The 56,982-nt window shown below is 71.6% G+C and carries 56 protein-coding genes (1 of these 56 only partly in view); 12 read left to right on the forward strand and 44 right to left on the reverse strand.

Features of this window, described 5'->3' with window-relative positions; translation table 11 throughout:
* The 10 genes from KUM40_RS35675 to hisI form a co-directional block, all read right to left on the reverse strand.
* On the reverse strand, positions 1–31 hold the start of the coding sequence (locus tag KUM40_RS35675) for a thioredoxin domain-containing protein (RefSeq protein ID WP_217170458.1). It extends 743 nt beyond the left edge of the window; 31 of the gene's 774 nt are visible here — the first part of the coding sequence; the start codon lies at positions 29–31; the stop codon falls past the left edge of the window.
* A gap of 105 nt (positions 32–136) precedes the next feature.
* The gene (gene trpA, locus KUM40_RS35680; protein ID WP_217170459.1) at positions 137–952 is read right to left on the reverse strand and encodes a tryptophan synthase subunit alpha; all 816 of its coding nucleotides are present in this window, start codon (positions 950–952) and stop codon (positions 137–139) included.
* A complete protein-coding gene (trpB, locus tag KUM40_RS35685) occupies positions 949–2,232 on the reverse strand; it encodes a tryptophan synthase subunit beta (RefSeq protein WP_217170460.1) in 1,284 nt (427 codons plus the stop codon). The genes trpA and trpB overlap by 4 nt, the downstream gene beginning before the upstream one ends.
* Before the next feature lie 133 nt (positions 2,233–2,365).
* Entirely contained in the window at positions 2,366–2,542 is a 177-nt protein-coding gene (gene trpM / locus KUM40_RS42760; RefSeq protein WP_374227451.1) for a tryptophan biosynthesis modulator TrpM, read from the reverse strand.
* 21 nt (positions 2,543–2,563) lie between these two features.
* Positions 2,564–3,373 carry an indole-3-glycerol phosphate synthase TrpC gene (trpC, locus tag KUM40_RS35690; protein WP_217170461.1) on the reverse strand — a complete coding sequence of 270 codons (810 nt, stop codon included), beginning with the start codon at positions 3,371–3,373 and terminating at the stop codon, positions 2,564–2,566.
* 120 nt (positions 3,374–3,493) lie between these two features.
* The gene (locus KUM40_RS35695) at positions 3,494–3,916 is read right to left on the reverse strand and encodes a DUF2752 domain-containing protein (RefSeq protein ID WP_217170513.1); all 423 of its coding nucleotides are present in this window, start codon (positions 3,914–3,916) and stop codon (positions 3,494–3,496) included.
* A gap of 142 nt (positions 3,917–4,058) precedes the next feature.
* Entirely contained in the window at positions 4,059–4,310 is a 252-nt protein-coding gene (locus tag KUM40_RS35700) for an HGxxPAAW family protein (RefSeq protein ID WP_217170462.1), read from the reverse strand.
* A gap of 154 nt (positions 4,311–4,464) precedes the next feature.
* Positions 4,465–5,106, reverse strand: a complete 642-nt coding sequence (locus KUM40_RS35705) for a TIGR02234 family membrane protein (protein ID WP_217170463.1) — start codon at positions 5,104–5,106, stop codon at positions 4,465–4,467.
* 84 nt (positions 5,107–5,190) lie between these two features.
* Positions 5,191–6,681 carry an anthranilate synthase component I gene (locus KUM40_RS35710; protein WP_217170514.1) on the reverse strand — a complete coding sequence of 497 codons (1,491 nt, stop codon included), beginning with the start codon at positions 6,679–6,681 and terminating at the stop codon, positions 5,191–5,193.
* Positions 6,682–6,701: 20 nt separating this feature from the next.
* Complete coding sequence (gene hisI, locus KUM40_RS35715; protein ID WP_217170464.1) at positions 6,702–7,142, reverse strand: phosphoribosyl-AMP cyclohydrolase; 441 nt, start codon at positions 7,140–7,142, stop codon at positions 6,702–6,704.
* An 82-nt stretch (positions 7,143–7,224) separates the two neighbouring features.
* On the opposite strand from hisI, the gene KUM40_RS35720 reads away from it, so the two are divergent.
* The gene (locus KUM40_RS35720; RefSeq protein WP_217170465.1) at positions 7,225–7,860 is read left to right on the forward strand and encodes a TIGR03085 family metal-binding protein; all 636 of its coding nucleotides are present in this window, start codon (positions 7,225–7,227) and stop codon (positions 7,858–7,860) included.
* 30 nt (positions 7,861–7,890) lie between these two features.
* On the opposite strand, the gene KUM40_RS35725 is transcribed toward KUM40_RS35720, so the two are convergent.
* The 11 genes from KUM40_RS35725 to hisD form a co-directional block, all read right to left on the reverse strand.
* Complete coding sequence (locus KUM40_RS35725; protein ID WP_308401307.1) at positions 7,891–9,153, reverse strand: MFS transporter; 1,263 nt, start codon at positions 9,151–9,153, stop codon at positions 7,891–7,893.
* 4 nt (positions 9,154–9,157) lie between these two features.
* The gene (locus KUM40_RS35730) at positions 9,158–9,436 is read right to left on the reverse strand and encodes a hypothetical protein (RefSeq protein WP_254396156.1); all 279 of its coding nucleotides are present in this window, start codon (positions 9,434–9,436) and stop codon (positions 9,158–9,160) included.
* Positions 9,437–9,528: 92 nt separating this feature from the next.
* The gene (locus tag KUM40_RS35735) at positions 9,529–9,747 is read right to left on the reverse strand and encodes a hypothetical protein (protein ID WP_030186025.1); all 219 of its coding nucleotides are present in this window, start codon (positions 9,745–9,747) and stop codon (positions 9,529–9,531) included.
* A gap of 67 nt (positions 9,748–9,814) precedes the next feature.
* A complete protein-coding gene (gene hisF, locus KUM40_RS35740; protein WP_217170467.1) occupies positions 9,815–10,570 on the reverse strand; it encodes an imidazole glycerol phosphate synthase subunit HisF in 756 nt (251 codons plus the stop codon).
* 37 nt (positions 10,571–10,607) lie between these two features.
* A complete protein-coding gene (locus tag KUM40_RS35745; RefSeq protein ID WP_217170468.1) occupies positions 10,608–11,003 on the reverse strand; it encodes a RidA family protein in 396 nt (131 codons plus the stop codon).
* Entirely contained in the window at positions 11,000–11,725 is a 726-nt protein-coding gene (priA, locus tag KUM40_RS35750) for a bifunctional 1-(5-phosphoribosyl)-5-((5-phosphoribosylamino)methylideneamino)imidazole-4-carboxamide isomerase/phosphoribosylanthranilate isomerase PriA (protein ID WP_217170516.1), read from the reverse strand. The genes KUM40_RS35745 and priA overlap by 4 nt, the downstream gene beginning before the upstream one ends.
* Positions 11,726–11,742: 17 nt before the next feature.
* Positions 11,743–12,390: an imidazole glycerol phosphate synthase subunit HisH gene (gene hisH, locus KUM40_RS35755; RefSeq protein WP_217170517.1), complete on the reverse strand. Its 648-nt coding sequence runs from the start codon at positions 12,388–12,390 to the stop codon at positions 11,743–11,745.
* Positions 12,381–12,545, reverse strand: a complete 165-nt coding sequence (locus KUM40_RS35760) for a hypothetical protein (RefSeq protein ID WP_003976764.1) — start codon at positions 12,543–12,545, stop codon at positions 12,381–12,383. Before KUM40_RS35760 ends, hisH begins: the two co-directional genes overlap by 10 nt.
* Positions 12,546–12,548: 3 nt before the next feature.
* A complete protein-coding gene (hisB, locus tag KUM40_RS35765) occupies positions 12,549–13,142 on the reverse strand; it encodes an imidazoleglycerol-phosphate dehydratase HisB (RefSeq protein WP_217170469.1) in 594 nt (197 codons plus the stop codon).
* Positions 13,139–14,248: a histidinol-phosphate transaminase gene (locus KUM40_RS35770; RefSeq protein ID WP_217170470.1), complete on the reverse strand. Its 1,110-nt coding sequence runs from the start codon at positions 14,246–14,248 to the stop codon at positions 13,139–13,141. The genes hisB and KUM40_RS35770 overlap by 4 nt, the downstream gene beginning before the upstream one ends.
* Positions 14,245–15,615, reverse strand: a complete 1,371-nt coding sequence (hisD, locus tag KUM40_RS35775) for a histidinol dehydrogenase (protein WP_217170471.1) — start codon at positions 15,613–15,615, stop codon at positions 14,245–14,247. The genes KUM40_RS35770 and hisD overlap by 4 nt, the downstream gene beginning before the upstream one ends.
* Positions 15,616–15,828: 213 nt before the next feature.
* Here hisD and KUM40_RS35780 point away from each other — a divergent pair, with 213 nt between their 5' ends.
* The 4 genes from KUM40_RS35780 (at position 15,829) to ybaK (ending at position 20,444) form a co-directional block, all read left to right on the forward strand.
* Positions 15,829–17,406 carry an oxidoreductase gene (locus KUM40_RS35780; protein WP_217170472.1) on the forward strand — a complete coding sequence of 526 codons (1,578 nt, stop codon included), beginning with the start codon at positions 15,829–15,831 and terminating at the stop codon, positions 17,404–17,406.
* A 776-nt stretch (positions 17,407–18,182) separates the two neighbouring features.
* The gene (locus tag KUM40_RS35785; protein WP_217170473.1) at positions 18,183–19,175 is read left to right on the forward strand and encodes a hypothetical protein; all 993 of its coding nucleotides are present in this window, start codon (positions 18,183–18,185) and stop codon (positions 19,173–19,175) included.
* Positions 19,176–19,186: 11 nt separating this feature from the next.
* A complete protein-coding gene (locus KUM40_RS35790; protein WP_217170474.1) occupies positions 19,187–19,927 on the forward strand; it encodes an LON peptidase substrate-binding domain-containing protein in 741 nt (246 codons plus the stop codon).
* 13 nt (positions 19,928–19,940) lie between these two features.
* On the forward strand, positions 19,941–20,444 hold the full coding sequence (gene ybaK / locus KUM40_RS35795; RefSeq protein WP_217170475.1) for a Cys-tRNA(Pro) deacylase: 504 nt from the start codon (positions 19,941–19,943) through the stop codon (positions 20,442–20,444).
* Between the two features lie 212 nt (positions 20,445–20,656).
* Here ybaK and KUM40_RS35800 read toward each other — a convergent pair whose 3' ends face one another.
* The 4 genes from KUM40_RS35800 to KUM40_RS35815 form a co-directional block, all read right to left on the reverse strand.
* Entirely contained in the window at positions 20,657–21,343 is a 687-nt protein-coding gene (locus KUM40_RS35800) for an AAA family ATPase (RefSeq protein WP_217170476.1), read from the reverse strand.
* A 34-nt stretch (positions 21,344–21,377) separates the two neighbouring features.
* Positions 21,378–22,202: an ABC transporter permease gene (locus KUM40_RS35805; protein ID WP_217170477.1), complete on the reverse strand. Its 825-nt coding sequence runs from the start codon at positions 22,200–22,202 to the stop codon at positions 21,378–21,380.
* An 89-nt stretch (positions 22,203–22,291) separates the two neighbouring features.
* Positions 22,292–23,266 (reverse strand): ABC transporter ATP-binding protein, encoded by a 975-nt coding sequence (locus tag KUM40_RS35810; RefSeq protein WP_217170518.1) that lies wholly within the window; start codon positions 23,264–23,266, stop codon positions 22,292–22,294.
* Positions 23,267–23,444: 178 nt separating this feature from the next.
* On the reverse strand, positions 23,445–24,659 hold the full coding sequence (locus KUM40_RS35815; RefSeq protein WP_217170478.1) for an NYN domain-containing protein: 1,215 nt from the start codon (positions 24,657–24,659) through the stop codon (positions 23,445–23,447).
* Between the two features lie 225 nt (positions 24,660–24,884).
* Between KUM40_RS35815 and KUM40_RS35820 the strand changes: the two genes are divergently transcribed.
* Entirely contained in the window at positions 24,885–25,055 is a 171-nt protein-coding gene (locus tag KUM40_RS35820; protein ID WP_217170479.1) for a hypothetical protein, read from the forward strand.
* Between the two features lie 97 nt (positions 25,056–25,152).
* Here KUM40_RS35820 and dnaE read toward each other — a convergent pair whose 3' ends face one another.
* A complete protein-coding gene (dnaE, locus tag KUM40_RS35825) occupies positions 25,153–28,692 on the reverse strand; it encodes a DNA polymerase III subunit alpha (protein ID WP_217170480.1) in 3,540 nt (1,179 codons plus the stop codon).
* A gap of 202 nt (positions 28,693–28,894) precedes the next feature.
* On the opposite strand from dnaE, the gene KUM40_RS35830 reads away from it, so the two are divergent.
* The 4 genes from KUM40_RS35830 to KUM40_RS35845 all read left to right on the forward strand — a co-directional run bounded on the left by KUM40_RS35830 (position 28,895) and on the right by KUM40_RS35845 (position 33,699).
* On the forward strand, positions 28,895–30,235 hold the full coding sequence (locus tag KUM40_RS35830; protein ID WP_217170481.1) for a DUF2252 domain-containing protein: 1,341 nt from the start codon (positions 28,895–28,897) through the stop codon (positions 30,233–30,235).
* An 86-nt stretch (positions 30,236–30,321) separates the two neighbouring features.
* Positions 30,322–31,032 (forward strand): hypothetical protein, encoded by a 711-nt coding sequence (locus tag KUM40_RS35835; RefSeq protein ID WP_217170482.1) that lies wholly within the window; start codon positions 30,322–30,324, stop codon positions 31,030–31,032.
* Between the two features lie 76 nt (positions 31,033–31,108).
* A complete protein-coding gene (locus KUM40_RS35840; RefSeq protein ID WP_217170483.1) occupies positions 31,109–31,909 on the forward strand; it encodes a DsbA family protein in 801 nt (266 codons plus the stop codon).
* An 83-nt stretch (positions 31,910–31,992) separates the two neighbouring features.
* Positions 31,993–33,699 (forward strand): alkaline phosphatase D family protein, encoded by a 1,707-nt coding sequence (locus tag KUM40_RS35845; RefSeq protein WP_217170484.1) that lies wholly within the window; start codon positions 31,993–31,995, stop codon positions 33,697–33,699.
* Here KUM40_RS35845 and KUM40_RS35850 read toward each other — a convergent pair.
* Positions 33,684–34,421 (reverse strand): dienelactone hydrolase family protein, encoded by a 738-nt coding sequence (locus KUM40_RS35850; protein ID WP_374227452.1) that lies wholly within the window; start codon positions 34,419–34,421, stop codon positions 33,684–33,686. The two genes, KUM40_RS35845 and KUM40_RS35850, sit on opposite strands and share 16 nt — an antisense overlap.
* Before the next feature lie 41 nt (positions 34,422–34,462).
* Between KUM40_RS35850 and KUM40_RS35855 the strand changes: the two genes are divergently transcribed.
* Complete coding sequence (locus KUM40_RS35855; RefSeq protein WP_217170485.1) at positions 34,463–35,587, forward strand: mechanosensitive ion channel family protein; 1,125 nt, start codon at positions 34,463–34,465, stop codon at positions 35,585–35,587.
* Between the two features lie 30 nt (positions 35,588–35,617).
* On the opposite strand, the gene KUM40_RS35860 is transcribed toward KUM40_RS35855, so the two are convergent.
* From KUM40_RS35860 to KUM40_RS35880, 5 genes are all read right to left on the reverse strand, one after another.
* Entirely contained in the window at positions 35,618–37,204 is a 1,587-nt protein-coding gene (locus tag KUM40_RS35860) for a Na+/H+ antiporter (RefSeq protein WP_217170486.1), read from the reverse strand.
* Positions 37,205–37,295: 91 nt separating this feature from the next.
* On the reverse strand, positions 37,296–37,793 hold the full coding sequence (locus tag KUM40_RS35865; RefSeq protein WP_217170487.1) for a GNAT family N-acetyltransferase: 498 nt from the start codon (positions 37,791–37,793) through the stop codon (positions 37,296–37,298).
* Positions 37,790–38,734, reverse strand: a complete 945-nt coding sequence (locus KUM40_RS35870) for an RluA family pseudouridine synthase (protein ID WP_217170488.1) — start codon at positions 38,732–38,734, stop codon at positions 37,790–37,792. Before KUM40_RS35870 ends, KUM40_RS35865 begins: the two co-directional genes overlap by 4 nt.
* Positions 38,735–38,810: 76 nt before the next feature.
* A complete protein-coding gene (lspA, locus tag KUM40_RS35875; protein WP_217170489.1) occupies positions 38,811–39,428 on the reverse strand; it encodes a signal peptidase II in 618 nt (205 codons plus the stop codon).
* A 71-nt stretch (positions 39,429–39,499) separates the two neighbouring features.
* Positions 39,500–40,297, reverse strand: a complete 798-nt coding sequence (locus KUM40_RS35880) for a TraR/DksA family transcriptional regulator (RefSeq protein ID WP_217170490.1) — start codon at positions 40,295–40,297, stop codon at positions 39,500–39,502.
* A gap of 619 nt (positions 40,298–40,916) precedes the next feature.
* Between KUM40_RS35880 and ileS the strand changes: the two genes are divergently transcribed.
* Positions 40,917–44,063 carry an isoleucine--tRNA ligase gene (gene ileS / locus KUM40_RS35885; RefSeq protein WP_217170491.1) on the forward strand — a complete coding sequence of 1,049 codons (3,147 nt, stop codon included), beginning with the start codon at positions 40,917–40,919 and terminating at the stop codon, positions 44,061–44,063.
* Between the two features lie 201 nt (positions 44,064–44,264).
* On the opposite strand, the gene divIVA is transcribed toward ileS, so the two are convergent.
* The 12 genes from divIVA to murF form a co-directional block, all read right to left on the reverse strand.
* Entirely contained in the window at positions 44,265–45,509 is a 1,245-nt protein-coding gene (gene divIVA / locus KUM40_RS35890) for an apical growth/hyphal branching protein DivIVA (RefSeq protein WP_217170492.1), read from the reverse strand.
* Between the two features lie 55 nt (positions 45,510–45,564).
* Positions 45,565–45,849 (reverse strand): YggT family protein, encoded by a 285-nt coding sequence (locus KUM40_RS35895; protein ID WP_217170493.1) that lies wholly within the window; start codon positions 45,847–45,849, stop codon positions 45,565–45,567.
* An 81-nt stretch (positions 45,850–45,930) separates the two neighbouring features.
* Positions 45,931–46,572, reverse strand: coding sequence for a cell division protein SepF (locus KUM40_RS35900; RefSeq protein WP_217170494.1), 642 nt, complete (start codon positions 46,570–46,572; stop codon positions 45,931–45,933).
* A gap of 129 nt (positions 46,573–46,701) precedes the next feature.
* A complete protein-coding gene (locus KUM40_RS35905) occupies positions 46,702–47,421 on the reverse strand; it encodes a YggS family pyridoxal phosphate-dependent enzyme (RefSeq protein WP_217170495.1) in 720 nt (239 codons plus the stop codon).
* Between the two features lie 6 nt (positions 47,422–47,427).
* Complete coding sequence (gene pgeF / locus KUM40_RS35910; RefSeq protein ID WP_217170496.1) at positions 47,428–48,156, reverse strand: peptidoglycan editing factor PgeF; 729 nt, start codon at positions 48,154–48,156, stop codon at positions 47,428–47,430.
* Positions 48,153–49,355: a cell division protein FtsZ gene (ftsZ, locus tag KUM40_RS35915; RefSeq protein ID WP_217170497.1), complete on the reverse strand. Its 1,203-nt coding sequence runs from the start codon at positions 49,353–49,355 to the stop codon at positions 48,153–48,155. The genes pgeF and ftsZ overlap by 4 nt, the downstream gene beginning before the upstream one ends.
* Positions 49,356–49,642: 287 nt before the next feature.
* Positions 49,643–50,437 carry a cell division protein FtsQ gene (ftsQ, locus tag KUM40_RS35920; protein ID WP_217170498.1) on the reverse strand — a complete coding sequence of 265 codons (795 nt, stop codon included), beginning with the start codon at positions 50,435–50,437 and terminating at the stop codon, positions 49,643–49,645.
* Between the two features lie 25 nt (positions 50,438–50,462).
* Positions 50,463–51,557: an undecaprenyldiphospho-muramoylpentapeptide beta-N-acetylglucosaminyltransferase gene (murG, locus tag KUM40_RS35925; RefSeq protein WP_217170499.1), complete on the reverse strand. Its 1,095-nt coding sequence runs from the start codon at positions 51,555–51,557 to the stop codon at positions 50,463–50,465.
* A 6-nt stretch (positions 51,558–51,563) separates the two neighbouring features.
* A complete protein-coding gene (ftsW, locus tag KUM40_RS35930; protein WP_217170500.1) occupies positions 51,564–52,934 on the reverse strand; it encodes a putative lipid II flippase FtsW in 1,371 nt (456 codons plus the stop codon).
* A gap of 95 nt (positions 52,935–53,029) precedes the next feature.
* Complete coding sequence (gene murD, locus KUM40_RS35935; protein WP_217170520.1) at positions 53,030–54,460, reverse strand: UDP-N-acetylmuramoyl-L-alanine--D-glutamate ligase; 1,431 nt, start codon at positions 54,458–54,460, stop codon at positions 53,030–53,032.
* 11 nt (positions 54,461–54,471) lie between these two features.
* The gene (mraY, locus tag KUM40_RS35940; protein ID WP_217170519.1) at positions 54,472–55,563 is read right to left on the reverse strand and encodes a phospho-N-acetylmuramoyl-pentapeptide-transferase; all 1,092 of its coding nucleotides are present in this window, start codon (positions 55,561–55,563) and stop codon (positions 54,472–54,474) included.
* Positions 55,563–56,978, reverse strand: coding sequence for a UDP-N-acetylmuramoyl-tripeptide--D-alanyl-D-alanine ligase (gene murF, locus KUM40_RS35945; protein WP_217170501.1), 1,416 nt, complete (start codon positions 56,976–56,978; stop codon positions 55,563–55,565). Before murF ends, mraY begins: the two co-directional genes overlap by 1 nt.
* Between the last annotated feature and the right edge of the window lie 4 nt (positions 56,979–56,982).

Genomic DNA, 56,982 nt, shown 5'->3' on the forward strand with positions numbered 1-56,982 from the left:
CGCGCTTTCCCTGTCGGTTCTTCTCGCTCACACCCCGCAGAACGAACCGGGGAGGCGCAGCGCGCCTCCCCGGTCCCAGGTCCACCCGTACGAGGGACCCGTATGACTTACCTGCCGTTACGCCCGGTCTCCCGGTCTACGCCTGCCCGCGCACGCCCTTCGCGAGGTCGGCGGCGAGTGCGCGGACGCCCTCCAGGCCGGCCGCGTCGTCGGGGGCGTCCAGCATGCGCTTGACGAACGCCGAGCCGACGATGACGCCGTCGGCGAAGCGGGCGACCTCGGCGGCCTGTGCGGCGTTGGAGACGCCGAGGCCGACACAGACCGGGGTGTCGGTGGTGGCGCGGGTGCGCCGCACCAGGTCCTCGGCCTGCGCGCCGACCGACTCGCGGGTGCCGGTGACGCCCATGAGGGAGGCGGCGTAGACGAAGCCGCTGCCGGCCGCGGTGATCTCGGCGAGCCGTGCGTCCCGGCTGCTGGGCGCGACCACGAAGACCGTGGCGAGCCCGTGCTTGTCGGCGTGCTCCCTCCACAGCGCCGACTCCTGCACGGGCAGGTCGGGCAGGATGCACCCGGCGCCGCCCGCCTCGGCCAGCTCGCTGGTGAAGCGCTCGACGCCGTAGCGGTCGATGGGGTTCCAGTAGGTCATGACGAGGATCGGCTTGCCGGTGGCCTCGTGCGCCTGACGGACGGTGCGCATCACGTCGGCGATCCGCACACCGCCGCGCAGGGCGATGTCGTCGGCGGTCTGGATGACCGGGCCGTCCAGGACGGGGTCGCTGTGCGGCAGTCCCACCTCGACGACGTCGGCGCCGCCGTCGAGGGCGGCCTTGATCGCCTCGATGCCGCCGGTGACGGTCGGGAACCCGGCAGGGAGGTAGGCGATCAGGGCGGCGCGCCCCTCGGCCTTCGTCGCGGCGAGGGTGTCGTTCAGCAGTCGCACGTTCCCGCTCACTTGGCGTCCCCCTCGATCTCCGCGGCGCCGGTCTCGTCGGCCGCGACCTCGGCGTCGGTGTCGTACAGCCCGAAGTAGCGGGCCGCGGTGTCCATGTCCTTGTCGCCGCGGCCGGACAGGTTGACCACGATCAGCCCGTCCTTGCCCAGCTCCTCGCCGACCTCCAGGGCCCCGGCCAGCGCGTGGGCGCTCTCGATGGCCGGGATGATGCCCTCGGTGCGCGACAGCAGGCGCAGGGCCCGCATGGCGGCGGCGTCGGTGACCGCGCGGTACTCGCCGCGGCCGGAGTCCTTGAGGTAGGCGTGCTCGGGTCCGATGCCCGGGTAGTCCAGGCCGGCCGAGATCGAGTACGGCTCGGTGATCTGGCCCTCGTCGTCCTGGAGGACGTAGGACCGGGAGCCGTGCAGGATGCCGGGCTCGCCCGCGGTCAGGGTGGCCGCGTGCTCGCCGCTCTCGACGCCGTGCCCGGCGGGCTCGCAGCCGATGAGGCGGACGTCGGCGTCGGGGATGAAGGCGTGGAAGAGACCGATGGCGTTGGAGCCGCCGCCGACGCAGGCGATCGCGGCGTCGGGGAGGCGTCCGGCCTGCTCCAGGAGCTGGCGGCGGGCCTCGACGCCGATGACACGGTGGAAGTCGCGCACCATCGCCGGGAAGGGGTGGGGCCCGGCGACGGTGCCGAACAGGTAGTGGGTGCGGTCGACGTTGGCGACCCAGTCGCGGAAGGCCTCGTTGATCGCGTCCTTCAGCGTGCGGCTGCCGGACTTCACGGCGATGACCTCGGCGCCGAGCATCCGCATGCGGGCCACGTTGAGGGCCTGGCGCCGGGTGTCGATCTCGCCCATGTAGATGGTGCAGTCGAGGCCGAAGAGGGCGCAGGCCGTCGCCGTGGCCACGCCGTGCTGGCCGGCGCCGGTCTCGGCGATCACGCGGGTCTTGCCCATGCGCCTGGTGAGCAGGGCCTGGCCGAGCACGTTGTTGATCTTGTGCGAGCCGGTGTGGTTCAGGTCCTCGCGCTTGAGGAAGACCCGGGCACCGCCGGCGTGCTCGGCGAAGCGGGGCACCTCGGTGAGGGACGAGGGGCGGCCGGTGTAGTGGACGAGCAGGTCGTCCAGTTCGCGGGCGAACTCCGGGTCGGACTTGGCCTTGTCGTACTCGACGGCGACCTCGTCCACGGCGGCGACGAGGGCCTCCGGGATGAACTTGCCGCCGTACGCGCCGAAGTAGCCTTCGGGGCTCGGGGTTTGACCCTCCGGGTCGGGGATGAAGAAGTTGCTGGGCATGCGGGTACCTCACGGTGAGTGTCTGGTGGGGACTAATCGCCGTGGGGGCGGGGTGTTGTCTGTCGGCTGCCGGCCCGTTGTGGCTGGTCGCGCCCACGCGACGGAGTCGCAGATTCACTACAGCCCCGCGCCCCTAGGTTGGCTGGTGCCATCGCATGCCGTTGACCTGCCCGGGTTCGTCTCCGATGACGTATCGCACCCTGCGGCCGTGCACCCGGCGGGCGGGGGCGCGGCAGCCTCGGGGGCGGCAGCCGCGCGCGAGGCGGGCGTACGGGTCCCGGGAGGTTGGGGTGAGGGGGAGCGTCGTCATCGGGGTCAGCCTAGCGGGGTGTCAGCCCCGGCCGTGGCGCAGTGCCGGGTGTTCGCCTGCCGCCACCAGGTCGGAGACGGCCGTCTTCGGGTCGCGGCCGGTCACCAGGGACTCGCCGACCAGGACGGCGTCGGCGCCCTCGTTGGCGTAGGCGATGAGGTCGTGCGGGCCGCGGACGCCGGACTCGGCGACCTTGACGATGTGCGCGGGGATCTCCGGGGCGACCCGCTCGAACGTGCCGCGGTCGACCTCGAGCGTCTTCAGGTTGCGCGCGTTGACGCCGATGACCTTGGCGCCGGCGTCCACCGCGCGCTCGACCTCGTCCTCGTCGTGCACCTCGACGAGCGGGGTGAGTCCGATGGACTCGGCGCGCTCGATCAGCGACTCCAGGGCCGGCTGCTCGAGGGCCGCGACGATCAGCAGCACGAGGTCGGCGCCGTGCGCCCGGGCCTCCCACAACTGGTACGAGGTGACGACGAAGTCCTTGCGCAGCACGGGGATGTCCACACGCGCGCGGACATCGTCCAGGTCGGCGAGCGAGCCGCCGAAGCGGCGCTCCTCGGTGAGGACGGAGATGACGGCGGCGCCGCCCGCCTCGTAGTCCGCGGCGAGTGCGGCCGGGTCGGCGATGGCCGCGAGCGCGCCCTTGGACGGGCTGGAGCGCTTGACCTCGCAGATGACCTTGACACCGTCGCCGCGCAGCGCGGACACGCCGTCCTTGGCGGGGCGAGCCTGGGCCGCGCGCTCCTTGAGCTCGTCGAGGCTGACGCGCGCCTGCCGCTCCGCGAGGTCGGCACGGACTCCGTCGATGATCTCGTCGAGCACACTCACGCGAGCGGCCCCCTTTCTGACGGCAAAACGTGTGGTCACTGTGATGGTATCCGGAACCGGGCACGGGTCCCGCATCCGGCCGACGCCGGTCCCTGGCCCGCCCGGACGTCCGTCGGACGATCAAGGCAGGAGCGTGCCGCCGAACGGCAGGTTCCGGACGACCGTGAAGACCAGCAGCAACGTCCCCAGCGTCCACAGGTGGACCGGTCCGAGGTCGACCCGGACGGGACGTCCGCGGGCGGCGCGGATCACCCAGACGGTCCACAGGACGGCGAAGCCCAGATAGGCGAGGACGGCGGGCGCGTTGGCGTGCAGCGCGGCCGGCATGTCGCCGTGGACGAAGGCGTGGGCGCTGCGCAGGCCGCCGCAGCCGGGGCAGAAGATGCCCGTGAAGCGCAGCAGGGGGCAGACGGGATAGTGGCCGGGCTCGTAGGGGTCCACGCTGCCCACGTACGCGAAGGCCCCGGCGACGGCCGCGAGCACTCCGGCCGGGACGGCCAGGCGCGCGAACGCGCCCCGCGTCGGGGCCCTGGACCGGCTCATGGCGGGGGTCGGGGTCGGCTTACCGCTGTCGGCGTCCACGCCCGCATTCTGCCCCCGGCGTTCCGCACGCGCACGTGAGGGGCGGTTCCCGGCACCCTGTGCCGGTCCGCCCCTCGTGGGGTCCGTGGCCCGCCGTGCCCGGTCAGCCCTTGGCGCCGGCCTCCGCACGGTCGCCCGCGACCTGGTGCACGGGGTGGTTCCGCTTCGGCTGGCCGAGGCCCATCATCCGCATGATGTAGCCCACGACACCGCCGAGGAGCACGACCGCCATGCCGGCCCAGAAGCCCCACGGCTGGGCGGCCACCATGAACATGCCCGCGATGCAGAAACCGATGAAGGCGATGATGACACCGGTCCAGGCGGCCGGGGTGTGACCGTGGCTGCTGCCCGCCATTGCTTGCTCCTCGTTCTGTGTGCCATGTCTGAGCAGGACGCTCGCGCCCATTGTCCCGCACGGGGGCACGCGCCGTGAGCGGGGGTGCTCCGGCGGGTGAACGGCGGAGTTGAACGAACCTGGACGCGGGCCTGAACCCGGACCTGAACGCGGGTCAGGCGCTGGTCGGGTCCTCGCCTCGGTCGATGGCCTTCCAGAGGTCCTCGGGGCGGTTCGGGTCGACGGGCTGCGGCCTGCGGCGCGGGCGCGGGGTGCCGTCGCGCTCGTAGCGGCCGGACATCGCGGGCCACTGGCGGCCGTAGCGCAGCGCGAGCAGCCCGGCCAGCAGGAGCAGGGCGCCGCCCACGGCGGCGACGTAGGGCCAGGCGGTGTGGGAGAGCGCGTCCACGGTGGCCGAGGTGTCGCCGGCGGCCTTGGCGGCCTGGTCGTCCAGCGCGGAGCTGTCGGAGGCACCGAGCAGGGCGGCGGCGACGGTGCCCGCGCCGCTCAGCGCGAGCAGGGCGGCGACGGCGAAGCGGCCCGCCCGGCGGACGGCGAAGACGGCGACGAGCGCGGCGAGGCCCACTATGGCGAGCGCCGCGGGTACGCCCGTGACGTCGCTGCCCGTGGCGGTCAGGGGAAACGCGCCGCCGGCCACCGTCGCGGTGCCCTGCGCCCACTCCTGCCGGGTGGCGAGCAGGGCGACGGCGGCGCCGAGCGCGCCGCACATCAGGGCTACGGCGAGGCTCCGGCGGCCGGCCCGGGCGGGTCCTGCGGCTGGGGTGCGGGGGTGCGGAACGGCTGTCACGTACTCCACTATCACCCGAACCCCGGGCGAACCGTCACCCGGGGTTCGAATTGGCGGGCGTGAGAATCGCCCTACCGTCCCGACCGGCCCGCCCTATTGCGTCAACCGGTTGGCCGTGTGTACGGCCCGCAGGACCGCCGCCGCCTTGTTGCGGCACTCGGTGTCCTCGGCGACCGGGTCGGAGTCGGCGACGACTCCCGCGCCCGCCTGGACGTAGGCGGTGCCGTCGCGCAGCAGCGCCGTGCGGATGGCGATGGCGGTGTCGGAGTCGCCCGCGAAGTCGAGGTAGCCGACACAGCCGCCGTACACGCCGCGCCGGGAGGGTTCGAGTTCGTCGATGATCTGCAGGGCGCGCGGCTTGGGCGCGCCGGAGAGGGTGCCGGCCGGGAAGCAGGCGGTGAGGACGTCGAAGGCGGTGCGGTCCGGGGACACCCGGCCGGTGACCGTGGAGACGATGTGCATGACGTGCGAGTACCGCTCGACGGACATGAAGTCGACGACCTCGACGGAGCCGGGTTCGCAGACGCGCCCGAGGTCGTTGCGGCCGAGGTCGACCAGCATGAGGTGCTCGGCGCGCTCCTTGGGGTCGGCAAGCAGTTCGTCGGCGAGGGCCTGGTCCTCCTGCGGGGTGGCGCCGCGCGGGCGGGTGCCGGCGATGGGGTGCACCATGGCGTGCCCGTCCTCGACCTTGACCAGCGCCTCGGGCGACGACCCGACGACGTCGAAGCCGTCGAGGCGGAGCAGGTACATGTACGGGGAGGGGTTGGTGGCCCGCAGCACCCGGTACACGTCCAGGGCGCTCGCCGTGCACGGCGTCTCGAACCGCTGTGAGGGGACGACCTGGAAGGCCTCGCCCGCGCGGATGCGCTCCTTGATGTCCTCGACGGCCTCCTGGAAGTCGGGGCCGCCCCACAGCGCGGTGTACTCGGGCAGCTCGGAGGGCGGCAGCGCGGCCGGGGGCTGGGCGACCGCGCGCGTGAGGTCGGCCTCCATGACGTCCAGGCGGGCGATCGCGTCGGCGTAGGCCTCGTCGACGCCGGTCTCCAGGTCGTTGTGGTTGATCGCGTTGGCGATCAGGAGGACCGAGCCCTCCCAGTGGTCCATGACGGCGAGGTCGCTGGTGAGCAGCATGGTCAGCTCGGGGAGTCTCAGGTCGTCCCGCTCCCCCGGGCCGACCTTCTCGAGGCGGCGCACGATGTCGTAGCCGAGGTAGCCGACCATGCCGCCGGTGAAGGGGGGCAGGCCCAGGTCGTGGGCGAGGTCGCGCGGGGTGTGCAGGGCCTGGACGGTGGCGCGCAGGGCGGCGAGCGGGTCGCCGTCGGTGGGGACGCCGACGGGCGGGGAGCCTTCCCAGTGGGCCTGCCCTTCCTTCTCCGTGAGGGTGGCGGCGCTGCGGACGCCGACGAAGGAGTACCGGGACCAGGAGCGCCCGTTCTCCGCGGACTCCAGCAGGAAGGTGCCGGGCCGCTCGGCGGCGAGCTTGCGGTACAGGGCCACGGGGGTGTCGCCGTCGGCGAGGAGCTTGCGGCTCACCGGGATCACCCGGCGGTCGGCGGCCAGCTTGCGGAAGGTGTCGAGGTCCATGTCGTCCATGGCGGCAGACCCTACTGACCCGCGCCGGGCGCGCCGGCGCCCGCGGGGCCCTCGGTCTCCTCGGCGTCCTCGATCTCCTCGGCGTCCTCGGCGAGGAGGACGTCGGCGTCGAAGCAGGTGCGGGCGCCGGTGTGGCAGGCGTCGCCGACCTGGTCGACCTTGACCAGCACGGTGTCGGCGTCGCAGTCCAGGGCGACCGACTTCACCCACTGGAAGTGCCCGGAGGTGTCGCCCTTGACCCAGTACTCCTGGCGGCTGCGCGACCAGTAGGTGCAGCGGCCCGTGGTCAGCGTGCGGTGCAGTGCCTCGTCGTCCATCCAGCCGAGCATCAGCACCTCTCCGGTGTCGTACTGCTGGGCGATGGCGGGCAGGAGGCCGTCGGCGCCGCGCTTGAGGCGGGCCGTGATCTCCGGGGCGAGCGGGCTGGGCCGCCGGGGGGAGCTGCTGGTCATGCGCCCCATTGTGCCGCGCGGGACGGACACGCCCCGGGGCCGTCCATTGGGCGGACCCGGCCGGCCGCCGTAGGCTGACTCCATGTCGACTTTCGCCAAGCGTGAACGACTTCTGCTCGCGGATCTGTTGGAAACGGCGGGTCCGGACGCCCCGACCCTGTGCGACGGCTGGCGCACCCGTGACCTCGCCGCCCACGTGGTGGTGCGCGAGCGCCGCCCTGACGCCGCCGGGGGCACCCTGATCAAGCAGCTCGCGTCCCGGCTCGACCGGGTGATGGAGGAGTACGGCGCGAAGCCGTACGAGGAACTGCTCCAGCTCATCCGCACCGGCCCTCCCCGGTTCTCGCCGTTCCAGCTCAAGCAGGTCGACGAGGCGGCGAACACGGTGGAGTTCTACGTGCACACCGAGGACGTCCGCCGTGCCCAGCCCGACTGGTCGCCGCGCGAGCTGGACCCGGTGTTCCAGGACGCCCTGTGGTCCCGCCTGGAGCGCGCGGCCCGCCTGATGGGCCGCGGCCTCCCGACGGGCCTCGTGCTGCGCCGCCCCGACGGCCAGACGACGGTCGCCCACCGGGGTACGCCGGTGGTGACGGCGACGGGCGAGCCGTCCGAGCTGCTGCTGTTCGCGTACGGCCGGCAGAGCGCCGCGAAGGTGGAGCTGGAGGGCGAGCAGGACGCGATCGCCAAGCTCCGGGAGAAGCGGCAGCTCGGGATCTGAGGTCCGCCTCTCGCTGGCTCTCACTGCCTCTCACGTCGGCAGTTCGGCCCGGCGTACCCCCGGTGCGCACAGGGCGACGATCCCGCCGAGGCCGCAGACCGCGGCGCTGACGGCGAAGACCGGGCCGGTGCCCCAGACGCCGATGGCGGCGGCGGACAGCGGCATGCTCAGCGGCGCGATGCCCAGGCTGACGATCCCGGAGACCGCCGTGACGCGCCCCAGGAGGGCGGGGGCGGACTGGGTCTGGAGCAGGGCCCCGCACAGGGCGCCGCTGAGCCCCGCGAGCAGGCCGACGAGCAGCGCCGTGACGACGGCCACGGGAAGGGCGGGCGCCTGGGCGAGGGCGCCGATCGCGACCGCGCCGGGGATGATGGCGCCGGCCAGGACGTACCCGGCGTGCGGCACGCGTCCGTGGACGGTCAGCAGCAGGGCCGCCGCCCCGGCGCCCACCCCGAAGCCGGCGAGTGTCCAGCCCATTCCGGAGGCTCCCCAGCCGCGTTCGTCGGCGAGCAGGGTCAGGCCGATGTTGAGCGGGCCGACGAAGCCGAGGTCGCCGAGGGCGATGACCAGCATCAGCGGGCCGAGGACGCGGTGCCGGCGGATGTATCGGAGCCCGTCCCGCAGGTCCCGCCACGCGGTGCCGCCGGGAGCGGCCGCCGCGTCGTCGGGGGGCAGCTCGCGCATCCGTACGGAGACCAGCAGCGGTACGGACACGGCGATCAGCAGACCGGCGAAGGCGAAGGCCGCCGCCGCGCCGCCGATCGCCACCCCGAGGCCGCCGAGCGGGGCACCCACGACGGAGGAGAAGCGGATGGCGAGGCCCCGCATGCCCTGGACGCGGGCGAGCTGGTCATTGCCCGTCAGACGCGCCGGGAGCGCCCCGACGGCGGGCAGGAAGAGGGCGTCCACCGCACCGAAGACGAGGGCGAGAACGGCGAGGAGCCACAGTCCCGGGTCGGTCGCGAAGAGCAGCGCGGCCACCAGGAGGACGGCCACGCACCGTACGGTGTCGCTGCCGATGACGACCCTGCGCGGTCCCAGCCGGTCGACGATCACTCCCCCGCCGAGCATGAGCAGCGCGCGCGGCACCGCGCTCACGGCCGTGACGATCCCGGCCTCGGCGGGGCTGCCGCGCTGCACGGCGGCCCAGGACAGCGCGAGGAAGAAGATGCTGTCGCCGAGCATGGAGGCGGTGTAGGCCGCGACCCAGCGCAGGACGTTGGCGTCGCGGTGGGCGGGACGGCCGGGGGTGAGCCGTGCCCTGTGGGTGGCTATGTCGGTGAGGTCGGACACCGGGTCATGCAGCCCAGGTGCGGAGCAGGCGGGCGGTCTCGTTGAGGTCGGTCTCGTCGCCGCGGATGTCGGAGACGAGTTTGGCCCAGTCGCCCGGCCGTGGGTCGATCGGCGTTCCGGAGGCCTCCATGTACGCCCGGATGCAGCCGATGCCGATCGACGCGTTGTAGTCCGTGAACGGTCGGAGCCTCAGCGCGGTGTGCAGGAATGTGGCCGCTCGGGTCGGGATCTCCTCGTAGTAGGGCTCTCCCGCGACACGCTCGTACCTGTGCCTCTCGGCCATGCAATGAAGGGCGCCCCAGTCCCGGATAGGTGTGTTCGGCGGCGAGGCCTCGACCTGGACGCAGAGGACCCAGCCGGCATCGACGTAGAGCGTCACCGCAGTCCCGCCGGGAAGCGCTCTTCGAAGTCGGCCATGATTTCGCGTGCATACTTCGACGCCCCCTCGACGAACCGCTGCTTCTGCCGCCGGCGCACAACGTCCTCGGTCAGTATGTCGTGCGCGAGCCGTTTGATCGCGACGCCCTGCTCCTTGGCCTCCGCGCGCAGCTCGGCCAGCTCTTCCTCGGTGAACTCGATCGTGATCCCAGGCATATGAGCACCCTAGCGGGACCACAACCGCGACCACTACCACCTTCACTACCAAGAGGGGTGCCTCGAACTACCGAACGGGATGCCCCGCCCCCCGCAGCGTCTCCTTCACCTCGCCGATCCGCAGGTCGCCGAAGTGGAAGACGGACGCCGCCAGCACCGCGTCGGCGCCCGCCGCGACGGCCGGGGCGAAGTGGGCGAGGCGGCCCGCGCCGCCGGAGGCGATCACCGGGACGGTCACGTGCTTCCGGACCGCCTCGATCATCTCCAGGTCGTAGCCGTCCTTCGTGCCGTCCGCGTCCATCGAGTTGAGCAGGATCTCCCCCGCGCCCAGCTCGGCGGCCCGGTGCGCCCACTCCACGGCGTCGGTGCCGGTGCCGCGCCGGCCGCCGTGGGTGGTCACCTCGAAGGTGCCCGCCTCGGTGCGGCGGGCGTCGACCGACAGGACGAGGACCTGCCGGCCGAACCGCTCGGCGATCTCGCGGATCAGGTCGGGGCGGGCGATGGCGGCCGTGTTCACGCCCACCTTGTCCGCACCGGCCCGCAGCAGCTTGTCGACGTCCTCCGCGGTGCGCACGCCGCCGCCGACGGTCAGCGGGATGAACACCTGCTCGGCGGTGCGGCGCACCACGTCGTACGTCGTCTCGCGGTCGCCCGACGAGGCGGTGATGTCCAGGAACGTCAGCTCGTCGGCGCCCTCGGTGTCGTACACCTTGGCCATCTCGACGGGGTCGCCCGCGTCGCGCAGGTTCTGGAAGTTGACGCCCTTGACGACCCGGCCGTTGTCCACGTCCAGGCAGGGGATGACTCGGACCGCCAGGGTCATGAATCCACGGCTCCTTCGATGCCTCTTACTGCTCTCTTTACTGCTCTCTGAATGCTTCCAGTTCCACCGTGACCAGGACCCGGGAGTCCATGAAGCCCTCCACGACCAGCAGGGTGGTGGCCGGGCGCACGGAGTCGAACAGCTCCTTGTGGGCGCGGCCCACCTCGTCGACGTCCCGCGAGTGGGCCAGGTACACCCGGGTCCGGATCACGGACCCGATGTCCAGTCCGAACTCGCCGATCGCCTCGACGGCGGTGCCGAAGGCCACCCTGGTCTGTTCGTAGGGGTCGCCGTCGCCGTACAGGAGGTTGCCCCTGAAGGCGGTGGTGCCCGCCACGATGACACGATCACCCGCCGCCACGGCCCGTGCGAAACCGAAGGACTCTTCCCAGGGACTTCCGCTCTGCACGCGCCGTACGGCTTCGGATGTCATGACGCCACAGCCTCCAAGGCCTCTTCCAGGGTGAACGCCTTCGCGTACAGGGCCTTCCCGACGATGGCCCCCTCGACACCGGCCGGGACCAGCCCGGCGATCGCGCGCAGGTCGTCGAGGGAGGAGACGCCGCCCGACGCCACGACCGGGCGGTCAGTGGCCGCGCAGACGTTCTTCAGCAGCTCCAGGTTCGGGCCCTGGAGGGTGCCGTCCTTGGCGATGTCGGTGACGACGTACCGCGCGCAGCCCTCCTTGTCGAGGCGTGCCAGCGTCTCGTAGAGGTCGCCGCCGTCCCGGGTCCAGCCGCGGCCGCGCAGCGTCGTGCCGCGTACGTCGAGGCCCACCGCGATCTTGTCGCCGTGCTCGGCGATGACCTTGGCGACCCACTCGGGGGTCTCCAGGGCGGCGGTGCCGAGGTTCACCCGGGTACAGCCCGTGGCGAGTGCGGCGGCGAGGGTGCCGTCGTCGCGGATGCCGCCGGACAGCTCGACCTTGATGTCCATGGCCTTCGCGACCTCGGCGATCAGCTCGCGGTTGTCCCCGGTGCCGAACGCGGCGTCCAGGTCCACCAGGTGCAGCCACTCGGCGCCGGAGCGCTGCCAGGCCAGAGCGGCCTCCAGGGGCGAACCGTAGGAGGTCTCGGAACCGGACTCGCCGTGCACGAGCCGGACCGCCTGACCGTCGCGGACGTCGACGGCGGGGAGGAGTTCGAGCTTGCTCATCTCTACCGGGCTCATCTCTACAGGGTCTCGATCCAGTTGGTGAGGAGCTGGGCTCCGGCGTCGCCGGACTTCTCCGGGTGGAACTGGGTGGCCCACAAGGCGCCGTTCTCCACGGCGGCCACGAAGGGCTTGCCGTGCGTGGCCCAGGTGACCTTGGGGGCGGCGATCAGCGGGTTCTGCGACTCCTGGGCCCAGTCGTGGACGGCGTAGGAGTGCACGAAGTAGAAGCGGGCGTCGGCGTCCAGGCCGGCGAAGAGCTGCGAGCCGGCGGGTGACTCGACCGTGTTCCAGCCCATGTGGGGGACGACGTCGGCCTGGAGCGGTCCGACCGTGCCGGGCCACTCGTCCAGGCCCTCGGCCTCCACGTCGTGCTCGATGCCGCGCGTGAAGAGGATCTGCATGCCGACGCAGATGCCCATGACCGGGCGCCCGCCCGCCAGTCGGCGATCCACGATCCAGTCGCCGCGCGCCGCCTTGAGGCCGTCCATGCAGGCGGCGAAGGCGCCGACGCCGGGGACCAGCAACCCGTCGGCGTTCATGGCCCTGTCGTAGTCACGGGTGATCTCGACGTCGGCTCCCGCGCGCGCGAGTGCGCGCTCGGCGGAACGGACGTTGCCGAAGCCGTAGTCGAAGACGACGACCCGCTTGGCGGCGGTCAACTCCAGACCTCCAGCCGCAGGACACCCGCGAGCAGACACATCCCGGCGCCGATGGAGAGCAGCACGATCAGCCCCTTGGGCATCTGCTGCTTGGCGAAGGAGTAGATGCCGCCGAGGAAGAAGAGGCCGACGACGATCAGTGCGGTGGACGTACCGTTCATGGGTTACAGCGCGCCCTTCGTCGAAGGCAGGATGCCGACCGCGCGCGGGTCGCGCTCGGAGGCGTAGCGCAGGGCCCGGGCCAGCGCCTTGAACTGGCACTCCACGATGTGGTGCGCGTTGCGCCCGTACGGCACGTGCACGTGCAGGGCGATCTGTGCCTGGGCGACGAAGGACTCCAGGATGTGCCGGGTCATCGTCGTGTCGTACTCGCCGATCATCGGCGCCATCTTCTCGGGCTCGGTGTGCACGAGGTAGGGGCGGCCGGACAGGTCGACGGTGACCTGGGCGAGGGACTCGTCCAGCGGGACCGTGCAGTTGCCGAAGCGGTAGACGCCCACCTTGTCGCCGAGGGCCTGCTTGAAGGCGGCGCCCAGCGCGAGGGCGGTGTCCTCGATGGTGTGGTGGGAGTCGATGTGCAGGTCGCCGTCGGTCTTCACGGTCAGGTCGAACAGACCGTGCCGGCCGAGCTGGTCGAGCATGTGGTCGTAGAAGCCGACGCCGGTGGCGATGTCGGTCTTGCCGGTGCCGTCGAGATCGATCTCGACGAGGACCGAGGTCTCCTTGGTCGTACGCTCCACGCGTCCCACGCGGCTCATGTGTTCTGCTCCTTCTTGACTTCACGTACCGCGTCGAGGAACGCGTCGTTCTCCTGCGGAGTTCCGGCGGTGACCCGCAGCCACCCCGGCACGCCGTTGTCCCGGACCAGCACGCCCCGGTCGAGGATCTTCCGCCAGGTCTCGTGCGAGTCCGTGAACCGCCCGAACTGGACGAAGTTCGCGTCGGACTCGGTCACCTCGTAACCGATCGCGCGCAGTTCGGCGACCAGCCGGTCCCGCTCGGTCTTCAACTGCTCGACGTACTTCAGCAGCGTGTCCGTGTGCTCCAGGGCGGCCAGCGCGGTCGCCTGGGTGACGGCCGACAGGTGGTACGGCAGCCGTACGAGCTGGACGGCGTCGACGACGGCCGGGTGCGCGGCGAGGTAACCGAGGCGCAGGCCCGCCGCGCCGAACGCCTTCGACATCGTGCGGGAGACGACGAGGTGGGGGCGGCCCTCCAGCAGCGGCAGCAGCGAGGCGCCGTGGCTGAACTCGATGTAGGCCTCGTCGACCACGACCATGGAGGGTTTCGCGGCCTGAGCGGCCTCGTAGAGGGCGAGGACCGTCTCGGCCGGAACCGCGTTGCCCGTGGGGTTGTTGGGGGTGGTGATGAAGACGACGTCGGGGCGGTGCTCGGCGATCGCCCGCTCGGCGGCGGGCACGTCGATGGTGAAGTCGTCGCGGCGCGGGCCGGAGATCCAGCCGGTGCCGGTGCCGCGCGCGATGAGGGCGTGCATCGAGTACGACGGCTCGAAGCCGATCGCGGTGCGGCCCGGCCCGCCGAAGGTCTGCAGCAACTGCTGGATGACCTCGTTGGAGCCGTTGGCCGCCCAGAGGTTGCGGACGTCGACGGCGTACCCGGAGGTCTGTGTCAGGTACTCGGCGAGCTTGGTGCGCAGTTCGACCGCGTCCCGGTCCGGGTAGCGGTTGAGGTCGCGGGCGGCCTCGCGGACGCGCTCGGCGATCCGCTCGACCAGCGCCTCGGGCAGCGGGTAGGGGTTCTCGTTGGTGTTCAGCCGTACCGGCACGTCCAGTTGGGGTGCGCCGTAGGGGGACTTGCCGCGCAGCTCGTCCCGTACGGGGAGATCGTCGATTCCGAACGTCACTTGCTTGCCGGGACCTTCCAGTCACTGTGCCCGTCTTGTTCGCCTCCGGCAAAACGCGCCTTGACCGCCGCGCCGTGGGCGGGCAGGTCCTCCGCCTCCGCCAGCGTCACCACGTGGTGCGCGACCTCGGCGAGCGCGTCGCGCGTGTAGTCGACGATGTGGATGCCGCGCAGGAACGACTGCACGGACAGTCCCGAGGAGTGGCAGGCGCAGCCGCCGGTGGGCAGGACGTGGTTGGACCCGGCCGCGTAGTCGCCGAGCGAGACGGGGGCCCACGGGCCGACGAAGATCGCGCCGGCGTTCCTGACGCGCTCGGCGACGGCGGCGGCGTCGGCGGTCTGGATCTCCAGGTGCTCCGCGCCGTAGGCGTCGACGACGCGCAGGCCCTCGTCGACGCCGTCGACGAGCACGATCGCGGACTGGCGGCCGGCGAGGGCCGGGCGGATCCGGTCCTCGACGTGCCTGGTCGCCTCGACCTGCGGCTGGAGCTCCTTCTCGACCGCGTCCGCGAGCTCCACGGAGTCGGTGACCAGGACGGCCGCGGCCAGCGGGTCGTGCTCGGCCTGGCTGATCAGGTCGGAGGCGACGTGCACCGGGTCGGCGGTCGAGTCCGCCAGGACGGCGATCTCGGTCGGTCCTGCCTCGGCGTCGATGCCGATCTTCCCGGTGAAGTAGCGCTTGGCGGCGGCGACCCAGATGTTGCCGGGGCCGGTGACCATGTTGGCGGGCGGGCAGGACTCGGTGCCGTACGCGAACATGGCGACGGCGGTGGCACCGCCCGCCGCGTACACCTCGTCGACGCCGAGCAGGGCGCAGGCGGCGAGGATGGTGGGGTGCGGGAGCCCGCCGGCCGGGTCGTTCTCGAAAGCGGGCGCCTGGGCGGGCGAGGCGAGTGCGACGGAGCCGACCCCGGCCTCCTGGGCGGGCACCACGTTCATGATCACGGACGACGGGTAGACCGACCGGCCGCCGGGCGCGTAGAGCCCGACCCGCTCGACCGGCACCCATTTCTCGGTGACCGAGCCGCCGGGCACGACCTGCGTGGTGTGGCTGCTGCGACGCTGCTCGCGGTGGACGAGGCGGGCGCGGCGGATGGACTCCTCCAGGGCCGCGCGGACGGCCGGGTCGAGCTCCTCCAGCGCGCGCGTGAGCGCGTCGGCCGGGACCCGCACCCGGTCAATGCGGACGCCGTCGAACTGCTCGGTGAAGTCGATCAGCGCCGCGTCGCCACGATGATGCACGGCCTCGCAGATCGGACGCACCTTCTCCAGGGCGGCCGAGACGTCGAAGTCGGCCCGGGGCAGCAGGTCGCGCAGGGCGGGTCCCTCGGGGAGGGCGTCGCCGCGCAGATCGATTCGGGAGATCACGGAACCAATTCTCTCAGACCCGCGTCCGGCACGGTCCGCGCGTATCAATGGCTGATACAGAACGCGGCGGGCTCACGCGGCGGACTCTTGCGGCCCACGGCGAACTCGCGTGATCCGTGCTCACTTTGAGTGTTCGGAGCGTCACGGAGTGGGCATGAACGGTTGTACGAAGAGTGAGCGACCGACGAGTAGTTGGGGAGGGAGTGAAGCACCGTGACCGAGGGGGCCGGCCGTCGTGACGGAGAGCTGCCGGACGACCTGACCGCCGCCGAGGCCGGCATGTGGCAGGCCTTCCGCAACGGCAGCGTGTACGACCTGAGCAGCGGCGACGCGCTCGTCGACGACCCGCACGGCGGGCATCCGTGGGGGCCGGAGCGGACGGTGCGGGCCCGCATCGTGTGCTGGCTGCTTCTCGACGGTCCGCCGGCCCTCGCCGGCCGGGTGTCCTCGCTCCAGCTCGTGGGCGTGCGGATCAGCGACACGATGGACCTCGCGGGCGGCACGGTGGAGCCGTACGTCGAGCTGCGGGGCTGCCGTTTCGAGCGGGAGGTGCTGCTGCCGGAGACCCGTTTCACCACCGTGCGGCTGGTGGACTGCTCGGTTCCGCGCCTGGAGGCGGCCCGGCTGCACACCGAGGGCGACCTGCACCTGCCGCGCTCCCGCTTCCCCGGGGGAATCCGGCTCACGGACGCGCAGATAGGCACCGACCTGCTGCTCAACCAGGCGATCGTGCACCGGGACCGCAGCGGCCGTGCCATCGCCGCGGACGGCATGACGGTCGGGCAGGACCTCCAGGCCGAGATGCTGGAGTCGCACGGCGAGGTGAGCCTGCGCAGCGCCCAGGTCGGCGTCTCGCTGAGCCTGCGCGGCGCCCGGCTCCTCAACCCGTACACGCGGCACGCGCTGAACGCCCCGCAGCTCACGGTGGAGCGCACGCTGTACCTGACGCCGGCCGGGCTGGGCAGCCCGCTGCTGCGCGGCACCACCCCCGCCCAGGGCACCCGCATCCAGCGCTTCGAATGCGAGGGCGGGGTGCGGCTCGACGACGGGCGGTTCGGCGACGCCCTGGACCTGGAGCACGCCCGGTTCACCTTCACCGACGACCAGGAGCTGTCGCTGCGCCGGGTGCAGACGCCCGAGCTGCGGTTCCTGGGCGAGCGGCCGGCACGCGGGCAGGTGGTGCTGTCGGGGGCGCGGGTCGTCAACCTGATGGACCGTGCGGACAGTTGGCCGGGCCCCGGCCGGCTGCACATGGGCGGCTTCGCCTACGAGAACCTGGTACCGCGCGGGCCGTTCCCGCTTCAGAAGCGGCTGCGGTGGGTGGGCGCCGCGACCGCCGAGTACAACCCGGAGCCGTACGAGCGGCTCGCCGCCGTGCTGCGGGCCGGCGGCGAGGACGAGGACGCCCGCGAGGTGCTGCTCGCCAAGCACCGCAGGCGCCGCGAGAGCCTGCCGCTCGCCGCGAAGCTGGTGGGTTACGCGCAGGACTGGACGGTCGCCTACGGCTACCGGCCGGGCCGGGCGGCGGTGTGGATGGCGGTCCTCTGGGCGGCGGGCTCGCTCGCCTTCGCCCGCGCCGACCCGGCACCGCTGAAGACCGGCGAGCACCCGGACTGGAACCCGGCCCTCTTCGCCCTCGACCTGCTCCTGCCGGTGATCGACCTGGGCCAGGCCGGCTCCTGGCGGCTCCACGACGGCTGGCAGTGGCTGACGACGGCCCTGGTCCTGCTCGGCTGGATCCTGGCGACGACGGTGGCAGCGGGCGCGACCCGCCTGCTCCGCCGTAGCTGACCCCTCCGGGGGTCCCGGGCGTCCCGGGCGTCGCGGACGTCCCGGGGGTCCCGGGGGTCCCGGGCGTCCCGGGCGTCCCGGGCGTCCCGGGCGTCCCGGGCGTCCCGGGGGTCCCGGGCGTCCCTCCGGGCGCGCCGGGGAACGCGCGTTCCCCGAGCTTCCGCAGGCGACACGTCCGGCCGAAGGCGGGGCCGGGGTCAAGGCCGGGACCGAGACCGACGCCGGGGCCGGGACCGAGACCGGGGCCGGGACCGCGACCGGGGCCGGGGCCGAGGGCCGGGACCGCGACCGGGGCCGGGACCGGGGCCGGGACCGGGGCGAGGCCGGGACCGGGACCGAGACCGAGGCCGGGGCCGAGACCGACGCCGGGGCCGACGCCGAGGCCGGGACCGGGGCCGAGACCGACGCCGAGGCCGGGACCGGGGCCGGGGCCGAGACCGAGGCCGACGCCGGGGCCGAGGCCGACGCCGGGGCCGGGGCCGAGACCGAGACCGAGACCGAGACCGGGGCCGGGGCCGGGGCCGACGCCGGGGCCGAGACCGGGGCCGGGGCCGACGCCGGGGCCGAGGCCGGGACCCGGCCCAGGGCCGAGACCGGGACCGGGGCCGGGGCCGAGACCGGGACCGGGGCCGAGGCCGAGACCAGGGCCGAGACCAGGACCAGGACCGGGGCCGGGACCGGGACCGAGGCCGAGACCAAGGCCGAGGCCGAGACCAAGGCCGAGGGCGAGACAGAGGCCGCACAACCATCGCGAACCCTCGGCCGTCGTACTGGCCATGCTGCGCGCGTTCCTGCGGACCGCGGCCCGGGACCGGTCCCGGTCGCCACGGCCCGCCCAAGACGACGACGTGCTCCTCGACGCCCCCGACGACCGCCTCGGCCCCGTCCTCGTCGCCGCGGCCCGCGGCGAGCACGGCCTGGCCGCCGGCCTCCTCGCCGGCACCCGCGAGAACGCCGAATGGGACCACCGCGACCGCTACGCGACCCGGCTCGCCGCCTTCGCCCGCTCCCGTTCCCAGTGGCTGGACGACTGGCAGGCCGCCGCCCCGGACGACCCGGACGCCCTGCTGGTCGCGGCCCGCCTGTCGGTCCACCGGCACTGGGACTCGCCGGCCCGCGCCGAACTCCTGCGCCAGGTGGTCCCCGCGGTCGTCGCCGCCGCCGAGGCCGCCGGGCGCGACCCGGTGCCGTGGCGGACCGCGCTGGACGCGGCGCGCGGCGCACGCGCCGGACACGCCGAGTTCGAGCGGCTGTGGGAGCAGGCGGTCCGCCGCTGTCCGCACCACTACGGCTGTCATGTCGCCGCCCTGGACTACCTGGCCGCCGCCTCGCCCGACGCGCACGGCGAGTGCCTGGACTTCGCCGAGACGGCCGCGCAGGACGCCCCCGAGGACGCGCTCGTACGGGCCCTGCCGCTGCACGCGGCCTTCACCTGCCTGACGACGACCGCGACCGGCGGCGCCGCTGCGACCGCCGTACGCACGCACCGCGCCCGCCTGGACGCCGCGGCCGACAGCGCGATCGCCTTCTCGTCGGCCCGTCCGGCGGCCGACCCGTGGGCGGCGGAGCTGCGGAACCTGCTGGTGTACGTCCTCTGCCGCCTGGAACGCCCCCGGGACGCGGCGGAGCAACTCCGTCTGACCGGCCCGTACGTCACGTCTTTTCCGTGGGACCGGGACACGGACGACCCGCTCGGCCGCTTCCTCCAGGTGCGCGACGACGTCCGTGGAAATGGGCACGGCGAACGCGTCCGCCCCGGCGACCATTAGGCTTCTGCGTCGTGACCACCGTCCGGCTCCCCCTCTTCCCCCTGAACTCTGTCCTGTTCCCGGGGCTGGTGCTCCCCCTCAACATCTTCGAGGAGCGCTATCGCGCCATGATGCGCGAACTGCTGAAGACCTCCGAGGACGAACCGCGCCGGTTCGCCGTCGTGGCGATCCGTGACGGCTACGAGGTGGCCCAGACCGCCCCCGGCCTGCCCGACCCGACGGCCGTCCTCGAGCGCGGGCCGACGGCCGGGTTCGGGACCGACCCGGTCAAGGCGTTCCACAAGGTGGGCTGTATCGCGGACGCGGCGACCGTCCGCGAGCGGGCCGACGGTTCCTTCGAGGTGCTGGCGACCGGCACGAACCGGGTGCGGCTGCTCTCGGTGGAGGCCTCGGGTCCCTTCCTGACGGCCGAGCTGGAGCAGTTGCCCGAGGAGCCCGGCGACGAGGCGGGCGCGCTGGCCGAGGGCGTGCTGCGGTCCTTCCGGCAGTACCAGAAGCGGCTGGCGGGGGCACGCGAACGGTCGCTGGCGACCGGCGCCGAACTGCCGGACGAACCGGGCGTGGTCTCCTACCTGGTCGCCGCCGCGATGATGCTGGACACGCCGACGAAGCAGCGGCTGCTCCAGGCCCCGGACACCGCCTCCCGCCTGCGGGACGAGCTGAAACTCCTTCGCTCCGAGACCTCCATCATCCGTACGCTGCCGTCCCTGCCGGCGTTGGAACTGACGCGCGGCCCGACGAGTCTCAACTGAGGTACCGGCCCGCATGGCGAAGAAGTCCAGGAAGCAGCAGCCGTCCGGCGGAACCCCGGCCACCGTGGCGCTCACGGCGGCCGGGGTGACGTACACGGTCCACGCGTACGAGCACGACCCGGCCCACCCGTCGTACGGCGAGGAGGCGGCCGAGGCGATGGGCGTCCCGCCCGCGCGGGTCTTCAAGACGCTGGTGGCGGACGTCGACGGCGCCCTGACGGTCGCGGTGGTGCCGGTGGCGGGCCGGCTGGACCTCAAGGCGCTGGCGGCGGCGGTGGGCGGCAAGCGCGCGACGATGGCCGACCCGGCCCTGGCCGAGCGCACCACGGGCTACGTGCGGGGCGGCATCTCCCCGCTGGGCCAGCGCAAGCGGCTCGCGACGGTCCTGGACGCGTCGGCCTCGGACCACGCCACGATCTGTGTCTCGGCGGGCCGCCGCGGCCTGGAGGTCGAACTCTCCCCGGACGACCTGGCCAAGCTCACGGCCGCGGTCCTCGCCCCGATCGGCCGTGCGTAGGGAGCGCCGTTTGGATCTTGTCGGGGTCGCGAAAGGCACCGTTGCCTGGAGCCGACCGGATCCAAACAGCACCCCCTACCCCCTCGACGGGCGCCCGGTTCTCGGCTAATCAGACAGGACATGTCGAAGCGAACGCGCAAACGCAGGTGGCGCACCAGGAAGGGCCGGGCCAACCACGGCCGTCGCCCGGCCTAGGCCGGGACTGGGCCGCCCTAGGCGGACTTGTCGCCGTACGGGGCCGGCCAGGCATCGGGCTCCGGATCGCGGGGCCCGAACAGTCCCGTCAGGCCCAGATGGACCACGAGCGCCGCCACCGACCAGGCCAGCAGCGCCCCCTTGGCGCCCAGTTTCAGCGGCGCCGCGAACGTCACCCCTTTGCCCACGTCCTTGGCGTGGGCGATCACGTCCTGGGTGGGCCCGAGCCACACCCCGATCCGCCATGCCAGCAGCGATCCGAGGAGCCCGCCGACGCCGAGGGCCGCCACCAGGGGGACGCCGCCGCGCCGCCGCAGCAGGAAGGCGACCACCGCGCTGAGTGCCCCGAAGGCCAGCGCGAGCAGGGTGAAGGTGCCGTCGACGCCGACCGCCTGCTCGCCCTCGGAGTCCTTGAAGTAGACGATCCACCGGTTGTCGGCCAGATCGCCGACCAGCGGCACGGTCGGTGCCAGCTTCCACCACAGCACGCCCAGCAGCGCGCCGGAGAGGGCGACCGCCAGCACGGTCACGGCGGCCTGCCGCACTTCGGTCAACATCCCGGGGCCGTCCTGTTCGCCGTGGTGGTCGTGCGGGGCGCCGAAGGCGGTATCCACCGCGTGCGCACCGGCGGACGGCGGCACCGGCCCGCCCTGGTACGACGGGCGTTCGTTCGGCGGCGGTGGCGGAGTCAGAGGTGCGGTCACCGTGCCATCGTGCCAAACCCGACTGTGCGGCGCGTCACCGGACGGCGGCCCGGCGGTACGCCCAGGTGGCGACGGCCAGCGAGATCACCCCGACCGCGGCGCACACCGCGAGGTCGCCGAGGACGAAGGCCCAGTCGGGCCGCGGGCCGAACGTGCGGGCGAATGCCTCCACGCCGTAGGTGGAGGGCAGCAGGTCCCGCGCCAGGCGGACCACCCCCGGCAACCGCTCGGGCGGCAGCACGCCGAGCAGCAGCGCCGCCGACATGCCGAGCTGGCCCAGCAGGGTGGCGAACTCGGGCCGGGGCGCGAGCAGGCCCAGCGCCGCGCCCAGTCCGGCGAGTGCGGCGCCGGCCAGCGGGATCACGGCCACCAGGACCCACAGGTGGGTCATCGGCAGCCCGAACAGCAGGCACCCGAACACCGCCGTCACCACGGTCCCGGGCACGGTGAAGGACGCGTACGCGCCCGCCGCGCCCAGCACCACCGCGGCGGGCGGCACGGGCAGCGTCGCGTAGTGGTCGAGGCCGCCGCTCGCGCGGAGCTGGCCGAAGTACTGGGCGAGGAGGTTCAGCGCGACGAAGGCCACGACGAGTACCGCCGAACCGGCGACCACGGCCTGCGCCTCGCCGCCGCCGTCCACGACGCCGCGCATCAGGATCATGATGCCGATCGACTGGAAGGTCGCCACGAACAGCAGCGGGATGCGCGCGACCCGCGCCCGGGACAGTTGCGCCCGGTACACGGCCACCAGGGAGGGCCACAGCCGCGCCTTGGGCCCCAGCTCGCCCGGACCGGCCACGCGCTGCTGTTCGACGGCCAGGGCAGCGCCCGGCAGGACATCGGCGGGTACGGCACTCACGTCGCGCTGTTCCCCTTCGCTAGGGTCGTTCGAAGCGGTCGCCCTGATGGGTACGGATGCGGCGGCCGGTGTTCTCACCGCTCGCGTGCTCAAGCCCTCACCAGCCCCTGCCGGGCGGCGCCGCCCAGCGCCAGGTAGACGTCCTCCAGGCTGGGCGTGGCCAGGGTGAAGTCGTCCAGGGCGGCGAAGGCCGCGCCGCCGGTGACGGTGGCGACGACCGCGCGGGCCTCCTCGGGGGCGAGCCGCAGGGTCCAGCGGCGCCCCGACTCGACGACGCGGTCGCGCAGGGCGGCGACCTCCGGGACGTGCAGCGGTGCGCTCTCGCGCCACACCAGGTCGACGCGGACCTCTCCGGCGACCTTCTCCTTGAGTCCGGAGGGCGTGTCGCAGGCGATCACGCGGCCCCGGTCGAGGACGGCGACCCGGTCGAGTACGGTCTCGGCCTCGATGACGTTGTGGGTGACGAGCAGCACGGTGGTGCCGTGTTCGGCGCGGCGCCGGTCGACGGCCGACCAGACCGCGCGCCTGGCCACCGGGTCCATGCCGGTGGTCGGCTCGTCCAGGACGAGCAGCGGGCGCTCCCCCACCAGCGCGGTGGCGAAGCAGGCCAGGCGGCGCTGGCCGCCGGAGAGCTTCTTGATCGGGCGGGCGGCGAGGGGGGTCAGACCCAGTTCCTCGAGGACGGCGTCCCGCTCGGCGCGCGCCCGTCGCACCTCCAGGCCGCGCAGCCGCCCGGTGGTCTCGGCGGCGAGCGACACGGTCAGCTCGTCCAGGGCGCTGGACTCCTGTCCGAGGTAGGCGAGGATCCGCGCGGCCAGGTCCGGGTGGCGCACGATGTCGTGCCCGAGGATCTCGACGCCGCCGCGATCGGGGCGCATCAGCCCGGTGAGCTGGCGTACGAGGGTGGACTTGCCGGCGCCGTTCGGTCCGAGCAGTCCGAAGATCTCACCGCGGCGGATGTCCAGGGTCACGTCGTCGGTGGCCCGTACCTCGGGAGTCGCCGGAACGCCGCGCCTGCCGCGTACGGCGGGATAGGTCTTGGTCAGTCCGCGCACCACGCACACGGCATCGCCACCGGGTCGAAGTGCCTGTGCCGCGCGCGTACTCACAAGGGACGAGACTACGGGGTCGGTCCTCGCGCCCCGCTTCCGGGTCCGCCCATAAGTGTCGATTCAGCCGGGGGAATGCGAGGGGGAATGCCAGGGCAATGCCCGGGGAATGCCGGAGGGATGCCAGGGGATCTCACTCCGCCGCGGGGGTGCGTTCGGTCGCCGTCCGGACGTCGATCTCCCGCCAGAACCCGGCCCGGATCGCGTACCGGTCGTGTTCGTCGATCTGGTCGTCCTTGTGGGCCAGCAGACCGAAGCGGGCCGCGTAGCGCAGCAGCTCCCCGTCCACGCGGTGCGGGATGCGGGGGTACATCCCGGAGAGCTTCTGCAGGTGGCCCTGGTCGCCGAGGCGGTCCAGCCAGCGGCGGGCGAAGACCTGCCCGACCTCGTACGGGTCGCCGCCGACCGTGGTGATGTCCTCCTCGCGGTCGGCCCAGCGCTGCTCGGCGGTGGTGAGCTGGGCCAGCGTCGGCAGGGAGGCGGCCTCGGACGGCTCGGCGGCGGTCCGGTCGACCCAGCCCTTGTCGGAGGACCAGCGCAGGGTGGCGCTCGTCGGCTGCGGGGCGGGGTGGGAGCCGGGGGCACGCAGGGCGGCGAGGTCCTTGGGGGTGGGGACGCCCTTGGCGGGCGGCACCCGCTCGTCGGTGCCGGTCGGGCGGGCGGTGGTCGTGGTGGGGTGCTCGGGTTCCTCGACGGGCCGTTCGGGGGCGGCGGAGAGGGCGGACTCGGGCAGCGGCGCGGAGAGGATCGCGGCGATCTCGGGGCGGGGCACGGGCGACGGCGCGCAGATACCGCCGATCTCCTTGGCGCGTACCGCCTTCGTGATCCAGATGCGGTCCAGCACGCGTCGTTCGTCGGCCTCGGCGACCAGGTCCTCGGACTGGTTGTAGTCGCCGTCGGCGGCCTGTACGGCCCACAGGTGGACGGCGACGCCGTGTTCCTTCGCGGCCATCAGGCCGGGCAGCAGGTCGCCGTCGCCGGTCACCAGGACGACGTCGGAGCAGGCGCGGTTGCGGGCCAGCTCGGTCAGTTCGGCGTGCATGGCGGCGTCCACGCCCTTCTGCGCCCAGCGTCCGTCACTGCGCGTGAGGGCGCCGAGCCGGACGGTGACCCGGGGCATCACGCGCAGCCGCCGGTGTTCGGGCTGCGGGACGCGGTCGGGGGCACCGTCGAACCAGTAGATGCGCAGCAGGGGCTGCTGCGTGTCGGACTCGGCGCGGTCGCGCAACCCCTGGATGAGGGCGGCGTGATCGACGGTGATGCGCGAGCGCGAGGGCTCCCCGGCGAGGAGACTCGCGGCCGCCCCCAGCAGATACCCGGCGTCCACCAGGACGATGCAGCGGTCCACGCGATCCACCCTCTTTCCGGGAGGTTTGCTTCGGGCTTCCTTCGAGTCTGCCCGACCGCGCGGAGGTTAACGGCCCGAACTCGATCTTCGGCGTGGCGTTTCGGCACCTCGGGCGCCGGCCGGACCGTGTCACACACGGTAATTGCCCGATATGCGTTCTTTGTTGGCCTATGTGAATCTGGTTGCGGTCCTGGCCCCCAGATCCCCCTCAGGAGGTAGATCACCATGGCCAAGAACAAGAACAATCGTGATCGTAAGCAGCCCCAGGCCGAGCGCTCCCCGCACCAGGCCCCCGACTCGGCCGTGCTGGACCGCGAGGAACAGCACTCCCCGTCGCTGACGACACCCGGCGACGCGGCCTCCCGCAAGCGGCAGAAGCGCTTCGGCCACAACTGACATCCACGACGAGGGGCGCACCCGGCAAGCAACCGGGGGCGCCCCTCGCTCGTTTCTACGCTCGCTTCTCCGCTCGTTGCTCCGCTCGGCTCTCCGCTCAGCCCGCCAGGCAGGACGGCCCGAGCAGCACCTTCAGGTCTCCGAACAGGGCCGGATCGGGCTTCACCCGGTGCCGGTCCAGGCGCAGCACCGTCGTCTTCGTCGGCCCCTGAAGCTTGATCCGCACCTCGCTGTCGCCCCGGTGGTGCGTGAGGATCTCGCCGAGGCGGCTGACCATCGGCGGCGTGACACGGGTCGCCGGGATGGTGAGGACCACGGGCGCGTTGGCCCCCGCGTTGGACAGGTCGGGGATCATCAGCTCCATCGCGACCAGCCTCGGCACGTCCTCGCGCTTGTCGAGGCGCCCCTTGACGAACACCACGGCGTCCTCGACGAGTTGCGTGGACACCAACTGGTACGTCGCGGGGAAGAACATGCACTCCAGCGAGCCGGCGAGATCCTCGACGGTGGCGATGGCCCAGGCGTTGCCCTGCTTGGTCATCTTGCGCTGGAGGCCCGAGATGATGCCGCCGATGGTGACGACCGCGCCGTCGCCGAAGTCACCGCCGGTGAGCTGCTGGATGCCCGCGTCGGCCTTGTCGGACAGCACGTGCTCCAGGCCGAAGAGCGGGTGGTCGGAGACGTAGAGCCCGAGCATCTCCCGCTCCTGGGCGAGCAGATAGGTCTTGTCCCACTCGTCCTCGCCGAAGACGACGTCGAGTCCGAAGCCGGGCTCCTCGCTCTGCTCCTCGCCCATGCCGCCGAAGAGGTCGAACTGGCCCTCGGCCTCCTTGCGCTTGACCGCGACCACATTGTCGATCATCGGTTCGTACTGCGCGGTCAGGCCCTTGCGGGTGTGCCTCATCTCGTCGAAGGCGCCGGCCTTGATCAGCGACTCCGTCGTCCGCTTGTTGCAGACGACGGCCTCCACCTTGTCCAGGTAGTCGGGGAAGGAGGCGTACTTCCCCTTGGCCTTGCGGCTTCTGATGATCGACTCGACGACGTTGGTGCCGACGTTGCGCACGGCGGACAGGCCGAAGAGGATCACGTCGTCGCCCTGCGCGGCGAAGTTCGACATGGACTCGTTGACGTTGGGCGGCAGCACCTTGATGCCCATGCGCCGGCACTCGTTCAGATAGACGGCCGACTTGTCCTTGTCGTCCTTGACCGAGGTGAGCAGGGCCGCCATGTACTCGGCCGGGTAGTTCGCCTTCAGGTAGCCGGTCCAGTACGAGACCAGTCCGTACGCGGCGGAGTGCGCCTTGTTGAAGGCGTAGCCGGCGAAGGGGACCAGCACGTCCCACAGGCCCTGGATCGCCTCGTCGCTGTAGCCGTTCTTCCTGGCGCCCTCCTGGAACAGGACGAAGTTCTTCGCCAGTTCGTCGGGCTTCTTCTTGCCCATCACGCGGCGCAGGATGTCGGCCTCGCCGAGCGAGTAGCCCGCGATGATCTGGGCGGCCTTCTGCACCTGCTCCTGATAGACGATCAGGCCGTAGGTGACGGACAGGACCTCCTGGAGGGGCTCCTCCAGCTCCTTGTGGATCGGCGTGATCTCCTGGAGGCCGTTCTTGCGCAGCGCGTAGTTGGTGTGCGAGTCCATGCCCATGGGGCCGGGACGGTAGAGCGCGGAGACGGCGGAGATGTCCTCGAAGTTGTCGGGCTTCATCAGCCGCAGCAGGGAGCGCATCGGTCCGCCGTCGAACTGGAAGACGCCGAGCGTGTCGCCGCGCTGGAGCAGTTCGAAGGTCGTGGGGTCGTCCAGCGGCAGCGACAGCAGGTCGAGGTCGACGCCCTTGTTGGACTTCACCATCTTGACGGCGTCGTCCATGATCGTGAGGTTGCGCAGGCCGAGGAAGTCCATCTTCAGCAGGCCGAGCGACTCGCACTGCGGGTAGTCCCACTGCGTGATGGTCACGCCGTCCGTGTGCCGCACCCAGAGCGGGGCGTGGTCGACGATCGGCTCGCTGGACATGATGACGCCGGCGGCGTGCACGCCCATCTGCCGGACCAGGCCCTCGACGCCCTTGGCGGTGTCGATGACCTTCTTCACGTCCGGCTCGGCCTCGTACATCCCGCGGATCTCGCCGGCCTCGCTGTAGCGCGGGTGCGTCGGGTCGGTGATGCCGTTGAGGTCGATGCCCTTGCCGAGGACGTCGGCGGGCATGGCCTTGGTGAGCCGGTCGCCCATCGCGTACGGGTAGCCGAGGACGCGCGCGGAATCCTTGATGGCGTTCTTCGCCTTGATCTTGCCGTACGTCCCGATCATGGCGACCTTGTCGGCGCCGTACTTCTCGGTCACGTACCTGATCACCTCGACGCGCCTGCGCTCGTCGAAGTCGATGTCGACGTCGGGCATGGAGAGACGCTCGGGGTTCAGGAACCGCTCGAAGATCAGGCCGTGCGGGATGGGGTCGAGGTCGGTGATGCCCATCGCGTACGCCACGATCGAACCGGCCGCGGAGCCTCGGCCGGGGCCGACCGCGATGCCCTGGTTCTTGGCCCACATGATGAAGTCGGCGACCACGAGGAAGTAGCCGGGGAACCCCATCTGGATGATGACGTCCATCTCGTACTCGGCCTGCTTCTGGCGGTCCTCGGGGACCTGGCCCGAGAAGCGGCGCTCCATGCCGCGGCGGACCTCCTCCTGGAACCAGGTGACCTCGGTGAAGCCGTCGGGGATGTCGAACTTCGGCATGAGGTCGCGCTTCTCGAACATGCCGGTGGTGTCGATCATCTCGGCGATCAGGCGCGTGTTGGCGCAGCCCTCCTGCCAGGCGTCGGAGGAGTCGACGGCGTACATCTCGTCCGTCGACTTCAGGTAGTAGCCGGTGCCGTTGAACCGGAAGCGGTCCGGGTCGGAGAGGTTCTTGCCGGTCTGGATGCACAGCAGGGCGTCGTGGGCGGTCGCCTCGTGCGCGTACGTGTAGTGCGAGTCGTTCGTCACCAGGGGCGGGATGCCGAGCTTCTTGCCGATCCGCAGCAGGTCCTCGCGGACCCGGTGCTCGATGTCGATGCCGTGGTCCATCAGCTCCAGGAAGTAACGGTCCTTGCCGAAGATGTCCTGGTAGTCGGCGGCCGCCTTCAGCGCCTCGTCGAAGTGGCCGAGGCGCAGCCGGGTCTGCACCTCGCCCGAGGGGCAGCCGGTGGAGGCGACGATGCCCTCGGACCACTGACTGATGGTCTCCTTGTCCATCCGGGGCCACTTCTGCAGCCAGCCCTCGGCGTAGGCGTCGGAGGAGAGGCGGAAGAGGTTGTGCAGGCCGGTGCTGTTGGTCGCCCACATGGTCTTGTGGGTGTAACCGCCCGAACCGGAGACGTCGTCCCGCTTCTGGTGCGGCTGGCCCCACTGGATCTTGCGCTTGTTGCGCCGCGACTCGGGGGCGACATACGCCTCGATCCCGATGATCGGGGTGACCCCGGCCGACTTCGCGGAGTGGAAGAAGTCGTACGCCCCGTGCAGGTTTCCGTGGTCGGACATGGCGATGTGCGACATGCCCATCTCGTTGCAGGCGTTGAACATGTCCTTGAGCCGCGCGGCACCGTCCAGCAGCGAGTACTGGGTGTGGACGTGCAGGTGCGTGAACGGCGATTTGGACACGTTCGGCCTCCTCAGAGAACAATGAGTGACTGGCTGCGGTCAGTCCGGGGGGTCAGCGTCGAAGTCTATGCCTCGCCACTGACACTCCGAGGCTCACCACGCGTACCTTCTGGGGCGGGCACTCCCGCACCCCTTCGAACGTTGGCCCGAGTGGAGATCCGCTCCACTCGTCAGGCACCACCCGCACCAGGAGGCACCAGGCATGTCGGTCCCGCAGCTCAACGAGGAGCACCGCGGCGAGGAGATCCTCGCCGTCTTCGACACCGCCTTCGGCCGGCTGCTGGCCGCGGATCCCGCGGCGTTCCGCGTGAAGTTCCGGAAGATGGCGGCCTCGGCCTTCGCGTTCTACCGCGGTACCGCCGGCCTCTTTTACCGTGATTTGACCGAGGACCCGGCGTTCGGTGATCAGCACGGCGGCGCCTACCTGGACGAGCGGACCTCCCGGGTGTGGATCCACGGCGACCTGCACGCCGAGAACTTCGGCACCTACATGGACTCCACGGGCCGGCTGATCTTCAACGTCAACGACTTCGACGAGGCCTACGTCGGCCCCTTCACCTGGGACCTCAAGCGCTTCGCCGCCTCCGTCGCGCTGATCGGGTACGCGAAGGCGTTCAGCGACGAGCAGATCAGCGAGCTGGTGCGGGTGTACGCGGGCGCGTACCGCGAGCGGATCCACGCCCTGTCCACCGGCGCCAAGAGCGACGAGGTGCCGCCCTTCACGCTGGACACCGCGGAGGGGCCGCTGCTGGGCGCGCTGCGTGTCGCCCGCTCCCTGACCCGCTTCGGGCTGCTGGACTCGATGACCGAGATCCGTGACTTCGAGCGCCGTTTCGCTCCCGGCGGCGGCTCCATCGAGCTGGACGCCGCCACCCGCTACAAGGTGCTGGCGGCCTTCGACGGCTATCTGGAGACGCTCCCGGAGTCCTCCCTGGCCCGTCCGGACTCCTACCGCGTGAAGGACGTCGTCGGCCGCCGGGGCATCGGCATCGGGTCGGCCGGCCTGCCCTCGTACAACATCCTGCTGGAGGGCAACAGCGACGCCCTGGAGAACGACGTCGTGATCTACATCAAGCAGGCCCAGACCCCGGCCGTCTCCGAGCACATTACCGACCGGGCGATCCGGGACTACTTCCAGCACGAGGGCCACCGCACGGTGATCTCCCAGCGCGCCCTCCAGGCGCACGCCGACCCGTGGCTGGGCTGGACCGAGCTGGACGGCTCCGGTCAGCTCGTCGCCGAGGTCTCCCCGTACGCCGTCGACCTGGACTGGGGCGACATCGACGACCTGGACGAGATCGCCGAGGTCGTCGCCGACCTGGGCCGGGCCACCGCCACCATGCACGGGGCGGCCGACGACCAGTCCGGGGAGTCCCTGGTGCCGTTCTCCACCGAGCGGGCCATCGACGCGGCGATCGCCGCCGACGAGGAGGGGTTCGCTCCCCTGCTGATCGACTTCGCCCACCGCTACGGCGCACGCGCTCGCGCCGACCACCAGACCTTCGTCGACCTGTTCCGCAACGGCCGGATCCCGGGTCTGTGACCATTCCGGTTCGGTAACCGTCGGCCGTCTCACAGGAACCCTTTAGGGGTCCCTTACCGGGCCCCGTGACACACTCTTCTACTGCTATGGACATATCCGGAACCCCGCTCAGAGCCGTACGCGCGGCGCTGTTCACGGCGCTCGTCGTGACCCTCAGCACCGCGTCGCACGTGCTGCTGTCCGGGGTTCCGCTGCCGCTGAGCACGGTGGCCGCGGTCACCGCCGCCGTGTTCCTGATCGCGTACGCCCTGGCCGGGCGGCGCGAGCGCGGCTTCGGGCGGATCGCCGCCCTGCTGATCCCGCTGGAGCTGGCCGCCGACACGGTCTTCACCACCGGCCAGCACGTCTGCTACGGCCGGACGGGCGGCCCCGTCGCGGGACCGCTGCGCTCCGTCGGCTTCGACGTGCTGTGCGGCGACGGCACAGGTGTCGGGACCGGCGTCGCCGCCCCGCTGACGCGGGTGACGGGCGCCGACACCGACCGGATCGCGGCCCTGCTCGCCCACGCCGACCCCGCGACCGCCTGGCTGCTGCTCGGCGCCCACGTCGGTGTCGGCCTGCTCGCGGCGGCCTGGCTGCGGCGCGGCGAGCGCGCGCTGGCCCAGGCGCTGAGCGCGGTGGCCGCGACCACCTTCCGGCCGCTGCTGCTCGCCGTCGCGGCCGTGAGCGTGCGCCGGGCCCCGTCGGCGCACCGCCCGGCGCTCCCGGCCCGCCGCACCACCGGCGCCCGCGAGCGGATCCTCACGCACTCCCTGGGACGGCGCGGACCGCCCCTGTGCCCGGTCGCCTTCGTGTGACCCGACCGAGCACAGCAGTGGCCCTGTACGTACTTCCGCACACGTCCGTGTGCGCGTCCCCGGAGAGATCACCATCATGAGCAAGCGGAACAGTCAGTCGGCGAAGTCGGCGGCCCGTGAGCGCCTGCGCCAGGAGCGCGAGCGCCAGGCCAAGCGCGACAAGGTCAAGCGGCAGGTCATCGTGGCCGCCTCCATCGTCGGCGTGCTGGCGATAGCCGGCGGCATCAGCTACGCCGTCGTGCAGGGCAACAAGCCCAGCGGCTGGGAGAAGGCCGCCGAGGCGAAGGTGGTGGCCCCGGCCAACACCTCCGGCAAGGACGGCACCACGATCGTCATGGGCGAGTCCAAGTCCGACAACGTCATCCACCTCTACGAGGACCCGCGCTGCCCGGGCTGCGCCGCCATGGAGCAGAGCATCGGCGAGACCGTCAACAAGGGCATGGAGGACGGCGACTACAAGCTCTCCTTCACCGTCGGCACCTTCCTCGACGGCAACCTGGGCGGCGAGGGCTCGAAGAACGCGCTCAGCGCCCTCGGCGCCGCGCTGAACGTCGGCCCCGAGGCGTTCATCGACTACAAGACCGCGCTGTACTCCACCAAGTACCACCCGGAGGAGTCGACCGACGAGTTCGCCAAGGACGACTACCTGATCAAGGTGGCGGACACGGTGGACGCCCTGAAGGACAACAAGAAGTTCCAGAACGCCGTGGAGAAGGGCACCTACGACGCCTGGGCGATGCGGATGAGCAAGTCCTTCGACGAGTCCGACGGTGTGCAGTCGACCCCGACGATCAAGATCAACGACAAGGTGATCGAGACTCCGAGCACGACCGAGGCCTGGCAGAAGGCCCTCAAGGACGCCGGCGTCACCAAGTGACCCGGTGATCCCCGGCTGACGAGCGGGCGAACTTTCGCGAGTTCGCCCGCTCGCGCGGGTACCGATCAGTAACGTGATCGGCCGTGACCAGTCGACACAGATCGTCCGAGACCACCGTCCCGTCGTCCGCGTCGTCCGCCGCGCGCGCGACCACTCGAACTCCCAGCCGAACTCCCAGCCGCCGTACGGTCGTCAAGGCCGCGGCGGCCGGCGCCGCCCTGGCCGCCCCGCTCGCCGCGGCCCTGCCCGCCGGCGCGGCCGGCGCGGCCCCCGCCTTCCTGCACGGCGTCGCCTCCGGCGATCCGCTGCCCGACGGCGTCCTGCTGTGGACCCGGGTGACACCGACGCCCGAGGCCATACCCGGCTCCGGAGCCGGCCCGGACACCGAGGTGAGCTGGGTCGTCGCCACGGACAAGGCCCTCACGGACATCGTCGCCAAGGGGTCCGTCACCGCGACGGCAGCCTCCGACCACACCGTGAAGGCGGACATCCGGGGCCTGCTGCCCGCCACGGACTACTGGTTCCGTTTCTCCGCCGGTCCCACCGCCTCCCCCGTCGCCCGCACCCGCACCGCCCCCGCGCACGACGCGGCCGTCACCGGCCTGCGCTTCGGCGTGGTCTCCTGCGCCAGCTGGGAGGCCGGGTACTTCTCCCCGTACCGCCATCTCGCGGCCCGCGGCGACCTGGACGCCTGGCTGCACCTGGGCGACTACATCTACGAGTACGGCACCGGCGAGTACGGCACCCGCGACACCGTCGTACGCCCGCACGCGCCCGCCCACGAGATCCTCACGCTCGCCGACTACCGGATCCGGCACGGCCGTTACAAGACCGACCCCGACCTCCAGGCGCTGCACGCCACGGCGCCGGTCGTGGCGATCTGGGACGACCACGAGATCGCCAACGACACCTGGTCCGGGGGTGCCGAGAACCACACCGAGGGCGCCGAGGGGACCTGGGCGGCACGACAGACGGCCGCCAAGCGGGCCTACTTCGAGTGGATGCCGGTCCGCCCCGCGATCGCCGGCACCACCTACCGGCGGCTGCGGTTCGGCAAGCTCGTCGACCTCTCGCTCCTGGACCTGCGGTCCTTCCGTTCGCAGCAGGTGGCGCTCGGCAGCGGCGAGGTCGACGACCCCGGGCGCACCCTCACCGGCCGCGCCCAGCTCGACTGGCTCAAGGCGGGCCTCAAGGCCTCCGACGCCACCTGGCGGCTGGTCGGCAACCCGGTGATGATCTCGCCGTTCGCGATCGGCGCGCTCCCCGCCTCGCTGCTCGGGCCGCTCGCCGAGCTGCTCGGGCTGCCGAAGGAGGGCCTCGCCCTCAACACCGACCAGTGGGACGGGTACACCGACGACCGCCGCGAGCTGCTGGCCCACCTGCGCGCGAACGCCGTCCGCAACACCGTGTTCCTGACCGGCGACATCCACATGGCGTGGGCCAACGACGTGCCGTACAACGCCAGCACGTACCCGCTGTCCGCCTCGGCGGCCACGGAGTTCGTCGTCACCTCGGTGACCTCGGACAATCTCGACGACATCGTGAAGGTCCCCGAGGGCACCGTCTCGGCGATCGCCGCGCCGGTGATCCGGGCCGCGAACCGGCACGTCCACTGGGTCGACACCGACCGGCACGGCTACGGCGTGCTGGACATCACGGCGGACCGGGCGCAGATGGACTACTACGTCGTCTCCGACCGGACCGACGCGGACGCCACGTCCGCCTGGGCCCGCTCCTACCGCACGCGCAGCGGGACCCAGCGGGTCGAGCGCGTCTACGCGCCGGTCTGATCCCCGGTCACGTCCGCCTCTTCCAGCTCTTCCGCCTCTTCCAGCTCTTCCGGCTCTTCCGGCTCTTCCAGCTCTTCCAGCGAGTCGAGGAAGCCGAGCGCCACCCGCCAGGTGGCCTCGGCCGCCTCCGCGTCGTAGTCCGGCAGCTCGGGGTCGGTGTAGAGGTGGCCGGCGCCGGCGTATCTGTGCACCTCGACGTCGGCGCCGATCCGGCCCATCTGGAGATACCAGGCGCTGAGCCAGTCGTCCGTCTCGAAGGGGTCCGGCTCGGCCACGTGCAACTGGACCGGCAGCTCGTCGACCGAGGCGTTGGGCGCGAGGTCCGAGGTGCCGTGCAGGAGCAGCAGTCCGCGCGCCCGGTGATCGCCCAGGGCGAGGGTCTGGGCGATGGAGGCGCCGAGCGAGAACCCGGCGTACACCAGTCCCCGCTCGGAATAGGGCGCGGCGGCCAGCACGGCCCGCTTCAGCAGCTCCTCCCGGCCGATCCCGTCCTGATGGGCCATGCCCTCCTCGACCGAGTCGAAGGTACGGCCCTCGAAGAGGTCCGGGGTCCACACCTGGTGCCCGGCGTCGCGCAGCCGGTCGGCGGCCTGCCGCACCGCGGGCCTCGGGCCGAGGGTCGAGTGAAAGAGCACGATGTTCATGAGGCCATGGTGCCAGCCGGGTGTGACAACGCGGTGCCGGGCGATGCCGGGCGGCAACCGGGACAGGACATAAGTCACAGGTTCACCGCTTGGCGATGGCGGAGGTTACGTTCGAGGGCATGGAGACGATACTCCGCCCGCTGATCGTGGTCGGCGGCTCAGTCCTGCTGACCCTGGTCATCGGCTGGGCCACCGACCTGTTGCTGCGCAAGGCCGACGGACGACACCCCGAGACACCTCTGTGGGACCTGCTGCGCCAGGCCCGCGTCCCCTACCAGATCGTGCTCTGCGCGGGGCTGCTGAGAGGGTCGTACGTCGAGGCCGAGGTGTTCCCGGAGCACCAGACGGGGGTCGGCCGGACACTGACGCTGGCGCTGATCGGATCGGTCGCCTGGCTGGTGATCCGGATCGCCGCGGCGGTCGTCGAGACGTCCTACGCCCGTTACGCGCACGCCCACGCCGAGCGGGCCCCGGCGCGGGTGCGGCGCGTGCGGACCCAGGTGTCGCTGATCATGAGGGTGGTCTCGGCGGTCGTCGGCGTGATCGCCGTGGCGTCGATGCTCCTGACGTTCCCGGCGATGCGCGCGGCGGGCGCCTCGCTGCTGGCCTCGGCCGGCATCATCGGCATCGTCGCCGGTGTGGCCGCCCAGTCCACGCTGGGCAACCTGTTCGCCGGGTTCCAGATCGCCTTCGGCGACATGGTGCGCATGGGCGACACGGTCGTGGTGGACGAGGAGTGGGGCACCGTCGAGGAGATCACGCTGACGTATCTGACCGTGCGCACCTGGGACGAGCGCCGGATCACGATGCCGGTGTCGTACTTCACCTCGAAGCCGTTCGAGAACTGGTCGCGCGGCAGCCCGCAGATGACCGGCACCGTCTACTGGCACCTCGACCACACGGCGCCGCTGGAGCCGATGCGCGAGCGGCTGCGCGACATCCTGCGCGAGTGCCCGGCCTGGGACGGGCGCAGCTACAACCTGACCGTCACGGACACCACCCCGACCACCATGGAGGTACGGGCCCTGGTGACGGCGAAGGACGCGGACGACATCTGGACGGTACGGGTCACCGTCCGCGAGGAGATGATCCGCTGGCTGGCCGACGAGCACCCGTACGCGCTGCCGCGGGTCAACACGGCGGACGCGGCCCTGCGCCCGCCCCGCGACGGTGTCCCCCACGCCCGCCGCTCCCCCGACGGCGAACCCCGCCGCTTCCCCGGACGGCCGACGAAGAGTCTGTGAACCCCGGCCCGCACGATCGTCTGCCCGCGCTCATCTCAGGCTGCGTACGTCCAGGTGGCGCAGGACCCGGTCCACGATCTCCGGGTCGGCGCCGGCCTCGCTGCGGGCGGCCAGGATCTCGTGGCGGGCGGCGCTCAGCATCTCGCCCTGGATGCGCCGGACCCGTTTGATCCGCAACGCCCGCTGCTCCATCGCCTCGCGCCGCTCCTCGTCGCCGATGTCCGGGCTGATCCGCGCCCCGATGTCGACGGCCCGCCGCACCAACTGCTCGGAAAGCTCCTCCGGCAGCTCCTCGGCCGACTCGATCTCCTTGAGCCGCTGCTTCGCCGCCTTGGCCGCCCTTACGGCAAGCTGCTTCTCGTAGTCCTTCTCCCGCTCGGTGTCCGCCCGCACGCCGAGCCGGCCCACCAGCCAGGGCAGCGTCAGACCCTGGAGCAGCAACGTGACCATGATCACGCCGAACGCGATGAAGACGAGCTCGTCGCGGTGCGGGAAGGCGGATCCGTCGTCCGTCTCCAGCGGGATGGCGAGCGCCAGCGCGACCGAGGCGACACCCCGCATCCCGGCCCACCACATGACGACGGTCTCCCGCATGGACATGGGGATGTCCTCGTCGTGGTCGCGTCTGGCGTGCAGCCGCTTCGTCAGCCAGGTGGCCGGCAGCAGCCACAGCAGCCGCACCAGGATCACCACGCCCACGACCGCCGCGGACCAGCCGAGCAGTTCGGCCCAGCGTCCGGAGGCCGTGCGGATCGCGTTGTGCAGCTCCAGACCGACCAGGCCGAAGGCGACTCCGGTGACGAGGGTGTCGACGACGTCCCACACGGTGTGCCCGGCGAGCCGGGTCATCACGTCGTCGGCGTCGAAGGCGTACTCGGCGAGGAACATCGCGGTGGTGAGCACCGCGAGCACCCCCGAGCCGTGCAGTTCCTCGGCCAGGACGTACGACCCGTACGGCACCAGCAGGGTCAGGCCGATCTGCAGGGTGGCGTCCCCCAGCAGGCCAAGGAGCTTGTTGGTGGCCCAGCCCAGCGCGAGGCCGACCGCGACGGCGACGACGGCGGACAGCACGAGGTCCAGCCCGGCCTGCCACGGCGAGAACGTGCCGCCGACGGCCGCGGCGATGGCCACGTGGTACAGGACGATGGCCGTGACGTCGTTGAAGAGCCCCTCGCCCTCCAGGATGGACACCAGGCGGCGCGGCAGCCCCAGTTGCCCGGCCACGGCGGTCGCCGCGACCGGGTCGGGCGGCGCGACCAGCGCGCCCAGCGCGAAGGCGGCGGCGATCGGCAGTCCCGGCACGATCGCACTGGCCACCGCGGCCACGCTGGCCATGGTGACGAAGACCAGCGCGACCGCCAGCAGGAAGATCGGGCGTTTGTTGGCCGCGAACTGCCGCCAGGACGTGCGCCGCACGGCCGCGTACAGCAGCGGCGGCAGCAGCGCGGGCAGGATGAGTTCGGGTGGGATGTCGACGTTGGGGACGAACTCGAGCAGCGCCAGCACGATTCCGAGCAGCGTCATCAGCACCGGGGCCGGCAGCCCGAGCCGGGCCCCGACGGGGACGCTCAGCAGGGCCCCGAACAGCAGCATGAACAACAGGGCCAACTGATCCACGGTCACCGCTCCAGTGGGGTCTAGGCGTTCACACGGCTGCCCTCAAGCGTGCCACGCCACCGGGCCCCACCAGCCCGTTCGGCACCTGCGGCTACAGGGCGCGCCGCATCGCGCGGTGGGGGATCCCGGCGTCCGGGAACTCGGGTCCGTACGCCTCGTACCCCAGTCGCTCGTAGAAACCCAGGGCATGGGTCTGCGCGTGCAGGTCCACCGCGGTGAGTCCACGCGCGCGTGCCGCGTCCTCGACGGCCCGCACCAGCGCGGCGCCGACACCCAGCCCGCGGGCCGCCGCGGTCACCGCGAGCCGGCCCAGGGAGCCGACGGCCGGGTCGCCGTCGCCGTTCTTCGCCGCGGCGGCCTCGCCGTGCAGGAGCCGGCCGGTGCCGAGCGGCACGCCGTCCTCCCGGACCGCGAGGACGTGCACGGCGGCGGCGTCGTAGGCGTCGTACTCGATGTCCTCGGGGACCTTCTGCTCCGCGACGAAGACGTCCTTGCGCACCGTGAAGCAGGCCTCCCGGTCGGCGGGGTCCTCGGCGACACGGACGCGGTAGGCCGGGGCGGAGCGTGCGGCGGACCGCGGGGCGCTCATCCGTAGGTCTCCTCGCGGACCAGGTCGAGGGCCTGCTGGAGGTCCTCCGGGTAGTCGCTGGCGAACTCGGCCCACTGGCCGTCGCCGGGGTGCTCGAAGCCGAGCCGGACGGCGTGCAGCCACTGGCGGGTCAGGCGCAGCCGCTTGGCGAGGGTGGGGTCGGCGCCGTAGGTGAGGTCGCCGACGCAGGGGTGGCGGTGGGCGGCCATGTGGACGCGGATCTGGTGGGTGCGGCCGGTCTCCAGCTTCACGTCCAGCAGGGAGGCGGCGCGGAAGGCCTCGATCAGGTCGTAGTGCGTCACGGAGGGCTTGCCCTCGGCGGTGACGGCCCACTTGTAGTCGTGCTGGGGGTGGCGGCCGATGGGGGCGTCGATGGTGCCGCTGGTCGGGTCGGGGTGGCCCTGCACGAGCGTGTGGTAGCGCTTGTCGACCGTGCGCTCCTTGAACTGGCGCTTGAGCGAGGTGTACGCGCGCTCCGACTTGGCCACCACCATCAGGCCGGAGGTGCCGACGTCGAGGCGGTGCACGATGCCCTGCCGCTCGGCGGCGCCGGACGTGGAGACCCGGTACCCGGCGGCGGCCAGGCCGCCGATGACGGTCGGACCGGTCCAGCCCGGGGACGGGTGGGCGGCGACACCGACCGGCTTGGCGATCACGACCACGTCCTCGTCGTCGTGCACGATCTCCATGCCCTCGACGGGTTCGGCGACCACCCGCACGGGCGCCGGGGCCTGCGGCATCTCGACCTCGAGCCAGGCGCCGCCGTGCACCCGTTCGGACTTTGCGACCACCGATCCGTCGACCTGGACCTTGCCCGCCGCGGCGAGTTCCGCGGCCTTGGTACGGGAGAAGCCGAACATGCGGGAGATGGCGGCGTCGACGCGCTCGCCCTCCAGGCCGTCGGGCACGGGCAGGGTGCGGATCTCGGGAAGCGTGCTCACCCGTCGAGTATGCCGGACGGACCGGACACTCCCGAACGCGCGCCCGGTCCCTGTGGACAACCGGCTCCGGCGGAGGTCAGTCCTTGTGGACGGTGCCGTCCGGGTCGAGGCCCCGGAAGGAGAGGATCACGATCAGGATGCCGCCGCAGACGATCGCCGAGTCTGCGAGGTTGAAGACGGCGAAGTGCTTGGGCGCGATGAAGTCCACGACCGCGCCCTCGAAGACGCCGGGCGAGCGGAAGATCCGGTCGGTGAGGTTGCCCAGGGCACCGCCGAGCAGCAGGCCGAGCGCGATCGCCCACGGCACGCTGCGGAGCTTGCGCGCGAGGCGGGCGATCACGACGATCACGGCCGCCGCGATCACCGTGAAGATGATCGTGAAGGCCTCGCCGAAGCCGAAGGCCGCGCCCGCGTTGCGGATCGCGGCAAACCTCAGCCAGTCCCCGATGATCTCGATCGGCTCGTGGTGCTCCAGCTTCGCGACCACGATCATCTTGCTGACCAGGTCGAGCAGGTAGGCGGACACGGCGACGGCGAACAGCACGGCGACCCGCCGTTTGCCCCGGGGGCGCTCCGGAGCCTGTTCCTGCTCCCGCTCGGCGTCGGGCCGCTCCTGCCCGTCCCCCGCCGCGTCGGGGGTGTCCGGAGTGTCCGGGGTGTCCGGAGTACCGATGATGCGCTCCGCCTCTGCCACGTGAGTCCCTCAGCCTAGGTCCTTGACTGAGGACGAGGGTACGTCACACCTTCCGCTCCGGCTGCTGGTCACTACCGGCGCTCCTGCTTCTGCTTGCACTCCACGCACAGGGTGGCCCTCGGGAAGGCCTGCATGCGCGCCTTGCCGATGGGGTTGCCGCAGTTCTCGCACAGTCCGTAGGTGCCGGCGTCCAGGCGTTCCAGGGCGCGCTCGGTCTGGGTGAGCACCTCGCGCGCGGTGGCGGCCAGCGCCAGTTCGTGCTCGCGCGTGATGTTCTTGCTGCCGGTGTCCGCCTCGTCGTCGCCCGCACCGTCCCCGGAGTCCCGCATCATGCCCTGCAGCGACCGCTCGGAGGAGTCGATCTCGGTGCGCAGCCGCAGGGCCTCGGACTGCAGCCCCGCGCGCGCCTCCTCGACCTCTTGCGGGGTCCAGGGTTCCTCGCCGGGACGTACCGCGAGGTCGCCGGGGTCGGCGGCGGCGCCGCGGGCCTTGGGAACAGCGGTCTTGGCCGCCGTGGCCGTGCCAGGAGTCTTCTTCGCAACCACCGTCGTGGCTCCCGTCTGCTCCGCGGCCTCGGCCGCGCCCACTTTCTTGGCAGTGCTCTTCTTCGCCGTGCTCTTCTTCGCCGCGGTCTTCTTGGCCGCCGCCTTCTTCGCCGCGGTCTTCTTCGCCGGGCTCTTCTCGGCCGCCGCCTTCTTCGCCGGGGCCTGCTTCGCGGTGCTCTTCTTGGCGGTGCTCTTCTTCGCCGCGGTCGGCTTCTTGGTGGCCGCCGCCTTCCCGGCGGCCGCCTTCCCGGCCGTCGTCCTCTTGGCAGCGGTCTCCTCCGCAGCCGCCTGCGACTGCTCTTCGGCGGTCTTCTTCGCCACCATGGCCGCGGCCCCTTCACATATTGTGATCTTGCGCGCGAATCGTGCTGGGACGATAAATCGACTCCGGCCCCGCGGCAACGGGGCACGCCGCCCGATTCGCCCGCCCACCGTGCGCCACGCGGCGAGCATGAATGCGTTGTGCCCAGCTCCCCGCCCGGTAATCCGCCGGGACGGCTCCCGGCCGGGACCGTCCGGGACCGTCCGGGAGGCCGGATGCCACGCGGCGGCATTCGGGTCACACAGGGCCATACGGAGGCCGTACGCCGCCCCGCCCCCGGCCGCCGCTTCCCCCGGCGCGAAAACCGGTCGGCCGCTGTCCGTGCGGCGCCGTACACTGGGCGGAGCGAAAAGCGTGGATGGGGACGAGTAGCGACGTCAGCAGCCCAGAGCGACCCGGGGACGGTGTGAGCCCGGGGGCGAGCGCGACGTGAAGATCACCCCGGAGCCGCCGGAAGAAAGCCCTGGCAGGACAGCCGGGGCTAGTAGAACCGGCTCGCGACCCCAATGAGGGGGCTCACCGGAGCACACGACGCACCGGCCGGGCCAAGGAGGGTGGTACCGCGGGAGCACGGCTCTCGTCCCTCTGACGGAAGGCAGCACGTCCGCCGGAGGAAGCTCGTTGAATACGCAGCCGCAGTACCGCCAGGTGCCCGCCCAGGTCGACCTGCCCGCGCTCGAACACGCGGTGCTCGACTTCTGGCGTGAGCAGAAGATCTTCGCCAAGAGCCTGGAGCAGTCCGAGGGCCGCCCCGAGTGGGTGTTCTACGAGGGCCCGCCCACCGCCAACGGCATGCCCGGCGCCCACCACATCGAGGCGCGCGTCTTCAAGGACGTCTTCCCCCGCTTCCGCACCATGCGCGGCTACCACGTGGGCCGCAAGGCCGGCTGGGACTGCCACGGGCTCCCGGTCGAGCTGGCGGTGGAGAAGGAGCTGGGCTTCACCGGCAAGCAGGACATCGAGGCGTACGGCATCGCCGAGTTCAACGCGAAGTGCCGCGAGTCGGTGACCCGGCACACCGACGCCTTCGAAGAGCTCACGACCCGCATGGGCTACTGGGCCGACCTCCAGGACCCGTACCGCACGATGGACCCCGAGTACATCGAGTCCGTCTGGTGGTCGCTGAAGGAGATCTTCAACAAGGGCCTGCTGGTCCAGGACCACCGCGTCGCCCCCTGGTGCCCCCGCTGCGGCACCGGCCTGTCCGACCACGAGCTGGCCCAGGGTTATGAGACGGTCGTCGACCCGTCCGTCTACGTCCGCTTCCCGCTCACCTCGGGACCGCTGGCCGGCGAGGCCGCCCTGGTCGTCTGGACGACGACCCCGTGGACCCTGGTCTCCAACACCGCGGTCGCCGCGCACCCCGACGTCACCTACGTCGTCGCGACCGACGGTGCCGAGAAGCTCGTCGTCGCCGAGCCCCTGGTCGCCAAGTCGCTCGGCGAGGGCTGGGAGACCACCGGGCAGTCCTTCACGGGCGCCGAGATGGAGCGCTGGACGTACCAGCGCCCGTTCGAGCTGGTCGAGTTTCCCGAGCCGGCCCACTACGTGGTGAACGCCGACTACGTCACCACCGAGGACGGCACCGGTCTGGTCCACCAGTCCCCCGCCTTCGGTGAGGACGACCTCAAGGTCTGCCGCGCCTACGGCCTGCCGGTGGTCAACCCGGTCCGCCCGGACGGCACCTTCGAGGAGGACGTCCCGCTGGTCGGCGGCGTCTTCTTCAAGAAGGCCGACGAGCGGCTCACCGAGGACCTGGACGAGCGGGGCCTGCTCCTCAAGCACATCCCCTACGAGCACAGCTACCCGCACTGCTGGCGCTGCCACACCGCGCTGCTGTACTACGCGCAGCCGTCCTGGTACATCCGCACCACGGCCGTCAAGGACCGTCTCCTCGAGGAGAACGAGAAGACCAACTGGTACCCCGACTCGGTCAAGCACGGCCGGTACGGCGACTGGCTGGACAACAACATCGACTGGGCGCTCTCCCGCAACCGCTACTGGGGCACCCCGCTGCCCATCTGGCGCTGCGAGGAGAACCACCTCACGGTGGCAGGCTCCCGCGCCGAACTGACCGGGCTGACCGGCACCGACCAGTCCGCCCTCGACCCGCACCGCCCGTACATCGACGAGGTCACCTTCGCCTGCCCGCAGGACGGGTGCGGCAAGACCGCCTCGCGCGTCCCGGAGGTCATCGACGCCTGGTACGACTCGGGTTCGATGCCGTTCGCGCAGTGGGGCTACCCGCACAAGAACAAGGAACTCTTCGAGTCCCGCTACCCGGCGCAGTTCATCTGCGAGGCCATCGACCAGACCCGCGGCTGGTTCTACACGCTGATGGCGGTCGGCACCCTGGTCTTCGACAAGTCGTCGTACGAGAACGTCGTCTGCCTCGGCCACATCCTCGCCGAGGACGGCCGCAAGATGTCCAAGCACCTGGGCAACACCCTGGACCCGGTCCCGCTGATGGACCGCCACGGCGCGGACGCCGTCCGCTGGTTCATGGCGGCCGGCGGCTCCCCTTGGGCGGCCCGCCGCGTCGGCCACGGCACCATCCAGGAAGTCGTCCGCAAGACGCTCCTCACCTACTGGAACACGGTCGCCTTCCAGGCCCTGTACGCCCGCACCTCGGGCTGGGCCCCCAGCGAGGCCGACCCGGCGCCCGCGGACCGCCCGGTTCTGGACCGCTGGCTGCTGTCCGAGCTGCACGCGCTCACCGACCAGGTCACGCGGGCGCTGGACGCCTACGACACCCAGCGCGCCGGCAAGCTGCTGTCCGCGTTCGTCGACGACCTGTCCAACTGGTACGTGCGCCGCTCCCGTCGCCGCTTCTGGCAGGGCGACAAGGCGGCGCTGCGCACGCTGCACGAGGTCGTCGAGACGGTCACCAAGCTGATGGCGCCGCTGACCCCGTTCATCACCGAGCGGGTCTGGCAGGACCTGGTGGTGCCGGTCTCCCCGGGCGCCCCGGAGTCGGTGCACCTGTCCTCGTGGCCCGAGGCCGACCTGTCGTCGATCGACCCGGAGCTGTCCAGGCAGATGGTCCTGGTCCGTCGCCTGGTCGAGCTGGGCCGCGCCACGCGCGCCGAGTCGGGTGTCAAGACCCGGCAGCCGCTCAGCCGGGCGCTGATCGCGGTGGCGGGCTTCGACGTGCTCTCCCCCGAGCTGCACACACAGATCACGGACGAGCTGAACGTCGAGTCCCTCGCGTCGCTGAGCGAGGTCGGCGGCTCGCTGGTCGACACGACCGCGAAGGCCAACTTCCGGGCGCTGGGCAAGCGGTTCGGCAAGCGCGTCCAGGACGTGGCGAAGGCCGTCGCCGGCGCGGACGCCGCCGCCCTGTCCCTCGCCCTGCGCGAGGGCTCGGCCTCGGTGGAGGTCGACGGCGAGACGATCGCCCTCGCCCCCGACGAGGTGATCATCACGGAGACGCCGCGCGAGGGCTGGTCGGTCGCCTCCGACTCGGGTGCGACGGTGGCACTGGACCTGGAGATCACGGAGGAGCTGCGCCGGGCGGGTCTCGCCCGGGACGCGATCCGCCTGATCCAGGAGGCCCGCAAGAACAGCGGCCTCGACGTCGCCGACCGGATCTCGCTGCGCTGGACGGCCACGGACCCGGTCACGATCGCGGCCCTGGCCGACCACACCGGTCTGATCGCCGACGAGGTCCTCGCGACGGACTTCGCGCAGGGCGAGGCGGACGACACGTACGGCGCCCCGTTCTCGGACGAGGGCCTGTCCTTGGTGTTCCGCCTGCGCAAGCAGTAGCCGCACCAGCAGCACCTGGGCCCGGCGCTCCTCATGCGAGAGGTGCCGGGCCCAGTGCTGTCCGTCGCAGCGCGACGAGGGGTGGGGGTGCTCACCGGCTACGGAGGAGTGCAAAGGGCGGGCCCCGGGTCAGAAACCCGGGGCCCGCCCTGAACGCTGCCGGCGGCTACGCCGTACTACCGGTCGTCGGTGCGAACCGGCTCAGTTGTCGTCCTCGTCGATCAGGAACCCGCGCATCGGCGAGGGCGCCTGCCCCATCGGCGACGGACCCTGCGGTCGCACCGGCGCCATCGGCTGGGTCATCGCGGGCGACATCTGCTGCTGACCGCCGTAGGACGGACCCGACTGGCCCGGCCCACCGCCCATCGACTGGTTGCCGCCGTACGACGGGGCGCTCGCGCCGGCCGGAGCCATCGAGGGCGCCGGGGACGGCGGCAGGGAGGCCGTCGCGGGCGTACGCGGCGGGGCCAGCGAGTCGTCCGCCTGGGTCTCCAACTGACGCAACTGGGACTCCAGGTACGACTTGAGCCGCGTCCGGTACTCGCGCTCGAAGCCGCGCAGGTCCTCGACCTTGCGCTCCAGCGTGGCGCGGGCCGACTCGAGCGAGCCCATCGCTACGCGGTGCTTCTCCTGCGCGTCCCGCTCCAGGGCGTCCGCCTTGGCACGGGCGTCCCGCTCGAGACCCTCGGCACGCGAACGCGCCTCGCCGACGATCTTGTTGGCCTCGGAACGGGCCTCGGCGATCGCCTGGTCGGCGGTCTGCTGCGCCAGCGAGAGGACCCGGGCGGCGCTGTCGCCACCGGGGCCGCCCTGACCGGGCATGCCGGGACCGCCGGGGCCACCGGGACCCTGCGGGCCGCCCATGGGGCCGCCCATCGGACCGGGACCCATCTGGCCCTGCATCGGACCCGGGCCCTGGCCCATCGGCCCCGGACCCTGACCCATCGGGCCGGGACCCTGCGGGCCACCCTGACCGCCGGGGCCGGCGGGCAGTTGCGGGGCGCCGCTCGGCAACTGGGGCGGACCACCCATGGGGCCACCCATCTGCTGCTGCGGCGGGCCCGATATGCCGGCGGGCACCGGAGCGCCGGGACCTCGCATGCCCTGCTGCGGCATACCGCCCTGCTGCGGGTGTCCCTGCTGGTGCGGGGGCTGGCCCTGCTGGTGGGGCGGCTGTCCCTGCTGGTGCGGGGGCTGGCCCTGCTGGTGCGGGGGCTGCTGATCCTGCGGCGGTTCCGGAGGCTTGCGCATGTTCTGTTGGTTCTGCGCGGCCGCACGCGTCGCCGCGGCCAGCTTGGCGCGCAGGTCCTCGTTCTCGCGGAGCAGGCGGGTCAGTTCGGCTTCGACCTCGTCGAGGAAGGCATCGACCTCGTCCTCGTCATAGCCTTCTCGGAGGCGGACAGTCGTGAACTGCTTGTTCCGCACGTCCTCGGGGGTCAACGGCATCTCTTCACCTCAACGTTGTCGTCGGCATTCGGCAAGCCCGTATCTCTCTCATCGTTCACAGCCGGCTCACGATGCGGATCAGGATGTAGACGATGATCATCAGCACGAAGAAGGACAGGTCGAGCGCCACGCCCCCGAGACGCAGCGGCGGAATGAACCGCCGCAGAAGCTTCAACGGTGGATCGGTGACAGTGTAGGTGGCCTCGAGAACGACCACCATCGCCTTGCCGGGTTGCCACGAGCGGGCGAACTGGAAGACGTAGTCCATGACCAACCGGAAGATGAGCACGATGAGAAAGCACATCAGCGCGATGTAGACGACATCCAGGACCACGCTCATGACCTGTGCTTCCCTCTCCCCTGAACCATCTCTCGGACCCTTCCTCGGGCCCGCGTTCTTGCTCTGTACCGGTGGTGCGTCTCAGCTCTGGTTGAAGAATCCGCCCTCTGCGATACGGGCCTTGTCCTCCGCCGTGACATCGACGTTAGCAGGAGACAGCAGGAACACCTTCTGCGTCACCCGCTCGATACTGCCGTGAAGACCAAACACCAAACCGGCCGCAAAGTCGACAAGTCGCTTCGCATCTGTGTCATCCATCTCAGTGAGATTCATGATCACCGGCGTGCCCTCACGGAAGTGTTCCCCGATGGTACGGGCCTCGTTGTAGGTCCGGGGGTGAAGTGTGGTGATCCGGTAGGGCTCTCGTTCGGACACGACCTTGGGCATGATGACCGGTGCGCTCTTTTCCATGCTTGCGCGTTCTTGTGTGATGGACGCCACGGGCGCGATACGCGCCGGACGGCCCGATTCCGCCGCGAGCGAAGCGGAACGGGGCACCGGCTCGCGCTGCGCGGGCGGTTGTACGACTCGTACCTCTTCGTCCCTTTGGGGCTGATGCGAACCATGTGACTGGTGCGCGGGTTCATGCCGTCGGTGGTCCCGCTCGGGCTCCGGGTCCAGTTCGGGTTCGAAGTCGTCGTCGGGGTCGAACCCCCGGCCGTCGTACCCATCGTCCTCCACGAGGCCGAGGTAGACCGCCATCTTGCGCATCGCGCCGGCCATGCTCTGAGTCCTCCGCTCTGTGGTGGATCGGCTGACGACTGCCAAGTGCCTGCGATCCACGAGGTCGTTGCGTCCGCCTTTCAGCGGTAATGACCATATTTTCTGCTGTGGTCCGACTTCTTGGCGACGTTACCCGAGCCCGGGTCGGACTCCGAGTACCGCAGTGCCGACGCGTACATGTGTCGCTCCGGCGGCCACGGCCTGTTCGAGGTCCGCACTCATCCCTGCGGAAACCATGTTCGCAGCCGGATGGGTTCGGCGCACCTGGGTCGCCACATCCATGAGGTGCTCGAACGCCGCCTGTTGGCGTCCGGCGTACTCGCCGGTGAGCGGTGCCACGGTCATCAGACCGTCGAACCGCAGGCCGTCCGATCCGGCGACGAGATCGGCCAACTCTTCGATTCCGGCGGGCGAGACCCCACCGCGCTCCCCTCGCGCGCCCTCCCCCGCGTCCAGCGCGACCTGGAGGAGACAGCCCACCTCGCGGCCGGCCCGCACCGCCTCTCTCGACAGTGCCGTGACGAGCCTGGCCCGGTCCACGGACTGGACGACATCGGCGTAACCGATCACGGAGCGCACCTTGTTGGTCTGCAACTGTCCGACGAAATGCCACGAAAGCGGCAGATCCGAGCATGCGGCGGCCTTGGGGGCCGCGTCCTGGTCGCGGTTCTCCGCGACGTGGCGCACCCCCAGTTCCGAGAGAATGCGCACATCGTCCGCCGGGTAGGTCTTGGTGACCACGATGAGGGTCACCTCCTCCCGGGGGCGGCCCGCGGCCGCGCACGCGGCGGTGATGCGCTCCTCCACTTTCGCCAGGTTCTCGGCGAGTTCGTGCTTACGGTCCGTCATGCCCCATCAGTCCAGCCACACATAGCCCGCGAGCCGCCCGGTGGTGCGGTCGCGTCGGTAGGAGAAGTGGTCCTTCGACTCCCGGGTGCACACCGGCGACTGCGCCCGGTCGCGCACCCCGAGGCGTTCGAGCTGCGCGTGCACGCCGGCGCTCACGTCGAGGGCCGGTGTGCCCCAGGCGGTGTCGGCGTGGGCGGCCGGCTCGACGGCGGCCACCTCGGCGCGCATCTCCTCGGGCACCTCGTAGCACCAGCCGCACACGGCGGGTCCGGTGCGGGCGACGATCCGGGCGGGGTCCGCGCCGAGTTCGGTCATGGCCCGTACGGCGGCGGGGACGACCCCGGCGACCAGTCCCGGCCGGCCCGCGTGGGCCGCGGCGGCGACTGAGGCGACGGGGTCGGCCAGCAGTACGGGCACGCAGTCGGCGGTGAGGACGGCGAGGGCGAGACCGCGTTCGGCGGTGACGACCGCGTCGGCCCGCGGGACCGGGCCCTCCCCCCAGGGCGCGTCGACCACGGCGACGTCGGCGCCGTGCACCTGGTTCATCCAGACCACCCGGGCCGGGTCGAAGCCCAGCGACTTCGCCGCCAGCTCCCGGTTGGCCATGACGGCGCCGGGGTCGTCGCCGACCGCGCCGCCGAGATTGAGCTGCTCGTACGGAACGGCGCTCACTCCGCCCCACCGGTCGGTGAAGCCGAAGTGCGCGCCGTTCACGGTGTCGCGCTGTCCTATCACTTCAGGAAGTCCGGCACGTCCAGTTCCTCGGCGGCGCTGTCCGAGTAGGTCCGCGACGGCGGGACCGGCGGCGCGGAGACCGGCGGCAGGTCGCTGACCGGCTCCGGCGCGGGCGCCTGCTCCGGCTCCTCCTTCGGCTTGACGCTGCCGAGCGAGCCGAAGGACGGGCGGCTCTCGGACTGCCGCGCCGGGGTGGGCTCCTCGCGCTTGGCCGAGGAGGACCCGAGGACGTTGTCCCGCTTGGACGGCGGCTGGCCCCCGTCGAAGCCGGCCGCGATCACGGTGACCCGCACCTCGTCGCCGAGCGCGTCGTCGATGACCGCGCCGAAGATGATGTTGGCCTCGGGGTGGGCGGCCTCGCTGACGAGCTGGGCGGCCTCGTTGATCTCGAACAGGCCGAGGTCGGAGCCGCCGGAGATGGAGAGCAGGACGCCCCGGGCGCCGTCGATGGACGCCTCCAGGAGCGGCGAGGAGATCGCCATCTCGGCCGCGGCCACCGCGCGGTCGTCGCCGCGGGCCGAGCCGATGCCCATGAGGGCCGAACCGGCCTCGGACATGACCGACTTGACGTCGGCGAAGTCCAGGTTGATCAGGCCGGGTGTGGTGATGAGGTCGGTGATGCCCTGCACACCGGACAGCAGCACCTGGTCGGCGGACTTGAACGCGTCCAGCACGCTGACCTGGCGGTCCGAGATGGACAGGAGCCGGTCGTTGGGGATGACGATGAGGGTGTCGACCTCTTCGCGGAGTTCGGCGATGCCGTCCTCGGCCTGGTTGGCCCGGCGCCGTCCCTCGAAGGTGAACGGGCGGGTGACCACGCCGATGGTGAGGGCGCCGAGCGAGCGGGCGATGTTCGCCACCACCGGCGCGCCGCCGGTGCCGGTGCCGCCGCCTTCACCGGCCGTCACGAAGACCATGTCGGCCCCCTTGAGGACCTCCTCGATCTCCTCGCGGTGGTCCTCGGCGGCCTTGCGGCCGACGGCCGGGTTGGCTCCGGCGCCGAGTCCGCGGGTGAGTTCGCGGCCGACGTCGAGCTTGACGTCGGCGTCGCTCATCAACAGCGCCTGTGCGTCGGTGTTGATGGCGATGAACTCGACGCCCTTGAGACCGACCTCGATCATCCGGTTGATGGCATTGACACCACCGCCGCCGACACCGATGACTTTGATGACTGCGAGGTAGTTCTGCGGTGCTGCCACGTCGAAGGCCTCTCGCCTCGAGTTACGTGTCGCCGACCGCCGAAGCACTGATGCCCCCGCGACCCGACGACTGATGCCGATTGGGACGGTCCGTAGCGCCGACCCGAACCCTAACGCTGAAGTTTAGGGTTACCAGTGTGTCTGTTCCTTGGACTCTTCTGAACAGGACACTAAGTCGACAAGTGGCGCACGTTCAACGAACACGCCGAACCTCCCGTTTTTCTTTTCACCCTATGTGATCAGCCGTAGCGCTGCCCAACCAGGGTGCTGGCCTGCGCGTATACCCGTCAACTCCCGGATGACGCCGGGGCGGTGGGAACGCTCACGTCGAAGTGCCGCGCATCCGGTGTCGCTTTCATCAGCGCGGTGAGTGCACGGGCTTTCTGCACACCCTGCTCACCGCTCCCCCACGACACGGTCCTCTCGCCGCTCAACTCCAGCGAGATGTCGTCGTAGGAACGGACCTTGACGAGCCGTGCGTCCCGGGCGACCGCGTCCGGGAGCCGTCCCGCCACCCGCACCGCCTCCCGCACCAGGCGGTCCTCGTCGAAGCGGCGCAGGCTCGCCGCCGCGGAGCCGGAACGGGCGGGCTCCAATTTCAGCTCCGGCACGCCTTTCGGAGCGCGGGAAACCGTGGCGAAACGGACGCCTTCATCGTCCACTTCCACGAAGTTTCCGCCCTTTTGGACAATCAGGACCGGAGTACGCTCGGTCACTTTCAGTCCGATTCCGTGCGGCCAGGAACGCTCCACGCCGACCTCGTCAATGCGGGGCAATTTCCGGCGCAGTCGCGCCTCGACCGCCTCGGTGTCGACGGAAATCAGCGGGTCCCCGACGGGGATGTCGGCGGCCTCGCGCACCTGCGCGGGGGTCAGGACCCGGGTTCCCGAGACCGACACGCGCTCCAGGCGCGTCCAGTTCGAGCCGTAGAGCACCCAGAGGGTCCCGCCCGCGACGAGTACGAGCGCGACGGTAAGGATGATGATCGTACGAAGACGGGGCGGGCCGAACCGGCGCGCGCGGGGCGGGCCGGACGACTTCTGCTGGCGTGCACCGCGTTCGGCGGTGGTCGGTCCGGCCACGCTCCCTGCCTTCCGTCATACGTGACTAACGATGCGCACGGGCGGCGATCGCCTCGTACACCATGCCGACGAGCAGGTCGTCGGCGTCCCGGCGGCCGAACTCGGCGGCGGCGCGGGACATCTCGTACAGCCGGTGCGGGTCGGCCAGCACGGGCAGGACGTTGTGCTGCAGCCACTCGGGCGTCAGTTCCGCGTCGTCGACCAGCAGTCCGCCGCCGGCCTTGACCACCGGCTGGGCGTTGAGCCGCTGTTCGCCGTTGCCGATGGGCAGCGGGACGTAGGCGGCCGGCAGCCCGACGGCGGACAGTTCGGCGACGGTCATCGCGCCCGCACGGCAGAGCATCATGTCGGCGGCGGCGTACGCGAGGTCCATCCGGTCCAGATAACTTACCGGGATGTACGGGGGCATTCCCGGCATCTGGTGGACCTGCGGCAGTTCGTTCTTGGGCCCGACCGCGTGCAGGATCTGGATGCCGGCCTGCTGGAGCCAGGGAGCGACCTGCTGCACCACCTCGTTGAGCCGCCGGGCGCCCTGCGAACCGCCGGAGACCAGCAGCGTCGGCAGGTTGGGGTCGAGCCCGAACATCGCGCGGGCCTCGGGACGCGCGGCGGCGCGGTCGAGGGTGGAGACGGCGCGGCGCAGCGGGATGCCGATGTAGCGGGAGTTGCGCAGCTTGCTGTCGGGGGTGGAGACGGCGACCTGCGCGGCGTAGCGCGAGCCGATCTTGTTGGCCAGGCCGGGGCGGGCGTTGGCCTCGTGGACGACGATCGGCACACCGAGCCGCTTGGCCGCGAGGTAGGCGGGCAGCGCCACATAGCCGCCGAAGCCGGCCACGGCGTCCGCCTTGGTGCGCTCCAGGATCTGCTCGGCCGCCTTGATGGTGCCGCGCAGCCGGCCCGGGACGGTGATCAGCTCGGGGGTGGGCTTGCGCGGCAGCGGTACGGCCGGGATCAGCGCCAGTTCGTACCCGCGCTCGGGTACCAGGCGGGTCTCGAGGCCGCGTTCCGTGCCCAGGGCCGTGATACCCACGGTCGGATCCTGCCTGCGCAGGGCGTCCGCGAGGGCGAGCGCGGGCTCGATGTGGCCCGCGGTTCCTCCGCCGGCGAGTACGACATGCACCGAAATTCACCGCTCTCCGGACGAGCGCGCCGCCGAGGCGCGCCGTCGCATCGTGTTCCAACTCCGGGAGTTCCGCTTGGCCGCGGGACCCCTGGCTCCCCGCTTTCTACCAAAGCGAGGTTGCCGCAACGCAAGCGCCGCCCGCGCACCGGGTTCGTCACGCGCGAAGGCGATCAGCAGACCGATGGCGAACATGGTCGGCAACAGGGCGGAACCCCCGTAGGAGAACAGCGGGAGCGGGACACCGGCGATCGGCAGCAGCCCGAGGACCGCACCGATGTTGATCACGGCCTGGGCCGTGATCCAGGTGGTCACGCCTCCCGCGGCATACCTCACGAAGGGGTCCTCCGTGCGTCCGGCCACGCGGATACCCGCATAGCCTAGAGCCGCGAAGAGGGCGAGTACCGACAGCGTCCCCGCAAGGCCCAGTTCCTCGCCGGTGACGGCGAAGATGAAGTCGGTGTGCGCTTCGGGGAGTTGCCCCCATTTCTCCACACTGGCACCGAGCCCGGAACCGAACAGTCCGCCGGAGGCCAGGGCGTAGATGCCGTGCACGGCCTGCCAGCAGGAGTCGCCAGGACCGGGGTCGGTGGCACCGAGGCAGTTGAGCCGGGCCATGCGGTTGGGGCTGGTCTTGATGAGGATGAAGCCGAGCAGCACGGCGATCGACAGCACGCCCGCGAACAGCCGCGTGGGCGCGCCGGCCAGCCACAGCAGCCCGAACAGGATCGCCGTCAGGATGATCGCCGTGCCCATGTCGCCGCCGATCATGATCAGCCCGAGCAGCATGAACGCGGCGGGCACCAGCGGCACCAGCATGTGCTTCCACTGCGCCAGCAGCTTCTTGTCCTGCTTGCGGGCGAGCAGGTCCGCGCCCCACAGCACGATGGCGAGCTTGCCGAACTCGCTGGGCTGCATCTGGAAGGAGCCGCCGAGCGCGATCCAGTTCTGGTTGCCGTTGACCGCCACTCCTATCCCCGGCACCTGGACCAGGATCATCAGGACGACGGCGCCGGCGAGGATCGGGTAGGCCAGCGCCCGGTGCAGCTTCACCGGCATGCGCATCGCGGCCACCAGGAGGCCGGAGCCGATCAGGGCGGCCAGGGCCTGCTTGCGGAAGAAGTACGAACCGGGCAGCGAAAGCTGGAGCGCGGTGATCTGGGACGCCGAGTAGACCATCACCAGGCCGAGCACGGTGATCAGCGCGCTGCCGCCGCAGATCAGGTAGTACGCGGTCAGCGGCCGGTCCCAGGCGCGGTGGAGGCGGTGGTAGAGGCGAAGCACCGGGTTCTCGTGCGGCGGCCCCGGCGTCGTGGGTCGCCCGACGGCCCGCTGTACGGGCGGACGTCCGGTACGGCTCTGGGGACTACCGGGCATCGCGGCCTCCGCTGCACGTCGGGCCTCCGCTGTATGTCGGCATGGACCGTCCCACGCGTCCTCCCGAGTTCACCCGGCGGCAGGAGGCGGCCGGGTCAGGCGCCGAGTTCGCGAACGGCCTGCGCGAACGCGTCACCGCGCTGGTTGTAGTTGGTGAACATGTCCATGGAGGCACAGGCCGGGGCCAGCAGCACCGTGTCACCGGGCCGGGCGAGCCGCCGCGCCTCCTGGACGGCCTGGAGCATCGCACCAGTGTCGGTCCGGTCGAGGTCGACCACGGGTACTTCGGGGGCGTGTCGCGCCAGGGCTTCGCGGATCAGGGCGCGGTCGGCGCCGATGAGGACGGCGCCGCGCAGCCGCTTCGCCGCGCCCACGACCAGCTCGTCGAAGGTGGCGCCCTTCGCGAGCCCGCCGGCGATCCAGACGATCGACTCGTACGCCGCCAAAGAGGCTTCGGTGGCGTGGGTGTTGGTGGCCTTGGAGTCGTCCACGTACGCCACCGAGTCGACGTCGGCGACGTGCGCGATGCGGTGGGCGTCCGGGGTGAAGGCGCGCAGCCCGTCCCGTACGGCGGCCGCGGGGACGCCGAAGGCGCGGGCGAGGGCCGCGGCGGCAAGGGCGTTGGCGATGTTGTGCGGGGCCGGCGGGTCGACGTCCGAGACCTCGGCGAGCTCCTGGGCGTTCTGCTGCCGGTCCTCGACGAAGGCACGGTCGACCAGGAGGCCCTCCACGACGCCGAGTTGGGAGGGTGCCGGCGTGCCCAGGGTGAAGCCGACCGCCCGGCAGCCGTCCTCGACGTCGGCCGCGCGGACCAGGTCCTCGGTGGCCTTGTCGGCGAGGTTGTAGACGCAGGCGACGCGATTGCCCTCGTAGACGCGGCCCTTGTCGGCGGCGTAGGCCTCCATCGAGCCGTGCCAGTCCAGGTGATCCGGGGCGAGGTTGAGCACGACGGCCGAGTGGGCGCGCAGGGAGGGCGCCCAGTGGAGCTGGTAGCTGGACAGCTCCACGGCCAGGACGTCGTACTCGGTGTCGCCGGTGACCGTGTCGAGGAGCGAGACGCCGATGTTGCCGACGGCGGCGGTGCGCAGACCGGCCGCCTTCAGGATCGACGCGAGCATCCGGACGGTGGTGGTCTTGCCGTTGGTGCCGGTGACCGCCAGCCACGGCGGCGCGTCCGGGCCGCGCAGCCGCCAGGCCAGTTCCACGTCGCCCCAGACCGGGACGCCGGCCTGCTCGGCCGCGGTGAACAGGGGCTTGGTGGGCTTCCAGCCGGGTGCGGTGACGATCAGCTCGGTGCCCTCGGGGAGCCCCGCGGCGGAGCCGCTGTCGGATGCTGTGCCGTCGCCCAGGCGCACGGTGACGCCGAGCGCCTCCAGCTCCGCCGCCTGCGCCCGCGCGCGCTCGTCGGCGCCGTCGTTGACGACGGTCACGCGCGCGCCGAGGCCGTGCAGGACCTTGGCGGCCGGGACGCCGGAGACGCCGAGTCCGGCGACGGTGACGTGCTTGCCCTGGAACTCGAAAGGCACCGAGGAGGAGGTCACTTGTCCGCTGCCCATCCCGCGTAGAAGAGGCCGAGTCCGACGATCACACAGATGCCCTGGATGATCCAGAAGCGGACCACGACAAGGACCTCGGACCAGCCTTTGAGTTCGAAGTGGTGCTGGAGTGGCGCCATCCGGAAGACCCGCTTCCCGGTGAGGCGGAAGGAGCCGACCTGGATGACCACCGACATGGTGATCAGGACGAACAGGCCGCCGAGGATGGCCATCAGCAGTTCGGTGCGCGAGCAGATCGCCAGACCCGCGAGCACACCGCCGAGCGCGAGCGAACCGGTGTCGCCCATGAAGATCTTGGCCGGCGAGGTGTTCCACCACAGGAAGCCGAGGCAGGCGCCCATCAGCGCGGACGCGACCACCGCGAGGTCGAGGGGGTCTCTCACCTCGTAGCAGGCGCCCGGGTTGGTCAGGGTCAGCGCGTTGGCGCAGGACTCCTGGAACTGCCAGACGCCGATGAACGTGTAGGCGCCGAAGACCAGGACGGAGGCGCCGGTGGCCAGGCCGTCCAGGCCGTCGGTGAGGTTCACGCCGTTCGACATCGCGAGGATCATGAACAGCGCCCAGATGACGAACAGCACCGGGCCGATGGTCCAGCCGAAGTCGGTGATGAACGACAGCTTGGTGGACGCCGGGGTGTTGCCGCGGTTGTCCGCGAACTGGAGCGCCAGCACGGCGAAGGCGATGCCGACGGTGAGCTGGCCGATCATCTTCGCCCTGGCCCGCAGGCCCAGCGAACGCCGCTTGACGATCTTGATGTAGTCGTCGAGGAAGCCGACCAGCCCCATGCCCACCATCAGGCCGAGCACCAGCAGACCGGAGAAGGTCGGCCCGGTGTTCGTGTTCGGGTCCAGGTAGCTGGTGATCACCTTGGCCAGGAAGTACGCGGCGACCGTGGCCAGGATGAAGGCGATGCCGCCCATGGTCGGCGTACCGCGCTTGGCGGCGTGCTCGCGCGGGCCGTCGTCGCGGATGTACTGGCCGTAGCCCTTGCGGGCCAGCAGCTTGATCAGCAACGGGGTGCCGATCAGCGTCAGGAAGAGGCCAATGACTCCTGCGAACAGGATCTGCTTCATCATCGGGCGGCAACCTCACCCTCGGTGCCGGTCTCGAGCAGCGCCGTGGCGACGCTCTCCAGACCCACCGAACGGGACGCCTTCACGAGCACGACGTCCCCCGGGCGCAACTCGCTGCGCAACAGGTGGACCGCCGCCTGTGCGTCGGACACGTGCACCGACTCCTCACCCCACGAACCCTCGTTATATGCGCCCAGTTGCAGCCAGCGGGCTTCCCTGCCCCCGACCGCGACGAGCTTGCTGACGTTGAGCCGGACGGCGAGCCGTCCGACCGCGTCGTGCTCGGCGAGCGCCTCGTCCCCGAGCTCGGCCATCTTGCCGAGCACCGCCCACGTACGACGCCCCTTGCTCATGGCCACCAGCGCACGCAGTGCGGCCTTCATGGACTCGGGGTTCGCGTTGTAGGCGTCGTTGACGACCGTCACGCCGTCCGGGCGCTCGGTGACCTCCATCCGCCAGCGGGAGAGGGAGCCCGCCTCGGAGAGCGCGGTGGCGATCTCGTCTGCGGACATGCCCAACTCGTGGGCGACGGCGGCCGCGGCGAGCGCGTTCGACACGTGGTGCTCACCGTACAGGCGCATGGTCACATCGCTTGCACCGGAGGGTGTGTGAAGCCTGAAGGAGGGCTGTCCGCTGTCCGTGAGTCGCACGTTCTCACCTCGAACGTCCGCTTCGTCGGACTCTCCGAAAAGGACCACCTTCGCCTTCGTTCGGGAGGCCATGGCCCGTACGAGGGGGTCGTCCGCGTTGAGGATCGCGGCGCCGCCCTCCTCGGCCGGCGGCAGCGCCTCGACGAGTTCGCCCTTGGCCTGCGCGATCTGCTCCCGGCCGCCGAACTCGCCGATGTGCGCGGAGCCGACGTTGAGGACGAGCCCGACCTTCGGCGGGGTCAGTTCGCAGAGGTAGCGGATGTGGCCGATGCCGCGGGCGCCCATCTCCAGGACGAGGAACTTCGTCTCGTCGGTGGCGGTGAGCGCGGTGAGCGGCAGCCCGATCTCGTTGTTGAGGGAGCCGGGCGTGAACACCGTGGGCGCCCTGCGGCGCAGCACCTGGGCGATCAGGTCCTTGGTGCTGGTCTTGCCGGCCGACCCGGTGAGGGCCACGAGGGTGGTGCCCAGGCGCCGTACGACGTGCCGGGCGAGGGCACCGAGGGCGGCCTGGACGTCCTCCACGACGATCGCGGGCACGCCGACGGGGCGGGAGCCGAGGACGGCCGCCGCACCCGCCTCGACGACCGCGGCGGCGAAGTCGTGGCCGTCCACCCGCTCGCCGACGAAGGCGACGAAGAGGCTGCCGGGCCCCGCTTCCCGGGAGTCCCGGACGACCGGCCCGGTGACCTGCGCGGACGCGTCCGGTATGTCATGCATCCGCCCGCCGACGACTTCTGCGATCTCGGCGAGAGAGAGGGTGATCACAAGT

The organism is Streptomyces sp. AC512_CC834, from assembly GCF_019049325.1.
Lineage (GTDB): Bacteria > Actinomycetota > Actinomycetes > Streptomycetales > Streptomycetaceae > Streptomyces.

Coding starts and splice junctions, on each gene's coding strand:
- trpB (WP_217170460.1), bottom strand. CDS start 2,232: ATGCCCAGCAACTTCTTCATCCCCGACCCGGAGGGTCAAACCCCGAGC.
- trpM (WP_374227451.1), bottom strand. CDS start 2,542: ATGACGACGCTCCCCCTCACCCCAACCTCCCGGGACCCGTACGCCCGC.
- KUM40_RS35695 (WP_217170513.1), bottom strand. CDS start 3,916: ATGAGCCGGTCCAGGGCCCCGACGCGGGGCGCGTTCGCGCGCCTGGCC.
- KUM40_RS35700 (WP_217170462.1), bottom strand. CDS start 4,310: ATGGCGGGCAGCAGCCACGGTCACACCCCGGCCGCCTGGACCGGTGTC.
- KUM40_RS35710 (WP_217170514.1), bottom strand. CDS start 6,681: ATGGACCTCGACACCTTCCGCAAGCTGGCCGCCGACCGCCGGGTGATC.
- hisI (WP_217170464.1), bottom strand. CDS start 7,142: ATGACCAGCAGCTCCCCCCGGCGGCCCAGCCCGCTCGCCCCGGAGATC.
- KUM40_RS35720 (WP_217170465.1), top strand. CDS start 7,225: ATGTCGACTTTCGCCAAGCGTGAACGACTTCTGCTCGCGGATCTGTTG.
- KUM40_RS35730 (WP_254396156.1), bottom strand. CDS start 9,436: ATGGCCGAGAGGCACAGGTACGAGCGTGTCGCGGGAGAGCCCTACTAC.
- KUM40_RS35735 (WP_030186025.1), bottom strand. CDS start 9,747: ATGCCTGGGATCACGATCGAGTTCACCGAGGAAGAGCTGGCCGAGCTG.
- hisF (WP_217170467.1), bottom strand. CDS start 10,570: ATGACCCTGGCGGTCCGAGTCATCCCCTGCCTGGACGTGGACAACGGC.
- KUM40_RS35745 (WP_217170468.1), bottom strand. CDS start 11,003: ATGACATCCGAAGCCGTACGGCGCGTGCAGAGCGGAAGTCCCTGGGAA.
- priA (WP_217170516.1), bottom strand. CDS start 11,725: ATGAGCAAGCTCGAACTCCTCCCCGCCGTCGACGTCCGCGACGGTCAG.
- KUM40_RS35760 (WP_003976764.1), bottom strand. CDS start 12,545: ATGAACGGTACGTCCACCGCACTGATCGTCGTCGGCCTCTTCTTCCTC.
- hisB (WP_217170469.1), bottom strand. CDS start 13,142: ATGAGCCGCGTGGGACGCGTGGAGCGTACGACCAAGGAGACCTCGGTC.
- KUM40_RS35785 (WP_217170473.1), top strand. CDS start 18,183: ATGCTGCGCGCGTTCCTGCGGACCGCGGCCCGGGACCGGTCCCGGTCG.
- ybaK (WP_217170475.1), top strand. CDS start 19,941: ATGGCGAAGAAGTCCAGGAAGCAGCAGCCGTCCGGCGGAACCCCGGCC.
- KUM40_RS35820 (WP_217170479.1), top strand. CDS start 24,885: ATGGCCAAGAACAAGAACAATCGTGATCGTAAGCAGCCCCAGGCCGAG.
- KUM40_RS35830 (WP_217170481.1), top strand. CDS start 28,895: ATGTCGGTCCCGCAGCTCAACGAGGAGCACCGCGGCGAGGAGATCCTC.
- KUM40_RS35835 (WP_217170482.1), top strand. CDS start 30,322: ATGGACATATCCGGAACCCCGCTCAGAGCCGTACGCGCGGCGCTGTTC.
- KUM40_RS35840 (WP_217170483.1), top strand. CDS start 31,109: ATGAGCAAGCGGAACAGTCAGTCGGCGAAGTCGGCGGCCCGTGAGCGC.
- KUM40_RS35855 (WP_217170485.1), top strand. CDS start 34,463: ATGGAGACGATACTCCGCCCGCTGATCGTGGTCGGCGGCTCAGTCCTG.
- KUM40_RS35865 (WP_217170487.1), bottom strand. CDS start 37,793: ATGAGCGCCCCGCGGTCCGCCGCACGCTCCGCCCCGGCCTACCGCGTC.
- KUM40_RS35880 (WP_217170490.1), bottom strand. CDS start 40,297: ATGGTGGCGAAGAAGACCGCCGAAGAGCAGTCGCAGGCGGCTGCGGAG.
- divIVA (WP_217170492.1), bottom strand. CDS start 45,509: ATGCCGTTGACCCCCGAGGACGTGCGGAACAAGCAGTTCACGACTGTC.
- KUM40_RS35895 (WP_217170493.1), bottom strand. CDS start 45,849: ATGAGCGTGGTCCTGGATGTCGTCTACATCGCGCTGATGTGCTTTCTC.
- KUM40_RS35900 (WP_217170494.1), bottom strand. CDS start 46,572: ATGGCCGGCGCGATGCGCAAGATGGCGGTCTACCTCGGCCTCGTGGAG.
- KUM40_RS35905 (WP_217170495.1), bottom strand. CDS start 47,421: ATGACGGACCGTAAGCACGAACTCGCCGAGAACCTGGCGAAAGTGGAG.
- ftsW (WP_217170500.1), bottom strand. CDS start 52,934: ATGCCCGGTAGTCCCCAGAGCCGTACCGGACGTCCGCCCGTACAGCGG.
- mraY (WP_217170519.1), bottom strand. CDS start 55,563: ATGAAGCAGATCCTGTTCGCAGGAGTCATTGGCCTCTTCCTGACGCTG.